Below are 55,981 nucleotides of genomic sequence, written 5' to 3' on the forward strand. Positions count from 1 at the left end.
CGCCAGCGCCATCGGCCACAGCGCGGCCGGGGGCTTGTCGACGGTGATGGCGTTGCCCGCGTCGAGCGAGCCGAAGAAGAACGCCTTCCAGGACTGGCTGCCCGCCTGCACGGCCGCCGAGTAGAAGGAGTTCGCGTAGCCGGAGGCGCTCAGGTTGTAGAGGTAGAGGAGGGCGGTGGCCAGCAGGAGGCCGAGGAAGGCGGGGCGTACCCAGCGGGGGTCCTCGGGGCGGCCGCGCCACACCCGGCCGAGCCGGGACTGCCGCGAAGGCCGGGGCTGCCGGTGGGCGGGCGGCGCCGCGGACGGCGGTCCCCCGTCCTCGTCGGCGGGGGTGCGCGTGCCGTCGGCGTGTGCCGTTGGGTCGTACTGCGTCGTCATCGGGCGTCGCTCCAGGTGCGATGCGGGTCCGGAAGGTGCGGGTCCGGAAGGTGCGGGTCCGGCGTGTGGGCCGTGGGCGGCGCGTCCGGGAACACCCAGGCGCGGAAGAGCAGGAAGCGCAGCACGGTGGCGGCGAGGTTGGCGGCGATCAGCACCGCCAGCTCGGTCGAGTGGTCGGGGTCGGTCGTCGCCGCGCTCAGGGCGGCCAGCGAACCGCTGGTCAGCGCGAGGCCGATGCCGAAGACGACCAGTCCCTGCGCCTGGTGCCGCACGGCGCCGCCCCGCCCCCGTACCCCGAAGGTGAGCCTCCGGTTGGCGGCGGTGTTGGCGACCGCGGAGACCAGCAGCGCGAGCGCGTTGGCGAGCTGGGAGCCGGCGAAGTGGCGGAAGCCGCTGTACAGGAGGAGGTAGAAGAGCGTGGACAGGGCGCCGACCACGCAGAAGCCGACGAGTTGCCGGGCCAGGCCCTGCGGTACGCCGGTCAGGTCGCGGTCGCGCGGGTCGTCGCCGAAGGGGCGGGTCAGCCGGTCCAGCGGGAGGGAACCGGTGGCCAGGGCCCTGCCGACCCGCCACACGCCCTTGAGGTCCTCGGTCGCCGTCCGCACGATGTGCACGGTGGAGTCCGGGTCGTCGACCCAGTCGACGGGCACCTCGTGGATCCGGCACCCGGCGCGTTCGGCGAGCACCAGCATCTCGGTGTCGAAGAACCAGCCGGTGTCCTCCACCAGCGGCAGCAGCACCTGGGCCACGTCCCGGCGGATCGCCTTGAAGCCGCACTGGGCGTCGGTGAAACGGGCCTGGAGCGAGCCGCGCAGGATGAGGTTGTAGCTGCGGGAGATGAACTCCCGTTTGGCCCCGCGCACCACCCGCGAACTGCGGGCCAGCCGGGAGCCGATGGCGAGGTCCGAGTGGCCGGAGATCAGCGGCGCCACCAGCGGCAGCAGCGCGTTCAGGTCGGTGGAGAGGTCCACGTCCATGTAGGCGAGGACCGGGGCGTCCGAGGCCGACCAGACGGTCCTGAGGGCCCGGCCGCGCCCCTTCTGCTCCAGCCGGACCGACCTGACCGCCGCGAGGTCGGCCGCCAGGCGGGCCGCGACGTGCGGGGTGCCGTCCGTGGAGGCGTTGTCGGCGACCGTGATGCGGAAGGCGTAGGGGAACGTCCGGTTGAGGTGCTCGTGCAGTCTCCGGACGCACGGCCCGAGGTCCTTCTCCTCGTTGTAGACGGGGACCACTACGTCCAGGACAGGCGTACCGGCTCCTGCGGCCGGGAGGTGCTCCCGCGCCGGCAGGGAGCCGGGAGAAGAGTCGGTTCGCATGGGACCGACTCTTCTCAACTCCCCTGTCGCACCCGTGTGGTGGTGCTGTGCTGCGCCTGTGAGTGCGCTCGCTCGTCCGGCCGGTCGTGGACCGCGGGGAGATACACGGTGAAGACTGTCCGGCCCGGCGCGCTGTCCACCGTCACACCACCGCCGTGCGCGGTCGTCACGGCCTGCACGATGGCGAGCCCGAGGCCCGTCGAGCCGGTCGCACGGGACCGTGCCGAGTCCCCGCGCGCGAACCGTTCGAAGACCCGCGGCAGCAACTCGGCGGGGATGCCGGGCCCGTTGTCCATCACGTCGACGCGGAGCCACGGCCCGTCGCGCCGCACGCGCGCGGTGACGGTCGTACCCGGCGGGGTGTGGTTGCGGGCGTTGCCCAGCAGGTTGACCAGCACCTGCTGGAGCCGGGCCGGGTCCGCCGACACCAGGGCAGGTTCGTCGGGCAGGTCGAGGCGCCAGGTGTGGTCGAGACCGGCCGCGCGGGCATCGCTGACGCTGTCCACGACGAGCGGTACGAGGTCGGTGCGCCCGAACTCCAGCGGGCGCCCGGCGTCCAGGCGGGCGAGCAGCAGCAGGTCCTCGACCAGCAGGGTCATGCGGCCGGCCTCGGACTCGATGCGGCCCAGCGCGTGCCGGGTGTCGGGGCCGACCTGTTCGCGTCCCCGGCGGGTGAGTTCGGCGTAGCCGCGGATGGAGGCGAGCGGCGTGCGCAGTTCGTGGCTGGCGTCGGCGACGAACTGCCGTACCCGCGTCTCGCTCTGCTGCCGTGCGTGCAGGGCTCCGTGCACGTGGTCGAGCAGCCGGTTGAGCGCGGAGCCGACCCGGCCGACCTCGGTGTGCGGGTCGCACTCGGACTCCGGGACCCGTTCGTCGAGGTTCACCTCGCCCGCGTGCAGCGGGAGTTCGGAGACCCGGCCGGCGGTGGCGGCGACCCGGCGCAGGGGGCGGGTGGCGACGCCGACGATGACGGCCCCGGCGAGGGAGGCGGCGACGAGGCCCGCGGCGGTGACGCTGGCCTCCACGAGGATCAGGGTGCTGATGGTCTCGGTGACGTCGGAGGTGGGGAGGGCAGCGTAGTAGCCGTCGTGGTACTCGACGCGGTAGTCGCCGAGGCCGGGGATCTCGACGGTGTGCGCCTCGCCGTCCCGGGGGACGGAGGCGAGGGCGGTGCGCTGGGCCTCGTCGAGGGAGACCGCCGTGGTCCTGCTGGGGTCCGTGCTCTCGTCGTCCTTCTCACCGTACTTGGCGTCGACGACCGCACCGTCCCGCGTCTCGGCAACGATCGTGTCGCGCGGCTGCGGGCCGCCGTGCGTGACGAAGTCGTCGAGGTCCATCCGCTGCTTCACCCCGCCGCCGGGCCCCGGTTCGCCGGGCGGCCCGAAGCCGGACACCCGGGCCGCGACCTCGCGCACCTGGCCGTCCAGCTGCTCGTACAGGTGCGAGCGCAGCGCAACCGTCGTCACCGTGCCGATCACCGCGCACACCACCGCGATCAGCGCCACGGACGCGACGACGAGCCGCGTCCGCAGGGTGCGCGGCCGCGGTCGTCGCCGCCGGCTCACGAGACCGCGGGCTTGATCAGGTATCCGGCGCCGCGCCGAGTGTGGATCATCGGCTCGCGCCCCGCGTCGATCTTCCGGCGCAGGTAGGAGATGTACAGCTCCACGACGTTGGCCTGGCCGCCGAAGTCGTAGGACCACACGCGGTCCAGGATCTGCGCCTTGCTCAGCACCCGCCGCGGGTTGCGCATCAGGAAGCGCAGCAGCTCGAACTCGGTGGCGGTGAGGTGGATGCCGTTGCCGCTCCGGGTGACCTCGTGGCTGTCCTCGTCGAGGGTGAGGTCGCCGACGACGAGTACGGAGTCGGAGCGCCGGTCGGCGGCACCGGAGCGCCGGATCAGTCCGCGCAGCCGGGCGACGACCTCCTCCAGGCTGAACGGCTTGGTGACGTAGTCGTCGCCGCCCGCGGTCAGCCCGGCGATCCGGTCCTCGACGGCGTCCTTGGCGGTCAGGAACAGCACCGGCACGTCCGGCAGATCGCGGCGCAGCCGCCCCAGCACGCTCAGGCCGTCCATGTCGGGCAGCATCATGTCCAGTACGACGGCGTCCGGCCGGAAGTCGCGCGCGGTCTGGACGGCGCCGTGGCCGTCGCCCGCGCTGCGGATCTGCCAGCCCTCGTAGCGCAGGGCCATGGACAGCAGTTCGGTGATGGACTGCTCGTCGTCCACTACAAGCACCCGGACGGGGCTCCCGTCCGGCCTCAGCAGTTCGGTGCGCCCCTGGGGCGAGGTCGTGGTCATAGCGGTCACCTTGTCGGGACGCTCTGAGAAGGCCCTTTCCCCAAGCTGTGATTTCTCTGAGAAACGCACGGGCGCCGCGCGGACACCGCCCTTCAGGCCCCCGCGGTCAGGCCCTCGGCCGTGAGGGTGAGGTGCCGGACCAGCACCTCGGCGGCGGTGTCGGCGTCGCGGGCCAGCGCCGCCTCCTCCAGCCGGCGGTGCTCCTCGACGCCGTCCCGGCCGGGGTTGCGGTGCGTCGACCAGCGACGGGCCAGTTCGCTCGCCGTCCACAGCCGGTCGAAGGTCTCCAGCAGCACGGGGTTGCCGCAGCCCTCCATCAGGGCGCGGTGGAAGAGCCGGTGCGCCTCGGACCACGCCTCGCTGTAGTACTCGCCCTCCTCCGGCGTGTACGGGGGCGTGCGGGACAGCCGGTGGTGGGCGGCGCGCACCCGGGCCTCCCAGTCGACGTCGCCGCGCTCGACGGACATGCGCAGCAGGACCGGTTCGACGGTGCGGCGGGCCTCCGCGATGTCCTGCCAGCGCCGGTCGGAGTAGGCCGGGACGGCGAAGCCGCGGTTGGGCAGCCGGTCGGCGAGCCCGTCCCCGACCACCCGCACGAGGGCCTCGCGCACCACGGCCAGGCTCACACCCTGCTCCTTGGCGAGGTCCTGCGGCTTGAGGGCGGCACCCGGGGCGTGGTCGCCGCGCATGATCGCGTCCCGCAGGTGTGCGTAGACCTGCTCGGAGAGCATCCGCTTGCCCGTCGGCGGGGGCGGCTGGGGCGACGTGGGGCCGGTCTGAGTCATGGGAGCAGCATAGACGATTCCTTGGATAATCGATTATTAGTGTTATGGTCGATTGCAGCGGCCGGCCCACAGGGTCCGGCCCGGTCGAAAGGAACGACGTGATGAGCGCCAACAACCCGTTCGCCCGCCTCCCCGAGGCGGCCTCCTTCACCCTCACCAGCACCACCGTCACCGACGGCGCCGCCTGGCCGTCCGCGCAGCACTCCTCCGGCGTCCCCGGCGGCAAGGACGTCTCCCCGCAGCTGTCGTGGAGCGGTGCGCCGGAGGGCACCCGGAGCTACGCCGTCACCGTCTACGACCCCGACGCCCCCACCGGGTCCGGGTTCTGGCACTGGGCGGTCGCCGACTTCCCGGCCGCCGTCACCGAGCTGGCCGAGGGCGCCGGCGACGACACCGGCTCGGGTCTGCCCGAGGGCGCCTTCCAGCTCCCCAACGACGCCCGTGCCGCCCGCTACCTCGGCGCCGCCCCGCCGGCCGGGCACGGCCCGCACCGGTACTTCGTGGTGGTGCACGCCCTGGACGTCGAGTCCATCGGCGTCCCGGCCGACGCCACCCCGGCCGTCCTCGGCTTCACCATGGCCGGGCACATCCTCGGCCGCGCGGTCCTGACCGCCACCGCCGAGACCCCCGCCTGACCCACCGCGTGTCCAGGCTCATCGACACCACGGAGATGTACCTCCGCACCGTCCTGGAACTCGAGGAGGAGGGCGTGGTCCCGCTGCGCGCCCGCATCGCCGAGCACCTGGAACAGAGCGGCCCCACCGTGAGCCAGACCGTCGCCCGCATGGAACGCGACGGCCTGCTGCGGATCGCCGCCGACCGGCAGCTGGAACTGACCGACACGGGCAGGCGGCTGGCGACACGCGTGATGCGCAAGCACCGGCTCGCGGAGTGCCTGCTCGTCGACGTGATCGGCCTGGAGTGGGAGCAGGTCCACGCCGAGGCTTGCCGCTGGGAGCACGTGATGAGCGAGGCCGTCGAACGCCGTCTCCTGCGCCTGCTGCGGCACCCGACCGAGTCGCCCTACGGCAACCCGATCCCGGGCCTGGAGGAGCTGGGCGGGGCGAACCCCGCGGCCCCGCGCCCGTCCGCCCCCGCCCCTGCCGGGAGCACGGTCAGCCTCGGCGACCTGCTCCCCGGGCCGGACGGCGTGAGCGCAGTCGTCCGGCGCATCGGGGAGCCGGTCCAGGCCGACCGCGGGCTGCTGTCCGCACTGCGGCGGGCCGGGGTGCTGCCGGGAGCGCTCGTGAGCGTCACGCCGTGGCCCGGCGGCGTGACGGTCGCCAGCGGCGAGGGAAGCACCCGGCTCCCCGCGCGGACCGCCGCGCACGTCTTCGTCGCCCCGCTCTGAGCCCGCACCTCAGCTGCCCTGGCCCTCCTGGCTCCCCGGCAGCCCGAACAGCCGGGCCGCGTTGTCGTGGCACACCCCGCGCAGCCACGCGTCTCCCAGCTCCAGCCGCTCCAGGGCGTGCAGTTGATGCAGGTAGGAATACGGGATGTTGGGGAAGTCGGTGCCGAGCAGGACGCGGTCGCCGAGGTCCGCCAGCCTGGGCAGCGCCCGGCGCGGGAAGGGCGCGAGACGCTCGCTGAAGTCGGTGAACGCCATGGTCGTGTCCAGCCGCACCTCCCCGTACCGCTCGGCGAGGTCCAGGAAGTCCTCGTACTCGGGCATCCCGAGGTGTGCGACGACCAGCCGCAGCCGGGGGTGGCGTGCCAGGACCCGGGCGATCGGCTCGGGTCCGGTGTGCTTGCCGGGCGCCGGGCCCGAACCGCAGTGGACGACGACCGGCACGCCCGCCTCGGCGAGCACGCCCCACGCCGGGTCGAGCAGCTCGTCGGCCGGGTCGTACGCCCCCACCTGCACATGCGCCTTGAAGACCCGCGCCCCCGCCTCGACGGCCCGGCGCACGTACGTCTCGACGCCCGGTTCGGGGAAGAGGGTGGAGGTGTGCAGGCAGTCGGGCGTGCGACGGGCGAAGTCCACCGCCCAGTCGTTCAGCCACTGGGCCATGCCCGCCTTGTGCGGATAGAGCATGGCGGTGAAGGCCCGCACCCCGAACGCGCGCAGCAGCTCCGCGCGTTCGTCCTCCTCCTGCCGGTAGGTGATCGGCCACTCGACCCCGCCGGTCAGCGGCCCGAGGGCGTCGAAGTAGGCCCAGACCTTGCGCAGCACCCGCTCGGGCATGAAGTGCGTGTGCACGTCGACCAGCCCGGGCAGCCCGAGCCCCTCCCAGAACCGGCGGACCTGCCCGACTTCGTGATCACTCATGCGGCCACGATCGCGTCCCGAGCCCACCTGGACAAGGGGGCGAGGGGACAAGAAGGGGAGGGGAGGGGACAAGAAGGGGACGCCGGGGCGACGAGGTCAGAACAGCCGGTCCTGCACCCCCGCCGCTCGCTTGAGCTCGCGCAGGGGCACGGCGCACGGCTCGCCCTCGGCGGACACCAGCTCCCACCCCGTCATCAGCCGGGTGTCGAGCACGACGACCCCGCGCTCCGTCGCCAGATGAAGATCCGGCCCGGCGGCCGCCACCAGCTCACCCCCGATCGCCCCGCCCGCCACCAGCTCGGCCACCTCCGCCACGGCGGCCGGCCCGCGCTCCGCGCCCGCGATCCCGAAGACGCCCGCGTGGTCCACGCCCCGGAACGGCTCCGGCGTCAGCGCCTCCGGCCAGCCGCCGAGCGCCACCGCCCGCGCGTGCAGCCCGGCGATCTCGGCCGCCCGCTCCGCCGCCGACTCGGGCAGGGCGGCCCGCACCGCGCGCTTGTGGGCGTACGGGATGCGGTCGGGCACGCCCAGCGCCGCCCGCAGCAGCTCCTCGGTCCGGCGCGCGGACATCAGCGGACCGCACCCCAGCCAGCTGAAGCACACGGCCCCCTGCTCGAGCAGCCGGGCGGACCCCCGTTCGTATGCGGTGATCCCCACCTTGACCAGGCCCGGACCGAACCACGCCAGATAGACCCGGTACGGCCGCGGATCGTCCGCCATGGTGTCGGCGGCCACGGAGTGGGCCCGGTCCAGCCGTGCGCACTCCTCGCACCGCGCCCCCGTACTCCGCGCCGGTACGCCGGCCCGTACCGGACACGCGTGTCCCCGTGCTCCCACACATGTCCGCACACCCCCTTCGACGACCTGGAAGGCCACCCGCCTCCCCCGGGCCGGCACACTGCGCCGGCCCCCGACCCACGTCAGCACGGGACCGTCCGCCGCCCACCGCAGCCCCGCGCACTTCCACGCCTGTGCCATCCCCACCGACAGTAGAGGGCACCACTGACAACGGCCGGTGACCGGACCCGGCAACGACGTCCGGGCGGGCACTCACTCATGGTGAGCGCCCGCCCGGACGTACCGTATGACCATGGCCGAAAGTGAAGCGATGTGCCCCGAGCGCCTGCTCTTGGAGCACGTCACCAGCCGCTGGGGCACCCTGGCCCTGATCGCGCTGCTCGACCGCCCCCACCGCTTCAGTGAACTGCGCCGGGAGATCGGCTCGGTCAGCGAGAAGATGCTGGCCCAGACCCTGCGGACGCTGGAGCGCGACGGCCTGGTCCACCGGGACGCCAAGCCGGTGATCCCGCCCCGCGTGGACTACTCCCTCACCGGCCTCGGCCGCGAGGCCGCCGAACAGGTCCGGGACCTCGCGCGCTGGACGGAGCGGCGGATGGCGGCGGTCGAGCGGGCCCGGGGGGCGTACGACGCGGACAGGGTGTGACGCGTCGCCGCCCCCGACGGGGTCACGACTTCAGGACCGCCTTCATGACGCTCTTGGCGATGGGCGCACCGAGCCCGCCACCGGAGATGTCCTCGCGGGAGATGTCCATGTCCGTCGGGTCGATGAACACGGCCACCGCGACGGAGGACCCGTCGTCCTTCTTGCCGTAGGACACGAACCAGCCGTACGGCACCTCGTCGTTGACGTCGACACCGCGCTGGGCGGTACCGGTCTTGCCGCCGACCGTGATGCCGTCGATCTGGGCGCGGCGGGCGCTGCCCTCCTTGGCGGTGAACTCCATCATCTCCTGGACCTTCTGCGCGGTCTCGGCGGAGACCGCCTCGCTCATCACCGCCGGCTCGGTCTTCTCCAGGGTGTCCAGGTCCGGGCCCTTGACCTCGTCGACGACGTAGGGCTGCATCACCTTTCCGTCGTTGGCGATTCCGGCGGTGACCATGGCCATCTGCATCGGCGTACTGGTGAGGCTGCCCTGTCCCATGCCGGTGAGCGCGGTGCCGGGCTTGTCGAGGTCCTCGGGGTAGAGGCTCTTGGCGGCGAGCAGGTCGCCGAACTCGTCGGAGTACACGTCCTCGTTGAAGCCGAACTTCTCGGCCGTCTCGCGCATCTGGTCCTGCCCCAGCTTGGAGGCGGCGTCGAGGAAGACGTTGTTGCAGGAGTACTGCATGGCGGTCTTCATCGAGGCCTTGTTGCAGACCGCGTCACCGGCCTCGCTGCCGATCTTGTTGGTGGACTGCGGCAGCGGGTAGGGGGAGACGGCGTCCGTGCGGGCGTCGACGTCGGTGACGATGCCGTGCTCCAGCGCGGCGGCCGCGGTGAGGATCTTGAAGGTGGAGCCCGGCGGGTAGGTCTCCCGCAGCGCGCGGTTGGCCAGCGGCTTGTTCTTCTTCTTGTCCAGCGCGACGAAGCGGTCGGACTCCTTGAAGGTGCTGCCGGCGAACGTCGACGGGTCGTAGGAGGGCGCCGAGACCATCGCCAGCACCTTGCCGGTCTGCGGGTCGAGCGCGACCACGGCCCCCCGGGCGCCCTTCAGGTCGGTCAGCCCGTCCCAGGCGGCCTTCTGCGCCTTCGGGTCGATGGTGGTGACCACCGAACCGGGCCGCCGCCCCTCACCGCTGACCACGTCGGCGAACCGCTGGAAGGCCAGCCGGTCGTCCTTGCCGGTGAGAATGGAGTCGTAGGTCTTCTCCAGCAGCGTCATGCCCTGCGCCTGCGAGGCGTATCCGGTCACCGGCGCGTACATCGGACCGTCGGCGTAGGTGCGCTTGTACTTGAGGTCGGTGCTCTCGGTCTCCTTGGAGCCGGTGACCGCCCGGCCGCCGACGACGATGTCGCCGCGCGGGGTCGCGAACTGCTCGATCTGCACCCGCCGGTTCTTGGTGTCGGAGGCCAGTTCGGGGGCCCGGACGTACTGCAGCCAGTTCGCGCGGATCAGCAGGCCGAGCACCAGCAGCCCGCAGAAGATCGCCACGGCCCTCAGCGGCTTGTTCACCGTGGGCCTCCGTCGAGGCTCGGCCGGTCGGATATCGTCCGGTCGGATATGAAGACTGGTCCTCTCAACATGCGCACACCCTAGACAAAGTTGCGCACCGTACTCACGTCCGGTCGGCCACCGCACCGGCCGTGTCGCCCAACTCCCGGGCTCATGGCCATCGGGCCCCGTCGGCGACAATCCGTCGGAACCTGTCACTCACGCCCCTGGGACACCCCCCGTGCCCTGCATAGCGTGCCCCCATGAACCCCGCCGGCCTCCTCCCCTACGTCATGCCGATCGGCATCGGCCTCCTCGTCGTCCTGCTGCTGTCCCTCGTCCCGGACCCGCACCGCCGCCCCCTGAACGCCCTCGGGATCGCCGGGGCCGGGGGCGTCTACTTCTCGGGCGGCGGCCTGGGCGCCTGGGAGCTCCCGTTCGGCGCGCTCATGCTCTACGTCGCCTACCGGGGCCTCACGTCCTGGACGTTCATCGGCATCGGCTGGCTGCTGCACACCGCGTGGGACGTCGTCCACCATCTGAAGGGCAACCCGATCCTCCCCTTCGCCCACGACTCGTCCCTGGGCTGCGCGATCTGCGACCCGGTCATCGCCCTGTGGTGCCTGCGCGGCGGCCCGTCCCTGCGCGAACTCCTCCCGGGAGGCCGGGGCGTTCCGCGGCGGCGAGCCGTCACGTGAGGGGCCGCGCACCCCGATCGCTCTCCGTGCAGCCCGCCGCCGACGGCAAGTCACGGCACCGCTGGTCCTGGTGGGCCTGAAGCGCCACGCCCCCGAAGACGACGACGCAGACCAGGCCGACCATGACGCCCTGCCCGACCACCGTCACCACGGCCCCGGCCCGCACGGCGACCACCGCCGCCACCCCGGCGAGGACCCCGACTCCGCCGACGGCGGCCAGATAGTTCCACAGGGGGTCGGGCGCGGCGCTCTCCGCCGGGTCGAGGCTGAACCCGGACAGGAACCAGAGCCCGAAGATCACCACCAAGGCGATCAACTCCAGGAGCACGAGACCGCACCCGGCCCCGATATCGGCACCAAGATCCGCACGGCGCCGACGTCCACCGCCGACGGTGGCGTCGAACGCCGGCGGAGCAACAGGCAGGGTCCCCAACGGCAACTGCCTCAGGAAAAGCGGAAGCCCCGTGGAGTGAACCACGGGGCTTCCGACCATTCTGTGCACTCGGCAGGATTCGAACCTGCAACCTTCTGATCCGTAGTCAGATGCTCTATCCGTTAAGCTACGAGTGCTTGTCTTGTTCAGTTTTACCGCCGCTACCGTTCCTTCCGGCCCGTTCGCGGCGACAGGAAGAACATTACATGACTGCCGCCGTCATGTGAAATCCATTGGCCGCACCCCTTGTGACCTGGGGAAATACCGGTTGTGGGCTGCCGACAACACAGAAGCCCCGGCCGTGTGGGCCGGGGCTTCGGTGATCGTGCGGAGGCGGAGGGATTTGAACCCTCGATGGGCTTTAAGACCCAAACCGCATTAGCAGTGCGGCGCCATAGACCGGACTAGGCGACGCCTCCAGACAACATCACCGTCTCGCGGGCGAGCGCGAGTGGCGCGTGCCGATGATGACACAGTTGAGCGCGCTGTCACCAATCGACCCCTACGGTACTAGGCGGGCAGGCCACAGAGCAAAGCCCTTACGGCGTAGTCCACCGGGCCGTCGCGCAACGTCCGGGCGGCCGGCGCGTTGGTCAGGTCATGTTCCAGGTGACCCGCACCCCCGCCGCCCGCCTCCTCGGCGCCGCCGCCCTGTCCGCCGCCGCCCTCGCCTCCGTCTGCGCCGCGCCCTCGGCCGCGGCCGCCGGTCCCGCCGCTCCGGAGGGTGACCACCTCACGGTCACCGTCCGCGACGCCGGCGCGGGCATGGACGGCACGTACGAGCTGTCCTGCCACCCGGCCGCCGGCGACCATCCCGACCCCGAGGGCGCCTGCGCCGTCGTCGAGGGCGACACCCGGTGGGGCCGGGACACCTTCGCGCCGGTGCCCGAGGGCACCGTCTGCACCATGCAGTACGGCGGCCCCGCCACCGCGCGCGTCACCGGCACGTGGGCCGGACGCCCCGTCGACGCGACGTACGACCGCCGCGACGGCTGCGAGATCTCCCGCTGGGACCGCATGGTGCCGCTGCTGCCCGACCTCGGGGGCGCGGCCCGGTCCTAGGGGCGGCGGACGGCGGCCGACGGGCACAGTCACACGTTCTACGTCACCTGATTCCTGCGAGGAGGTTCTGGCCTTCACGCCGAGGAAGCGAACACGCGTGCCTGAGATCGCTGATCGGGGTGGCGGTTGCGGGATTGGTGGGTGTGTGTGCGGTTGTCGTACGTATGGTCCTTTGCAGGGTTCGGGACGGCAGGATGTCCTGGCCACAGGCCGTGAGGGGGTGCGAGGTGGCGCAGGTGGGGGCGGGTGAGAAGGTCGGTCATGCCCGGTACACGTACCGGTTGCGGGTGTCGTCCGCGGCTCGTGCCCAGCTGGCGGCGGAGTGGGGCCGGTGTCGTTGGCTGTGGAACGAGTGCATCGCCAAGTCCAGGGCGGTGCACCTGCACAACAGGACGACCGGCGAGAAGGCCACGTGCGGCCCAGCCCAGCTCGACAGGATGCTGACCGAGGCCCGCGCCCGTACGCCGTGGCTGCGGGAGGGCTCGTCGGTACCCCAGCAGCAGATCATCCGCGACTTCGGCCGCTCCCGCGCCAAAGCCCAGCAGGGCATCATCAAGGGCCTGCCCGTGGGGCGCCGGGCCGGGATGCCGACGTGGAAGACCCGCCGCGAGGCGTTGGCGACCCTGAACTACACCCGGCGCGGTTTCCGGCTGAAGGACGGCCGGCTGCACCTGGCGGGCGGCATCGTTTTGAACGTGGTGCGGTCGCGGGAGCTGCCCGACGAGCCGTCCTCGGTACGCGTGTATCAGGACAGCCTCGGGCACTGGTACTGCTCCTTCGTCGTCCCCGCCCAGGTCCAGCCCCTGCCCACGACCGGCCGCGTCCTCGGTGTCGACTGGGGCGTGCGGGAGACGGCGACGACCACGTCCGACGCGCACGACCTGCCGCACCCCTCGCACGGTGGGAAGGCGAAGGAGAAGCTCACCCGGTACGACCGGATGATGGCCCGCCGCAGGACGAGGAAAGGGACGTCCGCGTCGAGGGGTTACCGGACGGCGAAGAGGCTGCGGGCGAAGGCGTTCAAGAAGGTCGCCCGGCAGCGTGCGGACACCGGCCGCAAGTGGGCCAAGAGAGTCGTCCGCGACCACGATGCCGTCGCGGTCGAGGACTTCCGGCCGAAGTTCCTGGCCCGGTCCACGATGGCCCGCAAGGCCGCGGACGCCGCCATCGGCGCCACCAAGGCCGCCCTGATCGAGATGGGACGCAAACACGGGCGGGACATCCGCCTGGTCCACCCCGCCTACACCACGATGGACTGCGCGCAGTGCGGAGCGAGAGCCAAGCACGCCCTGCCGCTGGGTGAACGCACTTACACTTGCACCGCCTGCGGAACCACAGCCCCCCGGGACAAGAACTCCGCACGCGTCATGCTCGTCCGGGCTGGTCTCAACCCGGCTGGTGCCGATGGTGGAAGACCTCCTGGAGCGCCGCTCCAGGAGGCAGCCTGAGCCAGGAATCCCCTCCCTTCAGGGAGGGGAGGATTCAATTCCTCGTGCGACCTCCGTCCCATCCCACGGCGCCCGAGGGGCCCCAACCCTTAGACTCCCTCGCGTGACACGCTGCGGGCCGATTGGCAAGATGGCCCAGGCGGTCGGCAAGTGCGGTAACAGGAGGGAAGCGTCTCGTGAGCAGCAGGCCATCCCGAGGCGCTGCTCGCCTCGCAGCCATACTGGACGCGCTGCCGGACGCGTTGGTCCTGGTCAACGCCAACGGCACCGTGGTCAACGCGAACACCATCGCGCTGGAGGCGTTCGAGACGCCGGGCACCGCGCTGGTCGGGCGGGGCCTGCTTGATCTGCTGCCGCAGTTCGACTCGCGGCTGATCCCGGGCTCCATGCGGCGCCCCGACCACATCGATCCGCGGGCGCGCACCAAGCCGACGCGGATGGTCGCGCGGCGCACCGACGGCTCCGAGTTCCCCGTCGAGGTCACCAGCGCCAACCTGGAGACCGGCCAGCAGGCCTACGACACCTACGGCTACACCGGCGACGAGCTGCTGATGCTCGTCGTCCGCGACCTCTCCGGCACCGTCGACACCGAGGCCGAGCTGGCCCGTTCGCAGCGGCAGACCGAGATGATCCTGCGGGCCGCCTCCGAGGGCGTCGTCGGCACCGACACCGACGGGCGGATCGTCCTCGTCAACCCGGCCGCCGCCCAGATCCTGGGCTACCGGGCCGGTGAACTCGGCGGGCGCGAGCTGCACACCCTGGTCCTGCACTCGCGCGCCGACGGCTCGCCCTTCCCGTACGACGAGTCCCCGCTCGCCGACACGCTGCGTTCCGGGCGCAAGCACCGGGTGCGCGGGCAGGTGGTGTTCGCCAAGAGCGGGGACCAGCTGCCGGTCGACCTGACGACCGCGCCCGTGCGCGACGGCGACCAGCTCGTCGGCGCCGTGATGACCTTCACCGACCGGCGCCCCTACGACGCCCTCGTCAAGGAGCACGAGGATGCGGAGCGGCGGCACGCCGAGGAACTGGAGCGGCTCGCCGAGGAGCACGCCGCCGAGCTGACCGGGCTGCGGCAGCGGCACGTCGCCGAGCTGGAGGAGCTGCGGGAGCAGCACGCGGAGGAGATCGCCGCGGACGCCGACCGCTACGCCGCCCTCGGTGAGCGGGAGAAGGACCGCTACGAGGCGATCGCCGGGCGGCACGAGCAGCTGCTCACCCTCCTCGGCGACTCACTGCGCGGGCCGCTGGACGAGCTGCGCCGGGAGCTGGCCGCGCTGGCCTCGGACGACGCCGGGCAGTTGTGGCCCGAGGCCAACCAGGTGCTGCACCACCTGTCGGCCGGCTACTCGCGCATCACCACCCTCATCGACAACGTCCTCGGCTACCAGCGCCTGGACGTGGGCAACGAACAGGTCGCCCGTACGAAGGTGATGCTCGACGCCGTCGTCGCCGCGGGTGTCGACGGGGCCGTGGAGCTGATCGGCCCGGGGCGGGTGCAGTTCGCCGTGCACGCGCCGCCCATCGAGGCCGAGGTCGATCCCCGGCTGCTGGCCACCGCGCTGGCCCACCTCGTCGCGGACGTCGCCGGTGTCGACGCCACCGGCAACTCGCCCGTGTCGGCGACGGGCGGCTACCTGGACAACACCGTCGTGGTCGCGGCGGCGCAGCGCGGCGAGGTCGTGCGCATCGAGGTACGCGGGCCGTACGCCGGGGGAGACCCGGTGCACGAGCCGATCGTGCGCGGGATCGTGCGGGCGCACGGTGGTGTGCTGCAGACGCACGACGTGCCGGGCATGAGCGGCAGTGCGTTCGTGCTGGAGGTGCCGATCGGCGGCGGGGCGGGCGCCGTCACCGCCCAGGGTGCCGAGCTCGCGCAGCTCGCCCCTGCCGTGCTGGACGCCCAGGCCGACTCGGCCGGTGGCGTGGGCGCACAGGGCACCGTGGCCGTTCGCGAACCTGCTCCCGGGGGCGGGCGGCGGCGGGCGCGCCGGGCCTCCGTCGACGCGTTCCTGGAGAGCGAGGTCGCCGGGGCGCCGGGCGGCGTCGGTGCCGGTGCCGGACCCGAGGCGGAGAACTCCGCACCGACCGGGCGGCGCAGGCGGCGTGCGGCCCAAGCCCAGGTCGAGGACCAGACCGGGGCCGGGGCTGAGACCAGCGCTCAGGTGCAGGGCCAGGGCCCGGGCGACGTACCGGCTCCGCTGCCCGTGCCCGCGCAGGCGGGGCCCGGCGCGGGTGCCGGGACCGGTGGTGGTACCGGGCGTCGGCGTGGTCGGCCCGCGGAGGGTTCGGGCGCCGAGGCCGCCGGGGTGCCCCAGGCAGCGCTCGGCGGGGTGTCCGAGGGTGCCGTTGTCATGGCCGGCGAGCACGGCGGAGGGGCCGCGGCGTCCAACACCGGCCTGGGCGGGACCGTACCGCCGCAGGGCGTGCCCGCGCCCACCGGACGCCTGGCCGGGCAGGACGGCGGTGAGCAGCACGCGCTGCCTCCGGCGCTGCCCGCGCAGGCCGGTGAGTCGGACCCGGCGGACCCGGCAGACCCGGCGAACACCGACCGGCCGACGGGGCGCCGACGCCGTGCCCTGGCCTCCGCCAACGAGCGCGCCGCGGCGCAGGAGGCCGCTCCGCGCCAGGTGTTCGCCCTGCCGCCCGCCGACGCGGACGCCGACGCCGACCGTCCTTCCGAGGGGGCGGCGGAGGCTCAGGGACAGGTTCAGGAACCGGGGCAGGTTCAGCCCGGTCGGGTCCGGGTGCCCGGACCCGCCGCTCCCGGTGACGCCGTGCCCGACGAGGGCCGTCACGACGCCGTACCGCACGACCAGTCCGAGGACCACACGCCGCCGCAGCCCCACCCGGCCGAGGCGCCCACGGGACGCCGCCGACGGGCCGGGGCCACCCGACCGGCCGACGAACCGGTGCCGGGCCAGGGCCAGCGCCAGTCGCAGACTGCGCCCGCACAGAGCATCCCGGCGCAAGGGGCGCCGCCGGTGCACGGAGCGCCGCCGGTGCATGGCGCCCCCGTGCCCGCCCCGGCCGCCGCCCGCGCCGAGGCACAGGCACCCCGGCCCGCCGAGTCCGGCGCCGACACCGGGCGCCCCGACACCGCGGGGCCCGCCGCCCCGGGACAGCCCGCACCCGCGCCGCAGCCGTGGCCCGCCGCCGCGGACACCCAGGGCGCCGGTACCCCCGTAGCGCCCGGCTCCCCCGTGCCGCCCGGCGCGGCGACCACGCCCGCGGCACCTCCTGCGCCGGGGGCGCCTGCCGCCCCTGCCGCCCCGCAGGGCGTTCCCGTCTCCACGCCGAGCCGGGGCACCCCGCTGCCGCCCGAGAACGCGCCCGCCCCTCGCGCGGCGCAGCCGCTGCCCGCCGAGGCTTCCGCGCCCGTCGACCCGAACTCGACGCAGGGACGGGCGATCAGCGTGCGGACCCTGGGCCAGGGAGTGCCGTTCAACCGGCAGGCGGTCCAGGTGCAGCAGCCGTCGGCCACCCCCGCCCCGCACCAGCCGGGCGGCGGCGGCCGGCGCCGCAAGCTGGGCACGCCGCCCGACCCGGCGGCCGGCGGGACGGCGCCGTCGGCCCGCCCGCACGCGCCCGCCGAGCAGCCGCCGGGCGCGCAGCCGAAGAAGCAGGCTCAGCCGCAGCCCCCGAGGCAGTCCCAGGATCAGCCGTCCCTGGCCGGTCAGGGACGGCTCGCGCCGGTCACCGAGGGCGCCGGACGGTCGTACGCCATAGGGGCGCCGGACCGGAACGCCGCCGAGGGACCCGAACCGCTGGACGGGCCCGGCGGTGCCGTCGAGGTGGCCGACCCGCCGCGCCCGCAGCCGATGGACGACGAGCTGCCGCCCGAGCCGCTGGACAATCCGCGTCGGCTGCTGGTGTGGCCCGCGCCGGACGTCTCCACGCAGCAGGCGCTCAGCGACCGCGGCTACCGGCCGGTGATCGTGAACTCGCGCGAGGAGGTCGACGCGCAGATCGCGGCGTTCCCGGCCGCGCTGTTCGTGGACCCGCTGACCGGGCCGATCACGCGTACGGCGCTCCAGTCGCTGCGGCAGGCGGCGGTGGCGGCCGAGGTGCCGGTGCTGGTCACGGCCGGGCTCGGACAGGCCTCGCGGGACGCCGCCTACGGTGCCGATCCGGCCGTCCTGCTGAAGGCGCTCGCGCCCCGGGACAGCGAGCAGCATCCGCCGCGCGTCCTGCTGATCGAGGAGCACGCGGAGATCGCGCTGGCGCTGACCTCGACGCTGGAGCGGCGTGGGATGCAGGTGGCGCGGGCGGCCGGCGACGCCGACGCGGTCACGCTGGCGGGGCAGTTCCGGCCGAACCTGGTCGTGATGGACCTGATGCGGGTGCAGCGGCGTCAGGAGGGGTCCGCCGGGATCGTCGACTGGCTGCGCGCCAACGGGCAGCTCAACCGCACCCCGCTGGTCGTCTACACCGCCGCCGTCGACCAGGACGACCTGCCGCGCCTCGCCTCCGGCGAGACGGTGCTGTTCCTGGCGGAGCGTTCCACCAGCGGCGAGGTGCAGTCCCGGATCGTCGAGCTGCTCTCACGGATCGGGACCAACTGACCAACTGACCGGCTGACCGACTGACCGGCTGACCGACTGACCGACTGACCGACTGACCGACTGATGGTGCCCTCGGCGATTCCGGCCGACGGCACCCTCCGCATCACGGGTCGAAGATGCGGCGGGCCGCCTTCTTGATCGAGTCACGCAGGCGGTCCGCGTCGTCGTCCTCGCCGCCGACCAGCATGCGTTTCATCTGCGGCACGACGACCGCCCAGTTGGCCATCGCGACCAGCAGGAACAGGAGGTCGGGCGCCGGGATGGCGTCGGTGACCACACCGCGCTCCTGGCCGTCCCGCAGGGCGGCGACCTTGCGGGCGTAGTGGGCCTGGCGTTCGGTCTCGTGGGGCAGCTCGGCGGTGTCGTCCTCCATGCCTTCCCAGAAGAGGAGGCGCAGCAGCTCGGGGTGGGCGGCGTGGTAGTCGAGGAGGCGGTCGATCCAGCCCTCGATGTCGTCCGGGTCGACGGGGACGGAGATCGCGAGGTCGAGCATCTTCTTCTCGAGGACGGACGCGAACAGCTCGCCCTTGTTGCCGTAGTAGGCGTAGATCAGCTGCTTGTTGGCCTTGGCCTCGGCCGCGATGCGGTCGATGCGCGCGCCGGCGATGCCGTGGCGGGCGAACTCCGCCACCGCCGCCTCGAAGATCCGGGCCTTGGTGGCCTCGGGGTCCCTTGCTGCCATGGGGCAAGGGTAGCGGGGCGGAACAGGTAACCAACTATTTGGTTGGCCCGCTCGGGAATGTGGGCCGGACTCCCGGAGTTATTTCCAACCAACCAGTTAGTTACAAGCGTGCGCCCGAAGGAGTCGCTCCCCCCATGCCGTCATCGCCGTCCACTCCCACCGCCAGGTCCACTCCCACGTCCACTCCCACGTCCATTCCCGGGTCCACTCCCACGTCCATTCCCGGGTCCACTCCCACGTCCATCTCCACCACCCCCTCCACCTCCACGCGGGCCGGGAACGGGCCGTCCGGCGCCGCCGCCCGGCTCTTCCTCCCCCTGATCGCCCTGTGCACCGCCGTGACGGCCGCCAACATCTACCTCGCGGCGCCGCTGCTCCCCCTCATCGCCCACGACATGGGCTCCACCCCGTCGGCGGTCGCCTGGCTCGCCTCGGTCGCGCAGCTGGGGTACGCGGCCGGCCTGCTCTTCTTCGCCCCGCTCGGGGACCGTGTGAACCGGCGCCGCCTGGTCGCCGCCCTCTCGCTGGTCGCCACCGCCGCCCTGCTCGCCGCCGCCGCGTCGGCCGGGACGGGCGCGCTCGCGGGCGCCGTCCTGGTCGCCTCGGCCGCGACCGTCGTACCGCAGCTGCTCGTCCCGCTGGTCGCCGAGCGCGCCCCGGCCGACCGCCGGGCCCGGCACGTCGCCGCCGTCATCGCGGGCCTGTTCACCGGCGTCGTCGCCGCCCGGGTGCTCGGCGGTCTCGCCGGGCAGGCCTTCGGCTGGCGGGCGGTGTTCGTGGGCGCCGCCGTCCTCACCGCCGTACTGGGGCTGGCGACCGCGTACATCCTGCCCGTGGAGCGGCGGCAGCGGCGGGGCCCGCTGTTCGCGGGGCTCGTCGCGATACCGGGCGTGGTGCGCCGCTCGCCCGACCTGTGGCGGGCGTGCGTGCGCCAGGCGGGGATGTACGGGGCCTGGAGCGCCCTGTGGACCTCGCTCGCGCTGCTGCTCACGGAGGACGAGGGGTACGGGATGACCACCGCCGCGGCCGGGCTGTTCGGCCTGTTCGGACTGGCGGCGAGCGTGGTCGCGCCGCTCGCCGGGGGTCTGGTCGACCGGTTCGGCGCCGCCAAGGTCGTACGGTCCGCGTACGTACTGGCCGCGCTCTCGGTGCCGCTGTTCTGGCTGGGCGGGCAGGTGATGGCGGCGCTGTGCGCGGCGGCCGTTCTGGTGCACGCCGCCCTGGTCGCCTCGCACGTCGCCAACCAGACCCTGGCCCTCACCACGACCTCGGCCCCGGCCACCGCCAACACGGCGTACGTCGTCGCCGGCTTCGCGGGCGGCGCGCTGGCCTCGGCCCTCGCGGGGCCCGCGTTCGGCCACTGGGGCTGGGGCGGCGTGTGCGCGGTGGCGGGGGCCTGGCTGGTGCTGGGGTGGGCGGCCACGGCCGTACGCGGTACGCGGTGAGGGCGGGCTGCGGACGTACGCCGGGCGGGGGCCGTGAGGGTCCGCGCCCGGCGGGGAGTACCGGCGGGGGTCAGAGCCGGGTGACGTCGAGACCGCCGTCGGCGTACTGCCTGCGCAGCACCTTCTTGTCGAACTTGCCGACGCTCGTCTTCGGCACCGTCTCGATGACCGTCCAGCGCTCCGGCAGCTGCCACTTGGCGATCTTGCCGTCCTCGGCGAGGAAGGTGCGCAGGGCGGCGAAGTCGGTGCTGGCGCCCTCCCTGAGGACGACGGTGGCCAGCGGGCGCTCGCCCCACTTGTCGTCCGGTACGGCGACGACGGCGGCCTCGGCGACGTCCGGATGGGCCATCAGCGCGTTCTCCAGCTCGACCGAGGAGATCCACTCGCCGCCGGACTTGATGACGTCCTTGGCCCGGTCGGTGAGGGTGAGGAAGCCGTCCGGGGAGATCGTGCCGACGTCGCCCGTCTTCAGCCAGCCGTCCTCGCTGAACTTGTCGTCGGGACGCAGCGGATCGGCCCCGGGGCCGTTGTAGTAGGCACCGGCGATCCAGTTGCCCCGCACCTCCAGCTCACCGGCGGACTCGCCGTCCCAGGGCAGGCGCTCGCCGCCGGGACCGGTGAGCCGGGCCTCCACACCGGCCGGGAAACGCCCCTGCGTGAGGCGGTAGGCGAACTCCTCCGGCGTCCCGACCACGTGGGCCGGCGGCCGGGCGATGGTGCCGAGCGGCGAGGTCTCCGTCATGCCCCAGGCGTGGCAGACCCGCATGCCGAGCGCGTCGAACGCCTCCATGAGGGAGGGCGGACAGGCCGAGCCGCCGATGGTGACCTGGGTGAGGGAGGAGACGTCGCGGGGCCTGGCCGTCAGCTCGGCGAGCAGGCCCTGCCAGATGGTGGGGACGGCGGCGGCGTGCGTCGGCCGCTCGCCCTCGATCATCGCGGCGAGGGGCGCGGGCTGGAGGAAGCGGTCCGGCATCAGCATGTTCACGCCGGTCATGAAGGTGGCGTGCGGCAGTCCCCAGGCGTTGACGTGGAACTGCGGGACCACGACCAGCGACGTGTCCTGGTCGGTCAGGCCCATCGACTGGGCCATGTTGACCTGCATGGAGTGCAGGTAGATGGAGCGGTGGCTGTAGACCACGCCCTTGGGGTCGCCGGTGGTGCCGGAGGTGTAGCACATGGCGGCCGCGGCCCGCTCGTCCAGCTCGGGCCAGTCGTAGGCGGTCGGCTTCCCGGCGATCAGGTCCTCGTACTCGTGCACCCGGACGGCGGCCCCGTCCAGCAGCGAGCGGTCGCCCGGCCCGGAGACGACGACGTGCTCGACCGTCTTCAGGTGCGGCAGCAGCGGGGCGAGCAGCGGCAGCAGCGAACCGTTGGCGAGCACGACACGGTCGGCGGCGTGGTTCACGATCCAGGCCAGCTGCTCCGGCGGGAGGCGGAGATTGAGGGTGTGGAGGACCGCGCCCATGGAGGGGATCGCGAAGTAGGCCTCGACGTGCTCGGCGTTGTTCCACATGAGGGTCGCCACGCGTTCGTCGTCGCCGACGGCGAGGTCCTCGCGCAGGGCGTGCGCCAGCTGGGCGGCACGGGCACCGATCTCGGCGAAGGAGCGGCGGTGCGGCTCGTCCTCACCGGTCCAGGTGGTCACCTGCGAGCTGCCGTGGATGGTCGACCCGTGGGTCAGGATCCTCGATATCAGCAGCGGTACGTCCTGCATCGTGCTCAGCACGGTGTCCTCCCGGGGCGACATTGCCTACGCGGCGGTAAGGGTTGCGCTGATTCTGCGCACATACCGCGCGGTATGTCACTAGTCCCGGGTGATCGATCAGTGGGCGGGGCCGAATACGCGATCCCACCGGGTGTTCACATACCGGTTCATTACCGCACGAACCCCAGCTCAGGGTCCTCGCGGAGCTTGCCGAGGGCCCGGGAGACGGCCGACTTCACGGTACCCACGGAAACTCCGAGCACTTCGGCCGTACGGGCCTCGCTGAGGTCCTCGTAGTACCTGAGGACGACCATCGCGCGCTGCCGGGCGGGCAGCTTCATGATCGCCCGCCACATCGCGTCGTGCAGGGCCTGCCGCTCCGCCGGGTCGTCGCCGCCGGACACGGGCTCCGGCTCGGGCAGCTCGTCGCAGGCGAACTCGTCGACCTTGCGCTTGCGCCACTGCGAGGTCCGGGTGTTCAGCAGCGCCCGGCGCACGTAGCCGTCCAGGGCGCGATGGTCCTCGATGCGCTCCCAGGCCACGTACGTCTTGGTGAGCGCGGTCTGCAGCAGGTCCTCCGCGTCGCTCGGGTTCGCGGTGAGCGACCGGGCGGTACGCAGCAGCACCGGCTGGCGTGCCTTCACGTACGACGAGAACGACGGGTACGGGAAGGTCTGCGTCCTTGCCGTGGCCGCGGCCGGTGCGGTGGCCCTCGCCGTGGCCGGCGCCATGGCTGTGGCGGCGTTCGAAGCGCTGGTGCAGACGGGTGTGGTCATGGCTCAACGCTATGAGCGAGGGGGCACCCGGCGGATCGGCCGCAGGTCCCGAAGCCGAGTCCGCCTCAGGTTGTAGGGGTGGTGTTGGCCCCACCTCCTGTAGGTGGAGTGGGGGAGGAGGGGTACTGCGGGTTGACCCCTGGGGGTTCGCACGAGGCGGAGATGAAGCGGACACGAAAACGTCCGGGCGACGGTACCGGAGTACCGTCGCCCGGACGCACTGCGACCCCATGAAGCACACCCGCAAGGACCCGAGGGGCCGGCGCGGCAGCGCACCCGCGCCGGCCCCTCAGCTCACCACCACAGCGGGGAGAAGGTGACGGCCACGTTGTCGTTGCCCTGGTTGATCGACGTGAAGGCGGAGCCGTCGACCTGCGCGGTGTTGCTCTGGTTCGAGGCCCCCGAGCCGACCGCCTGCTGCTGCGTGGTGGACGAGTTGCCGTTGTTGTCGTCGCCGACGCCGCTGCCGATGATGCCCGCGGAGGCGCTGGCGGCGGTCGCGTTCGATCCGTCGTCCGCGAAGGCGCCGTTGTCCGCCGTCGCCACCCCGCCGAAGAGAGCGGCGGCGAGCGGAAGGGCGGCGACGGCGGCGACGACACGGGCGGTACGGATGCTTGCCATGTTGTTCCTCCAGAACAAGTGCGCACCGGCTTCCAGCCGACAACGCGAGAAGTACGTGACCTAGGGCTTGTGCCAAGGCAGTTGGCCGACCGCCTCGACGCTGTGCACGACGTCGCGTGATCAGAATTGCCCACCGAATCCCCGGCGAACCACCCCGGAAGCCCTGATTCGCCCTCAAGCGTGAGGACAAGTCGATAAACCCCTTTGCTTCCCTTCCTCCCCACCCCGGGACAGCACGGACGACTCCACCTCAAGCCCCACAAGAGGTGAAGCGTTCCGCCACTTTCTCCCCACACCGCCCCCTCCCCGGCGTGTCGCACCCCCCACCCTTCCCTTTCTCGAACATACGTACGAACATAGACCCATGGCCACCACCGACCGGCGGGCCACGACACTGGCCCTCGCACACGCCCTGTCAGCCGCGGAACGCGGACTGGCCGTCATCCCGCTGGCCCGGACGAAGCTCCCGGCGCTGCGCTCCCCTCACCGCGACGCCCCGGCCTCCGAGCCCTTCGCCTGCCGCGGCGAGTGCGGCCGCTTCGGCCACGGTGTCCACGACGCCTCCACCGATCCGGACCGCGTCCGCGCACTGTTCGCCGCCGCCCCGTGGGCCACGGGCTACGGCATCGCCTGCGGCCTGCCGCCGCACCACCTGATCGGCGTCGACCTGGACACGAAGTCGGCGGTGGCGCAGACGGACTCCTCCACCGCCCTGCGCGAACTGGCCCTGCGCCACCTGTTCACGATCCCGCCCACGGTCGTCGTCCTCACCCCCAGCGGAGGCCGCCACCTCTGGCTGACCGGCCCGCCGGACCACGTCGTCCCCAACTCGGCCGGACGTCTCGCCCCCGGCATCGACATCCGGGGCGCCGGCGGCTACCTCGTCGGCCCCGGCTCCCGCACCCGCCACGGCGCCTACACGATCGCCCCCGGCACGTCCCACCTCAGGCCCGCACCCTGCCCGCCCGCGCTCCTGCGCCTGCTGCTCCCGCCCCCCGTACGGCGTGCCGACGGCGAATCGGCAGGCGACGGGCGCGGCCTCGTCCAGTTCGTCCTCGCCGCCCACGAGGGCCAGCGCAACACCCGCCTCTTCTGGGCGGCCTGCCGCGCCTACGAGAACGGCGTCGGCGCGGCCCTCCTCGCCCCCTTGCTGGACGCCGCCCGGGCCACCGGCCTGACCGAACGCGAGGCCCGCGCCACGATCGCGTCGGCGGCCCGCATGACGGGCCGGCACCCCTGACGGCAACGACCCGGCGGAACCGGCCGGAACGACCCGTCTGAAACCGCCCAGTGGGCGCGGCCCGGCGGCACCCGGCCGGACGGAAACCGAGCACCCACCCCTGCGCAGCGCCCCACTCCCCACTCCCCACTCCCCACTCCGCACTCCGCACTCCGCACTCCGCACTCCGCACTCCACGCACCCTCACCGGCACGCAACCGAAAGACCCCGATGCACGACCGCCCCAGAGTGCCGACCCTGTCGCTGACCCGGATCGTCCTGTCCGGCGGCCGCAGCGTCGAGCTGACCGAACTGCGCCTGACCCCGACCTACGGCGACATGCCGGCGAGCTACCCGTGCCGCCCCGTGAACGACCTGCGCATCCGGGCACTCCTGCACACCGCCGCCGGAATGTCCCCCACCGTGCCGGTACACCTGATCCCGCCGCCGCGCGAGTACCCGGACCAGTACGCGGGCGCCCTCGGCCCCGTCGAGACGCTCCCGCGCGTGGCCTGCGTCGGCCGTTTCTCCTCCATGCCCCTGGCCCCGGCCAAGGACCCCGTCGCCCACCGCTCCGGCCTGACCGTCATCTGGTTCCAGCCGACGACCCGAGTCCCGGACCCGTACGACACCGACCCCGCCCTGCGGGAGGTCGACTGGACGTCCTTGGCACAGGACTACGAGCTGGAAGGCCTCCCGTACGGCCCCTGAGCCCCCGGCCGTCCGCTCCCACTCTCCCCCGTCCCCTTTCCCGCCCCCGTCTCGTCCTTCTCCCACGGCCGGACCCCCAGCTCGCCGGTGGTGCCGAGGTCGAGGTGCGGGGCGACCATCACCGGGTCGGAACCGGCCTCGGCCCGGACCCTGACGTAGGGCACGGTCACCGCCTCGCCGAACTCGGTGGTGTTGCGCCAGGCCAGCCCCGACACGGCGGACTCACCGGGCCGCAGCGTCACCGGCCGCGGCGGCCCCTCGCCCCCGCCCGCCATCGGGATGCCGTCGGTACCGCGCAGGATCTCGATGCCCTCCACCGGCTGGTGCTCGGCGTCCAGCAACTGGAGCGCCGGATAACCCTCCAGGGAGTACGGCCGGCTCCCGCAGTTCTCCAGGTGCAGCCCCACGACACGCAGTCCCATCGCCGCGTCGCCCTGGTCGGCGGTCAGCCGCAGCCCGGACGCCGGACAGGAACTCGCGGGCGCCGGCGCCTCGTCGGAGGGCACCCGCTCCACGTCGAGAATCCGCACCCGCCCGGCGTCGAGCACCTCGCCGCCCGGGTACCCACCGTGCTCGAGCGTCCTTCGCACGGTCTTCCCCGCCCCCACGGAGGCCACCGTCTCCCTGACGTTCGACATCGCCCGGCCCTGCTCGTCCATCAGGGAGAAGGTGACGGTGTACGTGAAGGGCTCATCCTCCGGGTTGGTCACGTCGTACTGCACGGCACACGGCCCGGCCGCTCCCCCAACCCCCTGCAGACTGTCCGCCGTGACCGACACCCCGGGCCTCCGACTCGCCGGCCCACTGGGAGACGCACTCGCCCCGGCACCGGCCCGCTCCACGGTCCCGACGACCCGGACCCCGTCCCGCTCGGCACCGGCGCCGACCGCACCGCCCGAAGCCCCGTCGGCGGTGGCACCGCCCGCACACGGCCCCTTCGTCTCCCCGCCACCTCCTGCCGCGGAGCCGGCGGTCTGAGTACCGCAGCCACCCAACACAAGACCGGCCACAAGAACACCGGAGACCGCCAACGCCGTGCGGAACGGGGGAATTCGCATCGCCCCACCCCACCAGCCCCGCCCCACCCCGGCCGTGGCGGAAGCCACACCTCCGGTCACAGCCCTGTCACAACCGGAACGACAACGGCCCCTGACCACAACGCCTGGTCAGGGGCCGTCAAACGCCGCGGTGGGTGTGGGATTTGAACCCACGGTGACTTGCGCCACCACGTTTTTCAAGACCATTCGGGGGTTGGGCCCGTTCTCCACTCTGCCGCAGTTCAGAGGCGGGTCTGCTACTCGTCCAGGCCGTCGGCCTCGCCGTCGTGCCCGATACGTGCCCCTGCCCCCGGTTCGTACCTCTCGCTGTACTCGCCGCATTTACCTGAAGGCAAACGCTCCAGCCATAGCAGTTCCGATGAGCGGATCGCCGGCGTCAGCAGGCTGATACCCCACGAAACGGCGCGTCTTTCCACCGCCTGACACTCACCCAACGATATCCGGATGACCCGGACAACCCGGTGCTCGTGGCCGTCGACCGGCATCTTCAGCCTGTGCGGTTCATTGTCAACCTGCGGGCCACTGCATACGGAGTGGCTTCCTGGTCTGAGGGCGTCTCTGGCGAGGCGGTAGGACCGTCGCGGCCCAATCCGGACACCGTCGAGAGCTGGGGTTACATACGGGTAGGGAGCGCAGCGGAACCGTCGTCCTCGTCTCCATGACCCCCGAGCCACGAGTCCACTGCCTCGGCCAACTGGTCCTCGTGACCGGCGACCGGCCGAGCGTAGTGCCGCGTGGTAACGCTGGCATTCGAGTGGCCGAGCCGGTGCGCGGCGGTCATCACGCCGTACTGGTCTCCCCTACAGATGCTGAACTCATGTCACTCATGCATATGAGTGACATGAAGAAGTGCATCGTTCCTGTACACGGGCCAACCACACGAAGCAACGCCGCCGCCCCTACACTCCGTATCCGTAGCCGGAGTAGCCGTGCGCGAAGACGGCCGCCTCCTGGCGATCTGTCGAGCCGACAACGAGACAAGCATGCACGTCGAGGTCGAGGAACTCACCGGCGTCTACAGGAACGCCACCCGAGGCATCGTTACCCTAGTCTTTCGCTGCAAGCCCTCCGGCGGCACCGAAACGCACCTCTAGTGAGCCCACAGCCGCCTCCTGGGTGACAGCCGATGAGGCCAGCGACCGCATGCCCGAGTTCTACGCGATCCGCCCCCTGGATGCATTGGACGGCAACGGCGCCCACGTACGAAGCCACGGCAGCAAGCATCAACCGAGACAAGACACAAGCAGCTCATCTCAGCGGGATTAGACTTTCCCTACTTCATCAAGGCCCGCGCACGGCGCGGGCATGCGCCGCCTCTACGGCGCGGCACGCTCGGCGGCTGCGGGCGTGAAGTGGGGAGACCCCTCTGTGGCTAGGACAGTCGGTTCCACGGCTTAAGCAGCCACTTTGGGGCGAGCTCTGAGATCTCGGCACCAACGTCGCGCTTCAACTGGCAGGTCCACAGACTGCCCGACTCGCCATCAGCTTACGAGGCCGAGATCACTCGCTCCGCGACTGCTCCAGCCCAAAGCCGCTCCGCCGACCTGATCCAGAGAACCAGCGCCCGGAACTTTATTCAACCAAATAGCCCTTTTGTGTCGCGGAATTCAGGACTTGAGTAGAGATGTCATCCATCATTTTGATGATTTCAACCCTCACATCCTCCCAGTCGGTAAGTCTGATGTAATCCTCCTCGCCGTGCGCAATCCTATTTCTCGCCGCGAGCAATTGCTCATCAATCAGGTCTCGATAGGGCGTATAGCGAGAGAAATCACATCCCACGGAACATAGAATGTCGCACAGTCGCTCATAGTTGAGATTCGAAAAAGTTCGGACCGCGTCCCGACTTGTTGGAATCTTGGCGCGAGACGATGAGTCTTCACGAATATCGCGAACCAAAGTCGCATGTATAACCGATCTGTTCGTGGCCTCAAACTCCTCAAATCTTGCCCTCATCGCCAAAGCTGCTAGCTCAGGCCGCAACTGCAAGTAGCTCAATTTGAGGGAAGCGAGATAGCACAGATAGGCATGCGCACAGTTCTTCACAAACCCTTCCCAGTGTGCGTAAAGAAGAGCAATGGAAGCACGTAGAAGTGCTGGGCGCACTCCAGATTCGGCCTTTTCTACCTGCCCTTTGAAAACGCTAAGCTCTTTCTTCCTCCAACTGAGATCCGCTGAAATGAAGTCGTGAAGATGCTCCGTCGTGCGGATTTTCATTTGAGTGACCTCAAGGGCGGAAGAAGTCCTTGGCTGCCGGGATCGTTACAGGAATCCGCGTGGTCCCCCGCACACCGCCGCGAGCCTGAGAGCGGAAAAATTGCTCCGACCACATTTCCTCAACTCGCTCACGGAGCGTATCTGCCCGCTGTCCTTCCTGCACTCGGGCCCACGCATCTAGGTTGCTCGCGACACCAACCGAAACGGCCTCGAAAGCCGAAACCGAGAAACCCCCGAGGAACCTTCCCTTTGAGCTGTCATAGCGCCTGAAACTATCAGCTTCCAGGGACGCACCCAGAAGATCGAAGGTGTCACGAAATACCTTCCCCCAACTAGTCCTATCGAAGCTTTTATCCCCAGCCAACCCAAGCATTTTTTCTGTCAGGAATAGATCGACACTATCCATGTCCCGAAGCTCCTGAGGCGCGCTCGTCACCAAACTCAAGAAGCGACACGCGAGCTCAACGTCATATTGCTCTTCGGCGGCTCGACTAGAAATTAGGGCACAGGAAGTAAAACCTGGGTCATTCCGCAATCCATCAACCCAAAGGAAGAACTCACGATTCTTCATAATCAGTTGACAGTTTCTAACCTCTTGGGCCGAGGCAACTTCACCGCCCGAATTTAGCCGGTCAAAGAGCTCGTACTTGGCTTTCTCGTCACTCTCTGGCAGTAGAATCTTGAAGTCCAGCTTGCTCCTTTTAAAGGAGATCCTCTGGCCAGGTGTCAGACTGTCATCCTCTGCTGTACCCTCAAAGCTCATATCCTCTAGAGCGGGAAGGTAATGAGTTCCGTGGAGTCGGCTCGCCGACTCCAACTCTCCTTTCTCTTCATCCCTCAACTCGCCCATAAATTCAAGAATCGTTGACAACCGTTGAAGGCCATCAATCACCTCCCAAACTCCATCATGCCTCTGCATGACAAAGATCGACGGAAGAGGAATTCCGAGTAGGATACTCTCAATCAGACGCGACTTCTTCGCTGGAGACCAACGGAAAAGTCGCTGAAATTCTGGGCGAATCACCAATTCGCGATCTCGATACAAGTTCACGATTTCGCCAATGGACATTGCGTAGGCATCCGCTTTGACTGTCGAACGACCAGCCTCGATCTCGTCCTGCAGGGTCATGTCACGCTCACTCCAGCTCGGGTAGTCCACGACTTCGGTCATCATTCCACCTCACACTGGGGGAAGACACGGTGTCAGCGCTCTTTCCCTCGACAGAGCCTGCAGTTGACTTGCTCGGAGAACCACAAACAGCCGAGTAGCAGGTGAGATTCACTCCCGCCCAAGGTCGAGCAGCCGGCCAAGTTACTTCGGGACGAAGAGGTCGTGCCCCTCGGGTGGCCACAGTTGCGGAAGGCACCCGGGACGTCCTGGGGCCGTCCGAGGTCAGCCGACGTCGACAGAAGCCCACGGCATCTGAACTGGTCAGAGCCGTGGTCTTCGTCAGGTCCGCTGGTCAGCGGGAGCGGTGACTAGTAGACGGACTAGTGGACTAGATTTTCCATATGCCTGAGCAGCCGCCCTACCTCCGCATCGCCGACGAGCTACGGCAGCGGATCGCGGAGCATGTGTGGGAACTGGGGGACCGGCTGCCCTCCCGCGCGCAGATCGGCCAGGAGTGGGGCGTAGGCGAGAACGTCGTCCGCAGGGCGCAAGAGCTGCTGATCTCCCAGGGCGTCTTGGAAGGCCGAGCCGGTTCGGGTACTTACGTCGCCGAGCCCCGGCAACGCGTTCGCGTGGTGCGGTCGTCCGCGCGTGAGCAGCCCGAAGGGCCGCCGTTCCGGGCAGACATGAAGGCCGTTGGCAGGCAGGGTGACTGGGAGAGCAGGACGGACGCCAAGGTGTCGGCCCCGGCGGAGATCGCCACCCGGCTCGGTATCGCCGAGGGCGAGCTGTGTGTCAGGACCGCGTACGAGTTCCTGGCCGACGGCAGGCCCGTGCAACTCTCGACCAGTTGGGAGCCGTACGACCTCACCGCCGGCACTCTCGTCGTCCTCCCCGAGGGAGGGCCGCACGCCGGGGCTGGCGTCGTGAACCGGATGGCCGCCATCGGGATCACCGTCAGCCATGCCGTGGAGCAGCCCGAGCCCAGGCAGGCGACCGCCGAGGAGGCGTCACTCCTTGGCATTCAGAAGGCCGCCCTCGTCACGCACATCCGACTGACGTACTACTGCGATCAGGGACGGCCGGTCGAGACGGCGGACATCGTGGTGCCCGCCGCGCACTGCGAGATCGTCTACGAGATCCCCATCAACCGATAGTCCCGATTCGGAGCGTGCCAGCGTATGACCGACGCCATGTCCTGTCCCAACTGCTCGCAGGGGCTGAAGTCAGGTGGGCTGGTCTTGTCCGGGCGGGACGACGGTGATCGGGCATGCCGGTCGCTGTGGAGGTGTGCCGATGGGCACGCGTGGTGGAAGTGGGCGGACCGGCCCGACGATGCTTTGGAGATCTGCCCCGAGCCACGGTTGTTCCGATGACCCGGCACTCACGCGCGCGACGACATACGAGGCTGCAACAGCCCCGACTGAGCCTTCAATTCATAGCGAGCACCAGACCGGGAGCCGTGCCCCCGCGTGCCCCATCCGTGCCCGATCGGTCGGGAAATCGCGGGAAACGGCGGTGATCGGCGGGTAGCGCGCACGACGACGGCCCCCGACCGTAACGCCTGGTCAGGGGCCGTCAACAACTGCGGTGGGTGTGGGATTTGAACCCACGGTGACATCGCTGCCACGACGGTTTTCAAGACCGTTCCCTTAGGCCGCTCGGGCAACCCACCTCATCCCCGCCCTACCTGGGGCGGAGCGGGTACAGCCTACCGGCACCGTCCGGCGGGCGGGGCTCACGTGGGGTGGGGAGGGCGGGCCGCGGCCCAGGCTGCCTCGATCATCGGGAAGATCTCGTCGAGGGCGGCCTCGGGATCGGGGGCCTCGCGGGACAGCGAGTAGGCGTCGATCACGAACCGCGCGAGGGTGCGGGCGGCGGTTTCGCTCCGGGTGAGGGTGGGGTCGGCGGTGATGGCCGTGGCCAGGGCTTCCGCGTGACGCAGGCGGACCGATTCGTCGTACTTCCGCAGGGCGGGGGACGCGTCGATCATGCGCCAGATCGGGGCCGCGCTGTCCGCGGTGCAGTGCCGGACCAGGGCCAGGATCTCGTGGCGCAGAGCGGGGATCAGGGGCGCTTGCGGCTGCCGGTCGGTGACCGCTCTCGTGAGGCGGTGCTCGAAGTCCTCGTCCTGCTCGAAGACCAGGGCCTCTTTCGAGGCGAAGTGGGAGAAGAGCGTCGTGACGGCCACGTCGGCCTCGGCGGCCACGTCACGGATGCCCACCGCGTCGTATCCGCGTTCCAGGAAGAGCCGCAGCGCGGTGTCGGCGATCTTCTGGCGGGTCGCGGCCTTCTTGCGCTCGCGGCGGCCCGCCTGCTGCACGGTCATGATGCGCAGGCTAGCAGGTAGGAAAGAGTAACCGTTATGAAACGCTATCGGTTAGTGCTACGTTCGGCGGCATGAAGAAAATGAGCTTCGCCGAGTTCGGCGGTCCGGACGTGCTGCAGTTGGTCGACGTCGAGGAGCCCCACGCGGGGCCTGGTCGGATACGCATCGCCGTGCGGGCGGCGGGCGTGAATCCCGTCGACTGGCGGGTCAGGGAAGGGCAGGTACTGGGGGCCCATCCGATCGAGTTGCCCTCCGGGGTCGGGCTGGACGCCGCCGGAGTGGTGGACGAGGTCGGCGAGGGGGTCACCGGGGTCGAGGTCGGGGACCGGGTGTTCGGGGAGGGCGCCGACACCTACGCCGAGTTCGCCGTGCTCTCGGCCTGGGCGCGGATGCCGGAGGGGCTGACCTTCGAGGAGGCCGCCGGGTACCCCTCCGTGGTGGAGACCGCGCTGCGCATCATTCGGGAGGTCGGTGTGCGGCCCGGGCAGACGTTGCTGGTCAGCGGGGCTTCGGGGGGAGTCGGGTCGGCGGTGCTGCAGATCGCCCGCGAGCGCGGCGTCACGGTGATCGGTACGGCCGGTGCCGCCAACCAGGAGTACCTGCGCGACCTCGGCGCCGTCGCCACGACGTACGGGGAGGGCTGGGTCGAGCGGGTGCGGCGGCTCGGCGATGTCGACGCCGCTCTCGATCTGGCCGGTTCGGGTGTGCTCCGCGAGTTGGTCGAGCTGACCGGGAGTCCGGAGCGGGTCGTCAGCATCGCCGATCTCGGGGCGCCCGAGTTCGGCGTCCGGTTCTCCGGTGTGGCCGGAAGCGTGCCGGCGGCGCTCGCCGAGGCCGTCGACCTGATCTCACGCGGGAAGCTCCACATCCCGGTCGAGAAGTCGTACTCACTCGCCGAGGCCGCCGCCGCGCACGTCGACAGTCAGGCCGGACACACGCGCGGGCGCCGGGTCCTCGTCGTCTGAGCCTGTCCGGAGTGCGGTGTCCGGTCTCGCGGCCCGGGCCCCCTGCCTCCTGCCTCCTGTCTCCTGTCTCCTGCCTCGCTGAACGCACTTCGCCACCGAGGGCCGGCCCCCGGTGGCGAGATGGATGCGGAACGCGGCGTCAGTCGTCGCCGAGCTTCGAGCCCAGGGTGACCTCGGCGGTGTGCTGCTTGCCGCCGCGCTCGTAGGTGACGGTGACCTCGTCGCCGGGCTTGTGGGTCCAGATCTCGCCGATCAGGGTCGGACCGCTGTCGATCACCCGGTCGTCGAGCTTGGTGATGATGTCACCGGGCTTGAGGCCCGCGTCGTCGGCGGGGCCGCCCTTCTCGACCGGGTCGGAGCCGCCCACGCCCTGCTCGGTGAGCTTGGCGCCGTTCGTCGTCTCCTCCAGGGAGACGGAGGCACCGATCTTCGCGTACACCGGCTTGCCGCTCTTGATCAGCTGCTGGGCGACGAACTTCGCCTGGTTGACCGGGATCGCGAAGCCCAGGCCGATGGAGCCGGCCTGACCGGTGCCGAAGCCGCCGTTGCCCGTCGACTGGATCGCGGAGTTGATGCCGATGACGTTGCCCTGCGCGTCCAGCAGCGGGCCACCGGAGTTGCCCGGGTTGATCGACGCGTCGGTCTGCAGGGCGCTCATGTACGACGCCTTGCTGTCGGCGCTGCCGTCGCTGGAGGCCACGGGGCGGTTCTTGGCGCTGATGATGCCGGTGGTCACGGTGTTGGACAGGCCGAAGGGGGCGCCGATGGCGATCGTCGAGTCGCCGACGGCGACCTTGTCGGAGTCGCCGAGGGGGAGGGGGTTCAGGTCCGAGGGGGCGTTCTCGAGCTTGATGACCGCGACGTCGTAGCCCTGGGCGTGGCCGACCACCTCGGCGTCGTACTTCTTGCCGTTGGGGAAGGTCGCGCTGAGCTTGCCGCCGTCGACCGCCTCCGCCACCACGTGGTTGTTGGTGAGGATGTGGCCTTCCTTGTCGAAGACGAACCCGGTGCCGGTGCCGCCCTCGCCGTTGCTTCCCTCGGCCTGGATGGTGACCGTGCTGGGCAGCGCCTTGGCGGCCACGCCGGCCACGGTGCCCGCGTCGCGCTTGACGGAGCCGCCGGTGTCGGAGGCGGAGACCGTCGTGGAGCCGCTGTCGTCGTTGTTCTTGGCCAGGGTGTAGCCGAGGCCGCCGCCCAGGCCGCCCGCGACCAGCGCGGCGATCAGGACACCGGCGAGCACACCGCCACGGCCGCGACCCGGCTTCGGTGCGGGCTGCTGGTACGAGGAGCCCCAGCCGCCCGCACCCCAGCCGCCAGCACCGCCGCCGGCCCCTTCACCGGGGCCTTCGCCGAAGCCCTGGCCGAAGCCATTTCCGTTGCCGTTGCCGTTGCTGCTGCCGTCGCCGAAGCCGTTGTCTCCGCCCGCGCCGTACGTCGGGGTCTGCGCCGGGCCGCCGGGCGTCTGCGCGGGGGTTCCCGGCGGCTGGGGCGGGGGCCACGAGGCGTCGGGAGCAGTGGAGCCGTGGGACGCCGGGTCCGGGGCCTGGGCGGGGGGAGTCGCCGGGGTCTCGGGGGTGGCGGCCGGAGGCTGATGCGGGGGGTGCGGCGCGGGGGGCTGGGCGGAGGCAGCGGGAGCATCCACCGGCACGGGAGGTGCGGACGGGGCCGGGGGTACCGCGGTGCCCTCGTTCTCGGTGCTCACAGCTTCTCTCCTCGTTCCACGGCTGTTTGTCGCTCACCCTGGTCGCGCTCAGCCACGCTCACGCGCTGCTCCACGGTCCGGCGCGATGCGGATGTGCTGGTGATTTTGTATGCCATCAGCTTTTCCCACGGGCCGTCAGAGCACCATAAGCGGTAGCTGTGGGTCCCCGACCGTCCTTTACATAGGTCATCCAAGACTAAACGGACACGTGGCCGTTTCCGCCGATGGCACGTCTACCCGCCCGCGGTGGCACCATGACGCGGTGACCCACGCACGACAGCACCGGATTCAGGTCGTCGCCCACCGCGGTGCCTCCGAGGACGCGCCCGAGCACACGCTGGCCGCCTACCGGAAGGCGATCGAGGACGGGGCGGACGCCCTCGAGTGCGATGTGCGCCTGACCGCCGACGGCCACCTCGTCTGCGTCCACGACTGGCGCGTCAACCGTACGTCCAACGGCCGCGGCGCGGTGTCCGCACTGGAGCTCGCCGATCTCGCCGCACTGGACTTCGGCGCCCGCCGGACCCGGGATTTCTGGCGCACGCGCGACGAGCAGCCCGACTGGGAGCACCGGCCCGAGGACCGGGAGGAGACCTCCGTCCTGACCCTGGAGCGGCTGCTGCAACTGGTCGCCGACGCGGGGCGGCGCGTGGAGCTGGCCGTCGAGACCAAGCACCCCACCCGCTGGGCGGGGCAGGTGGAGGAGCGGCTGCTACTGCTCCTGAAGCGGTTCGGACTCGACGCACCGGACTCGGCCGAGGACTCCCCGGTGCGGGTGATGAGCTTCTCGGCGCGGTCGCTGCACCGGGTGCGGGCCGCCTCGCCGACGCTGCCGACGGTCTATCTGATGCAGTTCGTCTCGCCCCGGCTGCGCGACGGGCGACTGCCCGCGGGTGTCCGGATCGCGGGCCCCTCGATGCGGATCGTGCGCAATCACCCCGCCTACATCGAGCGCCTTAAGCGGGCCGGCCACCAGGTGCACGTGTGGACGGTGAACGAGACCGCCGACGTGGATCTCTGCTCCGACCTGGGCGTGGACGCCATCATCACCAATCGGCCGCGCGCGGTCCTGGACCACCTGGGCCGCTGATTCGTCCACGGCTCTTGACCCGGCGGCCCGGCTGCCCCATTCTCCGGTCTCGGCCACACCGACCAGATCCAGCCAGGTGACTACAGGGAGTGCTCCGGCGCGTTCGGTACGTGTTCGACCGTGTCGAATGCGTCACCGTGCGGGGTTCGGCCGGTTTCCGGCTCAGGGCGATGGGGCATCCACACCGTGGCGTGGGGCGAAGGAGGTCTCGGGGGTGGCGTTGGTGGTGGCACAGGAAGTGCCCACGTCGTCGAGCATGGCCGTGCCCCATGGCCCTGCGGGCGTGGGGGAAGCGAGACACCGCATGCGTGATCAGTTGCGCAGAGGTGGCGTGGCGGAATCGGTCATCGACGACGCCGTACTGGTCCTTTCCGAATTGCTGAGCAATGCGTGCAAGCACGGCCGCCCGCTGGGCGACGCCCTGGCCGGGGACGGCGACGTCCGGGCCGCGTGGCAGGTGGACGCGGACGGCCGGCTCCTCGTGGAGGTCACGGACGGCGGCGGACCGACCCGCCCGGCTCCGGCGACCCCCTCGGTCACCGCGCACGGCGGCCGGGGGCTGAACATCATCACGGCGCTCGCCGACGACTGGGGCGTACGGGACGACGCCCGCGGGGAGGTCACGGTCTGGGTCGTCGTCCACGACGACGTGCACGACCCCGACGCCGGGCACCGGCGCGACGACTTCGCCGCCCGGATCTCGGCACCGGCGGTGTCGGAGATCCCCGGCCTGGACTTCGCCGACGCCTTCGACGACCTGGGATGACCGGGCCTCCCTACGACCAGGCCCGCCGCCTGACGACCAGGCCGAGCCGCCTCCCGACGACCGACGGGCCCACCCACCGTTCGACGACCAGTGGGCCCACCCGCCGTTCGACGACCGAAGGCAACCCGCCATACGACGACCAAGGGTGACCGGCCGCCCAAGGGCCTGAGCGAACCGCAGTTCAATGGCCCGGGCCGACCCGTCGTACGGCGACTTGGGCTGACCCCACCTCTCGACGACCGGGGCCCACCGCCTCTCGTCGACCGGGCCCACCCCCCTCTCCAGGGCCGGAGCCGACCGGTCATGCGACGACCGGGGGTCACCGACCTCCGCACAGCTTGAGCGGATGGCCGCTCGACGGCCGGGGGTCACCGGTCTCCCCACAGCTTGAGCGGACCGCCGCTCGACGGCCAGGGGTCACCGGTCTCCCGACGGCCTGAGCGGACACGCCGTTCAACGGCCGAAGCCGACCCGCCATACGACGACCAGGGGCTGACCGGCCTCCCGACGGCCTGAGCCGATCCACCGTGCGGCGACCAGCCCCCCCCCGCCTCTTCACGGCCCAGGCCGACGCGCCCCTCGGCGGACGGATCCGACCCGGCATCCGACGGGGCCCGGGCCATCCCGTTCGACGGTCCGGGCCGATCCCTTCGACGCCCCGGGCCGACCCGGCGGCCCGGGTTCCGTGCCGGGCGGGGCGAGTTGTCCACAGGCGGCCCGTCGTCCACAGGGTCCCGTCGGCCGCTGTGGGAACGGCTAGGCTCGCGCCCGTACGAGTAGAGCCGTAACCGGGAGACACCCACGATGGCCAAGAAGCGACCCCAGACCAAGGCCAAGCGGCCCCAGCTCGACGATGCCGAGGTCCCGGTCGTCGGTGCCCGCGAGCCCTGCCCCTGCGGCAGCGGCCGCCGGTACAAGGCCTGTCACGGCCGGACCGCCGCGCAGGCCACGACCGCGCTGGTGCAGCGCCCGTTCGAAGGGCTGGCCGGTGAGTGCGACTGGGTGGCGCTGCGGGAGCTGGTGCCGGCGGCCACGGTCGGGCTGACTCTGCGGGACGGGCTGCCCGAGGGCGTCCCCTCCGTCACGCTGGCCACGGTGCTGCCGATGGCCTGGCCGGCCCTGCGCCGCGACGACGGCTCGGTCCTCCTCGGCCTGCAGAACGACACGGCGTCCGGCGACATCAGCCGCGACCTCGCCGACACCCTCGCGCGGGCGCTGACCGCCGACCCGGGCACCCCGGTGCAGGGCCGCCGCGCGCCGGCCGACGGTCCGCGGCTGCAGGACCTGCTCGCGCCCGGGGCTGCCTTCGAGCCCGAGGTGCACTCGGGCTTCGAGTTCTGGGTGCCGGACCCGGAGAACGCCACTCCGGACGTCACCGCCTCCCTGGAGCGGGCCAACGCCGCGGCCATCCCGACCGTCCGGCTGCAAGGGGTCGACGCCGCCTACTGGTGCGAGACCCCGGACAAGAACCACCTGCGCTGGGTCATGCCGCACGAGGAGGAGCGGCTTCTGGACGCTCTGGCGCGGCTGCACGCCGCGGGCCGGTCGTCCCTCGGTGAGGGCACCCGCCTCGTCGGCTCCTTCCGCGCCCACGGTCTTACGGTGCCGGTGTGGGACCTGCCGAGCGAGGTCACCGCGCAGGACATCGAGAAGCCGGCCGCGGAGTTCGCCGAGCGGCTCGCCGAGGCGCTGGCCACGGATACTCCGCTCACGCACGACGAGCGCCGGGCGCGCGGCGGCCTGACCAACCGACAGGTCACTCTCAGCTGACGCACAGCCGCACCGGCCGCCCCCGGCTGACCGACCGGTCAGCCGGAGCGGCGGCCCGTGGACGGGTGACTGCGGTCACAACTCCCGGTAGAGACAAGCCAGTCGGTGACCGGAAAACAGGAGATCGAATTTGCTAACCGCCGATCTCTTGTTACCGTTTCAGTAGCCCGGTTGCTGGTGCATCCCCCGTCGCCAGCAACCGGGTCTTTCCATGGCTCGTTCGCACACGCACCGCAGCCGCCGGTCAACTCCCCGTTTCCGCAGGGTGGTTGCTGTCCTCGGCCGCACCGCTCCCGGCGCGCAGCAACAGCGGCCCGTACCCGGCCCGGCGCGCGAACTCCGCGACCGCGGAGTACCCCGCCAACCCGCCGCGGCGCGCGCCGCCGGTGTCCTCCGGCGGCGTCTCGCAGGTGCCCGGCGCGTCCTCGGCACTCACCGCACAGCGCATCCGCACGCTGCGTCCGTCGGGCCCCAGGAGGCTCAGTACGGTCTCGAGCGGGCCGCCGGTGGCGTTGCGGTAGTAGGTCCGCGCCCAGGTCTCCGCACCCCGGGCCAGGACACAGGTCTGCGCCTCGACACCCGCGGGGGAGGTGAGTTCGGGGCCGCAGCGCGCGGCCAGCGCGGGGCCGGGCGGCAGCGGCGCACGGCTGGGTACGGCCCCCTCCGCGGCCGGGACCGCGGACGCCTTGCCGTCACCGCCCCGGGCGAGGAGCGGGACCGTCACCCGGGGCTCCCCGTCCGTGTCGTCGCCCGGAGGCCCCGCGGACGCCACCGCGAACGGCAGTACGACCGCACACACCACGACCCCCACGAGCCCGTACAGACGGATCCGCCGTCGGTCCGGCCTGCCGCGGCGTGTCCCGGCGCGGTGCGGTCGGACGGCGCGGTGCTCCCCTGCATGAAGCGGCATGGGGCGGACGATAACGACCCGGGGCGGGCGCGGACCCGGCGCGCGCCGGACACCCCTACAACTCGGGCGCGCTCACACCCGTACGAGTGAGGGCGTCGACCACCGCATCCACCACGGCCTCCACGTCGGGCACCCAGGGCGAGGCGGAGCCGGGCAGCGGCGCACGCTCCCAGCGGACGGTGCCGGTGCCGGTCTCGGACGGGGGCAGCGCGAGGTAGCCGCCCTCGCCGTGGAAGCGCAGGGAGCCGGGGACGAAGTCCTTGGCGTAGAGCAGCTCCCCCAGCTGCTCCATGGAGTACGGCCTGACCAGCAGCGACCAGCGCGTGGGCGAGGCGACGACCGGGCCGAGCCGCAGCCCGGCGCGGTCGAGCGCGGCGAGGGCGTGGGCGGCCGGCAGGGCGGGCAGGGAGACGGCACACGGGGCGCTGCCCCCGGTGGCCAGGACGATCGGCGCGGTCGGCCGGTTGGCCCACCACCAGCGCACCATGCGCGCGTCGGTGGTCGCCGCGAGGAGACCGGGGTCGAAGGGGTGCGCGCCCGGCACCGTGCACTCGGGGTCGGGGCAGCCGCAGCGCGACCGCGACCGCGGGTCCGCCGCCGCGCCCGGGAGTACGGGCCACTGCCATTGTGTCGCGTAGGTCAGGGCCGCGCCGATCAGCTCAGGCTGCCCGTCGTCGTGCCGGGACAGGAGCCTGCGTCGCCTTCCGAGGATCTCGCGCATGAGCGCTCGTTCCTTTCCGTTGCACGCCTGGCAACACCGTGGTCACTTCACACCATGTGTCGATCACTTCGCTGTGCGTTGCTGGTGGCGCATCACACCCCTGCCGAGGGGCGTTCCCACGAGGAACACCTCCGCCAAGGGCAAGGGAAACCCCTGTGGGTCGAGCACGTCGAGCACTGACTTCGTCCGTGACGGTACCGGCCACTGCGTCTGGCATGAGCAGAGGCGTGGCGCGGGGGTGGCGAAGTCTGGCGTTTTGCCGTCGCGCGTATTTCTCTTCGCCTCCGCCACGGGAGGATGGGGCACGGTCGTCGGTGGATAGGACGCCCGGGTCCGTCGCCGGGTTCCAGGTGGCCCCCAACCACCCCCGGTCTTCTCCGAGTACGTACCCATCACGACCGCTGTGACGCTCCGTGAAGCACCCCCAGTCGACCGCAACAAGGCGTCCCCTGGGGCAGTTTCAAGCCAATTTCGCTTTTCCGCAAGGGGTCGAGAAGGAGGCCGCTCACACCCCATGGACACCAGGAATCCCGGCAGGACAATGCTGGACATCCCCTTACGAGTGCGTGTACATGTGGAGACACTGCTGGCGGCGCAGAATGACATGGGGGTTTGCGATGCTTTTGAGCAGTAAGCGCCGGTCGGGAGGCCGGACGCCATGAACGCCCCGCACCCTGCGAAAGTGGCCGGAATCGATTCAACGGTTCCGTCCCCCGCACACACTGTCGCGCCCGCCGCCGCGGACACCTCCCCGGCGGCCGACTCCCCTACGTCGGACGCCGCAGCCGTCACGGACGCCTCGGGCGCCCCTTGTGCCCCCGGCGCCCTGCTCCAGGACCGGCTCGCCGGCTGGGTCTCGGACCTCACGACCCTGCACGAACTGACCGAACGCCTGGTCCGTACGGGCACCCTCGCCGACGGCCTCCAGGAAGTGCTGCGCGCCGGAGCCGCCCTGGTCGGCGCCCGGCGCGGCCTCGTCGCACTGGAACCGGCCGACGGCCTCGGCCCCGACACCACCGTCGGCCTCGGGCTCGCCCGCGCCGATCTCGGCCACATCGAGACCGTGCCCCGAAGTGCCCTGCCCCACGGGCGGATTCTGGACGGACCGCCGGTCGACGAGGACGGCGTCGCCGAACCGGACCTGCTCGCCGAGAAGACCCTCGACCCCCGCCACCGCGAGGTCGCCGCCCGCCTCGGCTACGCCGCCAGCTACGCGCTCCCTCTCTCCGCCGAGGGCACCGCGCGCCTCGGCGCCGCCGTCTGGCTCTACGACGAGCCCGCCGAACCGGGCGAACGGCAGCGTCACCTCGCCGGCCTGTACGTCCGGTACGCCACCCCGCACCTGGCACGCCTCCTGGAGGTCGAGCGCACCCGTACGTCCATGGCGACGATGGCCGAGGAGTTGCTGCCCTCCCGGCTGCCCCGGGTGCCCGGCGTGCAGCTCGCCGCCCGGCACCGCACCGGTCCGCTCGGCGGGGGCGACTGGTACGACGCGCTGCCGCTGCCGGACGCGGCGCTCGGCCTCTCCGTCGGGTCCGTCACCGGGTCGGGGCCCAGCGCGGTCGCGGCGATGGGGCGGCTGCGCGCCTCGCTGCGGGCGTACGCCGTGATGGAGGGCGAGGACCCGGTCGCCGTGCTGTCCGACCTGGAGCTGCTGCTGCGGCTGACCGAGCCCGCCCGCTCGGCCACCGCGCTGTTCGGCTACTGCGAGCCCGCGCTGCACCGGATCACCCTGGCCGGCGCCGGGCACAGCCCGCCGCTGCTGATCGGTCAGCGGCGCACCGAGTTCGTCGAGACCTCCCTCTCCGCGCCGCTCGGCATGCTCGCCTGCTGGGAGGCGCCCAGCGTGGAGCTCCAGGCCGAACCCGGAGAGACGGTTCTCCTCTACACCGACGGGCTGCTGCACCGCACCGGCGACCCGGCCGACCGGGCCTTCGCCCGGCTGCACGCCGCGGCGGCCGGCGTCCCCCGGGCCGCCCGGCAGGACCCGGACACGGTCGTCGAGCACGTGCTGCGCACGGTGCTGCCCGACGGGAAGGCGGAGGCGGACTCCGAGGAGGACGTCGTCCTGCTGGCCGTCCGGTTCGAATAGCGGACACCTACGCCCCGCCCGCCTCGCATAACGGACGGTGACGCACGGGGCGTAACGGGGCGTAACAGGCCCTTCGGCCCTGGGCCCCCTTCCGTACGACCGTACGATGGGGGTGGTCCAGTGCCGTATCGAGGAGGATGACCGTGGCGGAGGAGCTCACACCGGAGAATCCGGAGATCCCGGAGACCCCGGAGGAGACCGAGGAGCCCATCAAGCAGCGCAAGAACGGCCTGTACCCGGGCGTGTCCGACGAGCTGGCCGAGAACATGAAGTCCGGCTGGGCCGACACGGAGCTGCACGACCTGGAGCCGATCCCCCAGGCCGCCGAGACCGCCGCCCGCCGCGCCGCCCTGTCCGCCCGCTTCCCCGGCGAGCGCCTGGTGATCCCCGCGGGCAACCTGAAGACCCGCTCCAACGACACGGAGTACGCTTTCCGCGCCTCGGTCGAGTACGCGTACCTGACCGGCAACCAGACGGAGGACGGCGTACTCGTCCTGGAGCCCGCGGGCGACGGCCACACCGCGACGATCTACCTGCTGCCGCGCTCGGACCGGGAGAACGGCGAGTTCTGGCTGGACGGGCAGGGCGAGCTGTGGGTCGGCCGGCGCCACTCCCTGACCGAGGCCGGAGAGCTGTACGGCATCCCCGCCTCCGACGTCCGGGAGCTGGCCGGCAGCCTGCGCGAGGCCACCGGCCCCGTGCGCGTCGTGCGCGGCTTCGACGCCGGGATCGAGGCGGCCCTGGCCGACAAGGTCACCGCCGAGCGCGACGACGAACTGCGCGTCTTCCTGTCCGAGGCCCGCCTGGTCAAGGACGACTTCGAGATCGGTGAGCTGCAGAAGGCCGTCGACTCGACCGTGCGCGGCTTCGAGGACGTCGTGAAGGTCCTCGACAGGGCCGAGGCGACCAGCGAGCGCTACATCGAGGGCACCTTCTTCCTCCGCGCGCGCGTGGAGGGCAACGACGTCGGCTACGGCTCCATCTGCGCCGCGGGCCCGCACGCCTGCACCCTGCACTGGGTCCGCAACGACGGCCCGGTCCGCTCCGGCGACCTGCTGCTGCTCGACGCGGGCGTGGAGACGCACACGTACTACACCGCCGACGTGACGCGCACGCTGCCCATCAGCGGCACGTACAGCGAGCTGCAGAAGAAGATCTACGACGCCGTGTACGACGCCCAGGAGGCCGGCATCGCGGCGGTGCAGCCCGGCGCCAAGTACCGCGACTTCCACGACGCGTCCCAGCGCGTGCTGGCCGAGCGGCTCGTCGAGTGGGGCCTGGTCGAGGGCCCCGTCGAGCGCGTCCTCGAGCTGGGTCTGCAGCGCCGCTGGACGCTGCACGGCACCGGCCACATGCTCGGCATGGACGTCCACGACTGCGCCGCCGCGCGCGTCGAGTCGTACGTCGACGGCACGCTGGAGCCCGGCATGGTGCTCACCGTCGAGCCGGGCCTGTACTTCCAGGCCGACGACCTGACCGTGCCCGAGGAGTACCGGGGCGTCGGCGTGCGCATCGAGGACGACATCCTCGTCACCGCCGACGGCAACCGGAACCTGTCCGCCGGGCTGCCGCGCCGGTCGGACGAGGTCGAGGAGTGGATGGCCGCGCTGAAGGGCTGACCCGCACCTGCCGTACGACGGCCGGGCACCACGCGGGTGCCCGGCCGTCGGCGTGTCCGGACCCTGCCGTCACACCGCCACCAGCGGGGCGTTCTCGCGCCACTTGAGGACCTTGTCGAAGCTCACGACGGCACCGGCCCGCCCCGGCGCACTGCCGATGTGGACGTGGTCGGCGAGCTCCCGGATGAGACACAGGCCGCGACCGCTCTCCGCCTCCGGGGACGCCGGGCGACTCACGCCGTGCGGCCCGCCCGGGGCGTGGGCGGGAAAACCGGGGCCCGTGTCGGCGACCTCGATCCGGCACCGCTCGCCGTCCAGGTAGGCCGTGACGCGGTACGCCTCGCCGGGACCGCCGGACCCGTCGTCCCCGCCGTGCTCGACGGCGTTCGCGCAGGCCTCGCTCAGGGCGACGGAGAGGTCGAAGGAGATGTCCGGGTCCACGCCCGCGGTCTCCATGGTGCCGATCAGCAGGCGGCGGGCCAGGGGCACGCTCGCAGCCTCGCGCCGCAAATGGAGTGACCACCAGATGCTCATGCTCCAGCCTCCCGGCCGCGGCTCGACATACCGATACGTATTGCCCCTCACGGCGTGGCGTAAGCACGCCGCACCCGTGACACCGCTCATCTGGCGGATGCGTCGCCGCCGCCGATCGGTGTATGCGGGGCGGCCCGGAACAGAATGTGACCTTCCGCGCCTGTCCCCACGTTCCGGTCGTACGGCACCTTGTGGACCTGCCGTACGGCGTGCGGGTCGTGAGTGCGATGATGAGCCCGCCATGACTGCCCCCCACCCGCCAACGGCGCGCTCCGGGAACGATCTCCGGATCCTGCGGGCCGCGGTGTTCGCCGCGGTCTGCGTCGTGCTGGCCGCGGCGGGGCACACCCTGGCCTCCTGCGCCACCGTTCCGCCGTGGTCGCTGGGCGCGGGATTCCTCGGGGTGGTCCTGGTCGCCGTGCCGCTCGCCGGCCGCCGGCGCTCGCTGCCCGGCATCGCAGTGCTGCTCACCGTCGGACAGACCGCACTGCACGCCTTGTTCGGTCTCGGCCAGCACGGCACCGCCGCGGCCACGGCCGCCGGGACCGGTGGCGGGGCGGGCGCGCTGTCCGACGCCTCCCTGGTCCAGCAGGCCGCACGGCTGGTCTGCGGGACCACCGCGGCGGCGATCAGCCCGACCCAGGCCCAGCGGATCCTCACCGACGCGCGGATCAGCCCGGACGTCCACGCGGGCGTGGCGCACAGTCCGGCCGACGCGCTGTCCGCCGGTGCCTCCGCCTCGCTGCTGCCGTCGCTGCCGATGCTGCTCGGCCACGTCCTCGCGGCCGTGGCCGCCGGCTGGCTGCTGCGGCGCGGGGACCTGGCCGTCGCCCGGCTCGTCGAACTGTCGGCGCACTCGGCCCAGTCCATGGCCGAAGCGGCCTTCGTCCGCGCCCTGCGCGCGGCGCTCTCCCTGGTGCGCGCCCTGCACGCCGGGCTGGCCGGCGCCCCCGGTACGGGTCCGCGTCCGCCGCGGCCCACCCTGTGGGTGCCGCCCCGGCCCCGGGCCACCGCGCTCCAGCACACCGTCATCAGGCGCGGCCCGCCGGGTGACGCGTTCGCCCTCGCCGCCTGACACGACGCGACCGCCGTCCCGCTTCGGGAGGGGCCGCCGTCGTGCGGCACGCGCGCGTGCGCGCATTCCTCCTGTCACCCGGCACCGGCCCAGCACCGGTGTCCCCACGAAGCGGAGCACTCCGTCCATGAAGGCTTCCCGTATCGCCGCCGCCGGCGCCGTGTCCGGCATCGCCGTCCTCGCCCTGTCCGCCCCCGCCTTCGCGCACGTCAGCGTGCAGCCGGAGGGCGCGGCCGCCAAGGGCGGTTACGCGGTCGTCGACTTCAAGGTCCCCAACGAACGCGACAACGCCTCCACCACCAAGCTGGAGGTCAACTTCCCCACCGACCACCCGCTGGCGTCCGTGATGCCGCAGCCGGTCCCCGGCTGGAAGGCCGAGGTCACCAAGTCCAAGCTCGACAAGCCGCTGGAGTCGCACGGCAAGCAGCTCACCGAGGTCGTCACCAAGGTGACCTGGACCGCCGACGGCAAGGGTGTCGAGCCGGGCTACTTCCAGAAGTTCCCGGTCTCCATCGGCGCGCTGCCCGAGGACGCCGACCAGCTGGTCTTCAAGGCGATCCAGACGTACTCCAACAAGGAGGTCGTGCGCTGGATCGAGGTGCCGCAGGAGGGCCAGGACGAGCCCGACACCCCGGCGCCCGTGCTCAAGCTGTCCGCCGCCGAGGACGACGCCCACGGCGCGTCCGGCTCCTCGGACGCGAAGGCCGAGGACACCGGGGCGGACGCGCAGAACACCGCCGCCGACGCCTCGTCGTCGGACTCCGGCTCGGGCGACGGCAGTGACACCACCGCCCGGGTCCTCGGCATCGTCGGCATCGTCGTCGGCGCGGCGGGCGTCGGCTACGGCGTGCTGGCGGGCCGCCGGCGCGACTCCGGCGCGGCGGCGTAACAGCGCCGTGCCGGTGCGTCGGCGTGACCTCGCCGGCGCATCCTCTCGTCCGGTGCGCGCCGGACACCGTCCGCCGGTCCTCCGACGGACCCCGGCGCGCACCGGTGCACCTCACATCTGGGACATTTTTCTATGCGCAAGAAGACGTTCGCCACGGCCGCCCTGCTCGCCGCCGCCTGCCTGACGCTGTCCGCCTGCGGCAGCGGCGCCGACAGCGACAAGCCTGTGACCGTGGTCTCCGAGGACAACAGCCAGCAGGCAGCCACCGTCCTCGACAAGCCCTTCGAGAAGCCCGACCTGGTCCTCACCGACACCCAGGGAAAGAAGTACGACCTCCGCGAGCAGACCGCCGGCCAGCCCACCCTGATCTACTTCGGCTACACCCACTGCCCCGACGTCTGCCCGCTGACCATGAACAACATCGCCGTGGCCAAGAAGCAGCTGCCCCAGGCGGAGCAGGACAAGCTCCGCGTCGTGTTCGTCAGCACCGACCCGGAGCGGGACACCCCGGCCGCGCTCGGCAAGTGGCTCAAGGGCATCGACCCGCAGATCGTCGGACTCACCGGCGAATTCGACACCATCCAGGCCGGCGCCCGCACGCTCGGCATCTCGATCGACCCGCCGACCAAGGACAAGGACGGCAAGATCGTCTCGACCCACGGCACCCAGGTCGTCGCCTTCTCCCCGAAGTCCGACGCGGGCTACGTCCTGTACGGCGAGGACGCCACGGTCGACGACTACACCAAGGACCTCCCCAAGCTCATCAAGGGGGAGAACCCGTGAGGCGACGCCCCGCCCTCGCCGCCGTCGCGGTGATCGGCGCCCTCACGCTCGCGGGCTGCGGCGGCTCGGGCTCCGACTCCGCGGCCTCCGGTGCCGAACTCTCGGTCGACGCCGCCTACATACCGCAGCCGGTCTCCGACTCGATGGCGGCCGGATTCCTCACGATCACCAACGAGGGCGACTCGGCCGACGAACTGACCTCCGTCACCAGCGAGGCCGGCGAGATCACCGTGCACGAGACCGTCGACGGGACCATGAAGGAGGTCGACCGCCTCGAAGTCCCCGCGCACGGTCAACTCGTGTTCAAGAGCGGCGGAAACCACCTGATGTTCGAGAAGCTGAAGCAACAGCCGAAGCAGGGCCAGTCCGTCGCCGTCGAACTGCACTTCGCCCACTCCGACCCCGTCACGGTCAAGCTGCCCGTGAAGGCGGCCACCTACCAGCCCACCACCGGACACTCCGGGCACTCCGAAGACTCCGGACACTGAGGGAGGGACCACCTTGACGCAGACCATCGCCCCGCGCCTCCGGACCCTGGTGCTGCTGCTCCTGGCCGCGGCCTGCGCACTGCTGGCCGGCGCCGGACCGGCCTCCGCGCACGCCGCGCTGACCGGCAGCGACCCCCGGGAGGGGGCGGTGGTCGACAGGGCTCCGGCCCAGGTGTCGCTCACCTTCTCCGAGTCGGTCTCCATGGACGACGACTCACTGCGCGTCCTCGACCCCAAGGGCAAGCGCGTCGACGACGGCAGGCCGTCCGGCACGGGCGGCACCACGTACTCCGTGAAACTGCACGCCGGGCTGCCCGACGGCACGTACACCGTGACCTACCAGGTCGTCTCCGCCGACAGCCACCCGGTCGCCGGCGCCTACACCTTCTCCGTCGGCGCCCCCTCCGAGACCTCGGTCACCGTCTCCGGGCAGTCGGCCGGCGGCGGCTTCGTCGGCGGGTTGTACGGCGTCGGACGGTACGTGTCGTACACCGGGTTCGCCGTCCTGGTGGGCGGCGCCGCCTTCGTCCTGGCCTGCTGGCCGCGCGGCTCCGGGGTGCGCGTCCTGCAACGGGTCGTGGTCTCCGGGTGGCTCGCGCTGACCGCCGCCACCCTCCTGCTCCTCCTGCTGCGCGGCTCGTACACCGGTTCCGGGAAGTTCGCCGACGTCTTCGACCTCAACCTGCTCGGCGAGGTCCTCCAGACCAAGGCCGGCGCCGCGCTGGTCTCCCGGCTGCTGCTGCTCGCGGCGGCCGCGCTGTTCATCGCCGTGCTCTTCGGCGCGTACGACAAACGGGAGGACGAGGAGAAGCGGGACCTCACCTTCGGGCTCGCGGTCGGCGGCAGCGTCGTGGCGGCGGGCCTCGCGGCGACCTGGGCGATGTCCGAGCACGCCTCCGTCGGCCTCCAGGCCGGACTCGCCATGCCGGTCGACGTGGTCCACCTGATCGCCGTCGCCACCTGGCTCGGCGGGCTCACCGCGCTGCTCGTCGCCCTGTACCGCGCTCCGGCGGACACACCGGTGCCCGCCCTCGCCGTACGCCGGTTCTCGCGCATCGCCTTCGGCAGCGTGATCGCGCTGGTGGTGACCGGCACCTACCAGTCCTGGCGGCAGCTGGGCTCCTGGACGGCCTTCACCGACACCCGGTACGGGCAGCTGCTCCTGGTGAAGATCGGGCTCGTCGCCGTACTCGTCGGTGTCGCCTACTTCTCGCGGCGGTGGACGGCACAGCTGGCGGAGGCGATACCCGCCGTCGCCGGGGCTTCGGCTGCACGGCGCGCGGAGAAGCGGGCCGCGAAGGCGTCCACGAAGGCGTCCGGAACCGCGTCCGCGAAGGCGGGCACGGGCACGAAGACGTCCGGGAACGCGAAGGTCGCCGAGAAGGCGTCCAGCACCGCGAAGGGCTCCGGCACCGCGAAGAGCTCCAGCACCGCGAAGGGCTCCGGCGGCTCCCAGCGCGCCGCACAGCTCGCCCGGCAGCGCGCGGCCGTGGACGCGGCCCGCCAGAAGCGGCAACGGGACGCCGATCCGAACCGCTTCGGACTGCGCCGCTCCGTGCTCGCCGAGGCGGGCATCGCGGTCGTCCTGCTGGTGGTGACCACCGTCCTGACCCAGACCGAGCCGGGCCGCACCGAGGAGGAGGCCAAGGCCGCCGGCGGGTCCTCCGCGGCCGCCTCCGCCCCCTCCACCGGGGCGGTGACGCTGGACATGCCCTTCGACACCGGCAGCCAGAACGGCAAGGGAGTCGTACGGGTGGAACTCGACCCCGCCCGGGTCGGCGCCAACGACCTGCACCTCTACGTCGAGCGCCCGGACGGGACCGCCTTCGACATTCCCGAGGTGAAGGTGGCCCTCACCCAGAAGGCCAAGGACATCGGGCCGCTGCCCGTCGCCCCCGACCACATCACCACCGGCCACTGGTCGGCGAGCGGAGTGCAGATCCCGATGGCCGGAGACTGGGAAGTCGCCGTCACCGTGCGGACCTCCGACATCGACCAGGTCACCATCTCCAAGAACACGCAGATCGGCTGAACCGCACCATGCCCGACCAGTCCATTCCGCAGGCCCGAGAGCCCGAGGCGACCCGCGGGACGCCCGGACCGCTCGACTCCGAGAACGCCGGCGCCGCCACCGCCCCCGAGGGCGTGTCGCGCCGGCGACTGCTCGGCACCGCCGGTGCCACCGGGCTCGTCCTCGGCGCGGCGGGCGCCGCCGCGGGCTACGCCGCCGCACCCTCGTCCGCCGCCACCCCCCTCACCTCGCTCGGCAGCGAGCGGGCGATGTTTCACGGGAAACATCAGCCCGGCATCACCACCCCCATGCAGGCCCGCGGGCACCTCGTCGCCTTCGACCTCGCCCCGGGCGCCGGACGCAAGGAGGCCGCCGCGCTGCTGCGCCGCTGGTCCGACACGGCCCGGCGGCTGATGGCGGGCGAGCCGGCCGGCAGCCGTGACACGGACGTGGCGAGGGACGCCGGGCCCTCCTCGCTGACCATCACCTTCGGGTTCGGGCACGGCTTCTTCGGCCGGACCGGTCTGGAGAAGCAGCGCCCGGTCGCGCTCGACCCGCTCCCCGACTTCTCCTCCGACCACCTCGACAAGAACCGCAGCAACGGCGACCTGTGGGTGCAGATCGGCGCCGACGACGCGCTGGTGGCCTTCCACGCCCTGCGCGCGATCCAGCGGAACGCCGGGGCCGCCGCCCGCGTCCGCTGGCAGATGAACGGCTTCAACCGTTCCCCCGGCGCCACCGCCCACCCCATGACCGCCCGCAACCTCATGGGCCAGGTCGACGGCACCCGCAACCCGAAGCCCGGCGAGGCCGACTTCGACCGGCGGATCTTCGTCCCCGAGGAGCCCGAGTCCGGGAAGGGCGGACCGGCCTGGATGGCGAACGGCTCCTACGTCGTCGTACGCCGCATCCGGATGCTCCTCGACGACTGGGAGGAACTGTCGCTCAAGGCGCAGGAGGACGTCATCGGGCGCCGGAAGTCCGACGGGGCGCCGCTGTCCGGAGCGAGCGGGGCCACCGAGACGACGGAGATGGACCTGGAGAAGACGGACGGGTCCGGAGAGCTCGTCGTTCCGATCAACGCCCACGCCCGGATCACCCGCCCCGACCAGAACGGCGGCGCGGCGATGGTCCGCCGGCCCTTCTCGTACCACGACGGCTTCGACGCCGACGGCGTCCCGGACGCCGGCCTGCTCTTCGTCTGCTGGCAGGCCGATCCGCTGCGGGGCTTCGTGCCCGTGCAGCGCAAGCTGGACCGGGGCGACGCGCTGTCGAAGTTCATCCGGCACGAGGCGAGCGGCCTGTTCGCGGTGCCGGGCGGGGCGTCGGAGGGAGAGTACGTGGGTCAGCGGCTGCTGGAGGGGTGAATCCGGGGGCGCATCACCCCGCGGAGGGGCTTGTGCGAGACGCGTGAGCCGGGTGTCCCGGAGCCCATTAGGGTGAGGACATGCCAGCCAGTTACGCGTATCTCGGCCCTGAAGGCACCTTCACCGAAGTCGCCCTGCGCACTCTCCCGGAGACGGCGACCCGGGAACTGGTCCCCTACGTCTCCGTGCAGTCCGCGCTCGACGCGGTGCGCACCGGCGAGGCCGAGGCCGCGTTCGTGCCGATCGAGAACTCCGTCGAGGGCGGCATCACCACCACCCTCGACGAACTGGTCGCCGGCCAGCCGCTGATGATCTACCGCGAGGTGCTGCTGTCCATCACCTTCGCGCTGCTGGTCCGCCCGGGCACCAAGCTGTCGGACATCAAGACGGTCACCGCCCACCCGGCCGCGCAGCCCCAGGTCCGCAACTGGATCAAGGCGCACCTCCCGGACGTCGCCTGGGAGTCGGCCGCCTCCAACGCGGACGGCGCCCGTCTGGTGCAGGAGGGGCGGTACGACGCCGCCTTCGCCGGGGAGTTCGCCGCGGAGCGCTACGGTCTCGAGGTGCTGGAGGCCGACATCCACGACGCGGAGAACGCCCAGACGCGCTTCGTGCTGGTGGGCCGCCCGGCCCGGCCCGCGGCACCGACCGGGGCGGACAAGACGTCCGTCGTGCTCTGGCAGCGCGACGACCACCCCGGCGGCCTGCGCGATCTGCTGGGCGAGTTCGCCACCCGGGGCGTCAACCTGATGTTGCTCCAGTCCCGGCCCACGGGCGCCGGGATCGGCAACTACTGCTTCTGCATCGACGCCGAGGGCCACATCTCCGACCGCCGGGTGGCCGACGCGCTGATGGGCCTGAAGCGCTCCTGCCTGCAGGTGCGCTACCTCGGTTCGTATCCGCGGGCGGAGGTCCGGCCGGCGGACGTGGACGCGCTGCGTCCGGGCACCTCGGACGAGGCGTTCGTGGCGGCGGCGGACTGGGTGGCGCGCTGCCAGGACGGCCGGTTCTGACCGTCGGGCCCCTCTGCTGACGTCGGGCCTATCTGCTGATTTTCGTTGTCCACAGAAGTTATCCACAGGTCCGCTTCTCGACCTGGGGACAAGTCGACAACGAAGGGGCATTCAGTCGACATATCCGCCTACAGCCCCCCGCTTCGCCCACAGGGGGCCAGGTCACCCTTCGTCCACCTGTTTCTTGTGCCCCATTCTCCGGAGTGACACCGGGTGCCCCGTTTCCACTCGAAAGTGGGGGCCCGGAGGGTTTGGACGGGCCGCCTCCAGGAATGAGGAATGATCACTTCCGTGCATCCACAGATCTTTCGCACACCCTGTGGATAACTTTTCCGGACTGTGGATTCCTGTGGACAGTCAGGCCCCAAGTCCCGTTCTCCACAAGGAGATCCGGTCAACCCGGCGCCCGTGCGGCGCCTCGTTCCGGGGATTCCGAAGCGCTTCATTGACCCGCCGAAGGAGATGCGCGGCCCGCGTACGGCAATAGTGGGTCGAGACCCGACACCACGCACCGGTAGCCTTGACCGCGTGATTGACCTTCGCCTGCTCCGTGAGGACCCCGACCGTGTGCGCGCCTCGCAGCGCGCCCGTGGAGAGGACGTCGCGCTCGTCGACTCCCTCCTGTCCGCCGACGAACGGCGCAGGTCGTCCGGCGTCCGCTTCGACGAGCTGCGCGCCGAGCAGAAGGGCCTCGGCAAGCTGATCGGCAAGGCCGCCGGTGACGAGAAGGCCGAGCTGCTCAAGCGGGCCGAGCAGCTCAAGACGGACGTCAAGGCCGCCGACGCCGAGCGCGACGCGGCCGACGCCGAGACCCAGGAGCTGCTCCAGCGGCTCGGCAACCTCGTCCACCCCGACGTGCCCGTCGGCGGCGAGGAGGACTTCGTCACGCTGGAGACGCACGGCACGCACCGCGACTTCGCCGCCGAGGGCTTCGAGCCCAGGGACCACCTGGAGCTGGGCCAGCTGCTCGGCGCCATCGACGTGGAGCGCGGCGCCAAGGTCTCCGGCTCGCGCTTCTACTTCCTGACCGGCGTGGGCGCACTCCTGGAGCTGGCCCTGGTCAACGCGGCGATCGCGCAGGCCACGGCGGCCGGCTTCACGCCGATGCTGACCCCGGCGCTGGTGCGCCCGCAGTCGATGGCCGGCACCGGCTTCCTCGGCCAGGCCGCCCAGGACGTCTACCACCTCGACAAGGACGACCTGTACCTGGTCGGCACGTCCGAGGTGCCGCTCGCCGCGTACCACATGGACGAGATCCTCGACGGCGACCGCCTGCCGCTGCGCTACGCCGGCTTCTCGCCCTGCTTCCGCCGCGAGGCGGGCTCGCACGGCAAGGACACCCGGGGCATCTTCCGCGTGCACCAGTTCGACAAGGTCGAGATGTTCTCCTACGTCCTGCCCGAGGACTCGCAGGCCGAGCACCAGCGCCTGCTGGAGTGGGAGAAGCAGTGGCTGACGTCGCTGGAGCTGCCGTTCCGGGTGATCGACGTGGCCTCGGCCGACCTGGGCTCCTCGGCCGCCCGCAAGTACGACTGCGAGGCGTGGATCCCGACCCAGGGCAAGTACCGCGAGCTGACCTCGACCTCGGACTGCACCGAGTTCCAGTCCCGCCGGCTGTCGATCCGCGTCCGCGAGGGCAAGAAGGTGCGCCCGCTGGCCACGCTCAACGGCACGCTGTGCGCCGTTCCGCGCACCATCGTGGCGATCCTGGAGAACCACCAGCAGGCCGACGGCTCCGTCCGCGTGCCCGAGGTGCTGCGCCCGTACCTGGGCGGCCGAGAGGTCCTGGAGCCGGTGGCCAAGTGACTGACACCGGTCCCGCCACGGCCTCCGGCACGCGTCCCGCCGGAGGCTTCCCCTACCGGCTGATCGCCACCGACCTCGACGGCACGCTGCTGCGCGGCGACGACACGATCTCGCGGCGCACCCGTGACGCACTCGCCGCGGCCACCGCGGCGGGCGCGGCCCACATCGTGGTCACCGGGCGGGCGGTGCCGTGGACCCGGCACATCCTGGACGACCTCGGTTACGAGGGGCTGGCCGTCTGCGGCCAGGGCGCGCAGGTCTACCACGCCGGGGAGCACCGGCTGCTGACCTCCGTGACCCTGGACCGGCAGCTGGCCGGGGTGGCGCTGGCCAAGATCGAGGCGGAGACCGGTCCGCTGTACCTGGCGGCGAGCCGGGACGGCCTGGAGGGCGACGTGCTGGTCGGCCCGGGCTACGCGGTCGGGGGCGACCTGCCGGCCGTGCCCTTCACCGACGCCTCCGACCTGTGGTCGGCGCCGCTGAACAAGATCTACATCCAGCATCCGACCCTGTCGGACGACGAGCTGGCCGAGACCGCCCGACGCGCCGCGGGTGGCTTCGTCACGGTCGTCATGGCGGGGGCGGGCGTCGTCGAGCTGCTGCCCCTGGGGCTGTCCAAGGCCACGGGGCTGTCGCTGGCGGCCCGTCGGCTCGGTCTGAAGGCCGCCGACACGATCGCGTTCGGCGACATGCCCAACGACGTCCCCATGTTCGGCTGGGCGGCCCGGGGTGTGGCGATGGCCAACGCCCACGAGGAGCTGAAGGCGGTGGCCGACGAGGTGACGTCCTCCAACGACGAGGACGGCATCGCGGTGGTCCTGGAGCGTCTGTCGGCCTGATGCCGACGCGGGGCCCGGCCCCCTCGACGTGGCCCCGGCGCACGAGGACGGACGGCGCCCGCGTCCCCGTCGGTCGGCCCACGCGGGGTGACCCGCGTGCTCGAAGCGGCCTCCCGTTGCGCCGGCGCCGTCCGTCCTCGTGCATCCCCCACAGTGCCGCCACGGGAAGCCGGGCGCCACCGATTAAAAGCGGACGTACGCCGCGTACCGGCGGCTCGCGGTCACTCCTCTCCGGCGAGGGTCAGGGAGCGCAGCTTCTGGCCGGCGTACCAGGTGGCGAGCACGGTCACCGCGGCGAGCAGCACCGTCGCGGTGGTCAGGCCGACGTCGGAGGTCACCAGGTTCCCGTCGGCGACCTTCTGGGCCACCGCCAGCGACCACTGCTGGACGCTCAGCGTGCGGGCCCCCGGCACCAGGGAGCCGAACAGGGCCTCCCAGACGAGGGCGTAGACGAGCCCGAAGACCACCGCGTGCCGGGACACCGTGCCCAGCAGCAGGAACAGCGCGGCGTAGGCGATGGAGGCGACCAGCGCGGCGATCGTGTAGGCGACGGCGACCTGCTGGCCGTTGCCGTTGAGGATCAGGCCCGCGAGCAGCGTGGGCACGGCGGAGAAGACCATCGTCACGGCTATGGCGACGATCAGCTTGGTGAAGATGATCGTCGGCCGCTTGATCGGCTTGGACAGCAGGTACACCACCGAGCCGTCGTCGATCTCCGGGCCGATGGCGCCGGTACCGGCGATGACGCCGATGATCGGCACCATGGTGGCGAGGGCGAACCCGCCCAGCACGTCGACCGAGGTCTGGTCGTCGGCTCCGGCGAGCGCGCGCACCGCGACGGCGATGACGAGCAGCAGCAGGGGGAGCACGCCCAGGATGAGGGCCCGGCGGCGGCCGAGCAGGGCCCGGTAGGTGAGTCGGGCGACTGTGGGGTCGTACATTCTTCGGCCTCCTACGCCGCGACGAGATACGAGAAGACGGACTCGAGGGACTCGTCGGACGGCGAGACCGTGAGCAGCCGGATGCCGTGGTCGCGGGCGACCTTCGGCAGCAGGACCGTGAACCGGCCGAAGTCGACGGCCTGGATGCGCAGGGCGCCCTCGGCGAGGTCGACCTCGATGCCGGACGTCGACGGGTCGGCGATCAGCGCGGCCGCGAGGGCCCGGTCGTCGCTGGAACGCACCAGGTAGCGGTGCGGCCGGTCGGTCATCAGGCGGCGGATCTTGCGGAAGTCGCCGCTGGCCGCGTGGCGTCCGGCGACGATGACCTCGATGTGCCAGGCGAGCTGTTCGACCTCTTCCAGGATGTGCGAGGAGAACAGCACGGTGCGGCCCTCGTCGCCCATGCGCCGCAGCAGGTCCATCAGCTGCATGCGCTGGCGCGGGTCCATGCCGTTGAACGGCTCGTCGAGCAGGAGCAGCGACGGCTGGTGGACGAGGGCGGAGGCCATCTTCACGCGCTGGCGCATGCCCTTGGAGTAT

49 protein-coding genes, 3 tRNA genes and 2 pseudogenes (2 of these 54 only partly in view) are annotated in these 55,981 nt (G+C 71.7%); 27 read left to right on the forward strand and 27 right to left on the reverse strand.

The genetic code is table 11. The annotated features are described in order from the left end of the window. The 5 genes from ACZ7MF_RS26340 to ACZ7MF_RS26360 all read right to left on the reverse strand — a co-directional run. Window positions 1-378, reverse strand: partial view of an ArnT family glycosyltransferase gene (locus tag ACZ7MF_RS26340; RefSeq protein WP_471480269.1) — the 5' end (the start) only. Its footprint begins 1,851 nt before the window's first position; the window shows 378 of its 2,229 coding nt (coding positions 1-378); its start codon is at window positions 376-378; its stop codon lies off the left edge, out of view. Beyond that, complete coding sequence (locus ACZ7MF_RS26345; protein WP_471480271.1) at window positions 375-1,694, reverse strand: bifunctional glycosyltransferase family 2/GtrA family protein; 1,320 nt, start codon at window positions 1,692-1,694, stop codon at window positions 375-377. Before ACZ7MF_RS26345 ends, ACZ7MF_RS26340 begins: the two co-directional genes overlap by 4 nt. A gap of 14 nt (window positions 1,695-1,708) precedes the next feature. Next, on the reverse strand, window positions 1,709-3,259 hold the full coding sequence (locus tag ACZ7MF_RS26350; protein WP_471480273.1) for a sensor histidine kinase: 1,551 nt from the start codon (window positions 3,257-3,259) through the stop codon (window positions 1,709-1,711). After that, a complete protein-coding gene (locus tag ACZ7MF_RS26355; RefSeq protein WP_471480275.1) occupies window positions 3,256-3,996 on the reverse strand; it encodes a response regulator transcription factor in 741 nt (246 codons plus the stop codon). The genes ACZ7MF_RS26350 and ACZ7MF_RS26355 overlap by 4 nt, the downstream gene beginning before the upstream one ends. Before the next feature lie 92 nt (window positions 3,997-4,088). Next, entirely contained in the window at window positions 4,089-4,781 is a 693-nt protein-coding gene (locus ACZ7MF_RS26360) for a GntR family transcriptional regulator (protein WP_471480277.1), read from the reverse strand. A 101-nt stretch (window positions 4,782-4,882) separates the two neighbouring features. Here ACZ7MF_RS26360 and ACZ7MF_RS26365 point away from each other — a divergent pair, with 101 nt between their 5' ends. Beyond that, window positions 4,883-5,416, forward strand: coding sequence for a YbhB/YbcL family Raf kinase inhibitor-like protein (locus ACZ7MF_RS26365; RefSeq protein ID WP_471480278.1), 534 nt, complete (start codon window positions 4,883-4,885; stop codon window positions 5,414-5,416). Window positions 5,417-5,424: 8 nt separating this feature from the next. Further along, window positions 5,425-6,132 carry a metal-dependent transcriptional regulator gene (locus ACZ7MF_RS26370; RefSeq protein ID WP_471480279.1) on the forward strand — a complete coding sequence of 236 codons (708 nt, stop codon included), beginning with the start codon at window positions 5,425-5,427 and terminating at the stop codon, window positions 6,130-6,132. A 9-nt stretch (window positions 6,133-6,141) separates the two neighbouring features. Here ACZ7MF_RS26370 and ACZ7MF_RS26375 read toward each other — a convergent pair whose 3' ends face one another. Continuing rightward, a complete protein-coding gene (locus ACZ7MF_RS26375) occupies window positions 6,142-7,050 on the reverse strand; it encodes an amidohydrolase family protein (RefSeq protein WP_471480280.1) in 909 nt (302 codons plus the stop codon). 96 nt (window positions 7,051-7,146) lie between these two features. After that, window positions 7,147-8,028 (reverse strand): DUF2797 domain-containing protein, encoded by an 882-nt coding sequence (locus ACZ7MF_RS26380; protein ID WP_471480282.1) that lies wholly within the window; start codon window positions 8,026-8,028, stop codon window positions 7,147-7,149. Between the two features lie 106 nt (window positions 8,029-8,134). Between ACZ7MF_RS26380 and ACZ7MF_RS26385 the strand changes: the two genes are divergently transcribed. Continuing rightward, complete coding sequence (locus ACZ7MF_RS26385; protein ID WP_356867329.1) at window positions 8,135-8,494, forward strand: winged helix-turn-helix transcriptional regulator; 360 nt, start codon at window positions 8,135-8,137, stop codon at window positions 8,492-8,494. A gap of 22 nt (window positions 8,495-8,516) precedes the next feature. Here ACZ7MF_RS26385 and ACZ7MF_RS26390 read toward each other — a convergent pair whose 3' ends face one another. Continuing rightward, the gene (locus ACZ7MF_RS26390; RefSeq protein ID WP_471480284.1) at window positions 8,517-10,004 is read right to left on the reverse strand and encodes a peptidoglycan D,D-transpeptidase FtsI family protein; all 1,488 of its coding nucleotides are present in this window, start codon (window positions 10,002-10,004) and stop codon (window positions 8,517-8,519) included. Between the two features lie 242 nt (window positions 10,005-10,246). Here ACZ7MF_RS26390 and ACZ7MF_RS26395 point away from each other — a divergent pair, with 242 nt between their 5' ends. Next, window positions 10,247-10,681 carry a DUF6010 family protein gene (locus ACZ7MF_RS26395; protein WP_471480286.1) on the forward strand — a complete coding sequence of 145 codons (435 nt, stop codon included), beginning with the start codon at window positions 10,247-10,249 and terminating at the stop codon, window positions 10,679-10,681. Here ACZ7MF_RS26395 and ACZ7MF_RS26400 read toward each other — a convergent pair. From ACZ7MF_RS26400 to ACZ7MF_RS26410, 3 genes are all read right to left on the reverse strand, one after another. After that, window positions 10,674-11,174, reverse strand: a complete 501-nt coding sequence (locus ACZ7MF_RS26400) for a DUF6234 family protein (protein WP_471480288.1) — start codon at window positions 11,172-11,174, stop codon at window positions 10,674-10,676. The genes ACZ7MF_RS26395 and ACZ7MF_RS26400 overlap by 8 nt on opposite strands. A 4-nt stretch (window positions 11,175-11,178) precedes the next feature. Continuing rightward, a tRNA-Arg gene (locus ACZ7MF_RS26405) sits at window positions 11,179-11,251 on the reverse strand. Between the two features lie 191 nt (window positions 11,252-11,442). Continuing rightward, window positions 11,443-11,533 (reverse strand) — tRNA-Ser (locus ACZ7MF_RS26410). Window positions 11,534-11,714: 181 nt separating this feature from the next. Between ACZ7MF_RS26410 and ACZ7MF_RS26415 the strand changes: the two genes are divergently transcribed. From ACZ7MF_RS26415 to ACZ7MF_RS26425, 3 genes are all read left to right on the forward strand, one after another. Next, window positions 11,715-12,176 carry an SSI family serine proteinase inhibitor gene (locus tag ACZ7MF_RS26415; protein ID WP_471480290.1) on the forward strand — a complete coding sequence of 154 codons (462 nt, stop codon included), beginning with the start codon at window positions 11,715-11,717 and terminating at the stop codon, window positions 12,174-12,176. A gap of 194 nt (window positions 12,177-12,370) precedes the next feature. Continuing rightward, entirely contained in the window at window positions 12,371-13,624 is a 1,254-nt protein-coding gene (locus ACZ7MF_RS26420) for an RNA-guided endonuclease InsQ/TnpB family protein (RefSeq protein WP_471480292.1), read from the forward strand. A gap of 176 nt (window positions 13,625-13,800) precedes the next feature. Continuing rightward, window positions 13,801-18,186, forward strand: coding sequence for a hybrid sensor histidine kinase/response regulator (locus ACZ7MF_RS26425; protein WP_471480294.1), 4,386 nt, complete (start codon window positions 13,801-13,803; stop codon window positions 18,184-18,186). Window positions 18,187-18,289: 103 nt separating this feature from the next. On the opposite strand, the gene ACZ7MF_RS26430 is transcribed toward ACZ7MF_RS26425, so the two are convergent. Continuing rightward, complete coding sequence (locus tag ACZ7MF_RS26430; protein ID WP_471480296.1) at window positions 18,290-18,868, reverse strand: TetR/AcrR family transcriptional regulator; 579 nt, start codon at window positions 18,866-18,868, stop codon at window positions 18,290-18,292. Window positions 18,869-19,002: 134 nt separating this feature from the next. Between ACZ7MF_RS26430 and ACZ7MF_RS26435 the strand changes: the two genes are divergently transcribed. Further along, window positions 19,003-20,313 carry an MFS transporter gene (locus ACZ7MF_RS26435; protein ID WP_471480298.1) on the forward strand — a complete coding sequence of 437 codons (1,311 nt, stop codon included), beginning with the start codon at window positions 19,003-19,005 and terminating at the stop codon, window positions 20,311-20,313. A gap of 70 nt (window positions 20,314-20,383) precedes the next feature. On the opposite strand, the gene ACZ7MF_RS26440 is transcribed toward ACZ7MF_RS26435, so the two are convergent. The 3 genes from ACZ7MF_RS26440 to ACZ7MF_RS26450 form a co-directional block, all read right to left on the reverse strand. Continuing rightward, a complete protein-coding gene (locus tag ACZ7MF_RS26440; protein ID WP_471480300.1) occupies window positions 20,384-22,060 on the reverse strand; it encodes a long-chain fatty acid--CoA ligase in 1,677 nt (558 codons plus the stop codon). Between the two features lie 128 nt (window positions 22,061-22,188). Further along, window positions 22,189-22,794, reverse strand: coding sequence for a SigE family RNA polymerase sigma factor (locus tag ACZ7MF_RS26445; RefSeq protein WP_471480302.1), 606 nt, complete (start codon window positions 22,792-22,794; stop codon window positions 22,189-22,191). A 294-nt stretch (window positions 22,795-23,088) separates the two neighbouring features. Continuing rightward, complete coding sequence (locus tag ACZ7MF_RS26450; RefSeq protein ID WP_115743170.1) at window positions 23,089-23,415, reverse strand: hypothetical protein; 327 nt, start codon at window positions 23,413-23,415, stop codon at window positions 23,089-23,091. Window positions 23,416-23,779: 364 nt separating this feature from the next. Here ACZ7MF_RS26450 and ACZ7MF_RS26455 point away from each other — a divergent pair, with 364 nt between their 5' ends. Both ACZ7MF_RS26455 and ACZ7MF_RS26460 read left to right on the forward strand, forming a co-directional pair. After that, window positions 23,780-24,655, forward strand: a complete 876-nt coding sequence (locus ACZ7MF_RS26455) for a bifunctional DNA primase/polymerase (RefSeq protein ID WP_471480305.1) — start codon at window positions 23,780-23,782, stop codon at window positions 24,653-24,655. Window positions 24,656-24,865: 210 nt separating this feature from the next. Then, complete coding sequence (locus ACZ7MF_RS26460; RefSeq protein WP_471480307.1) at window positions 24,866-25,345, forward strand: hypothetical protein; 480 nt, start codon at window positions 24,866-24,868, stop codon at window positions 25,343-25,345. Here ACZ7MF_RS26460 and ACZ7MF_RS26465 read toward each other — a convergent pair. Together ACZ7MF_RS26465 and ACZ7MF_RS26470 are read right to left on the reverse strand one after the other, a co-directional pair. Further along, complete coding sequence (locus tag ACZ7MF_RS26465) at window positions 25,312-26,055, reverse strand: DUF4232 domain-containing protein (protein WP_471480309.1); 744 nt, start codon at window positions 26,053-26,055, stop codon at window positions 25,312-25,314. The genes ACZ7MF_RS26460 and ACZ7MF_RS26465 overlap by 34 nt on opposite strands. Before the next feature lie 961 nt (window positions 26,056-27,016). Further along, a pseudogene (locus tag ACZ7MF_RS26470) lies at window positions 27,017-27,199 on the reverse strand (tyrosine-type recombinase/integrase); the annotation flags it as partial. 133 nt (window positions 27,200-27,332) lie between these two features. Here ACZ7MF_RS26470 and ACZ7MF_RS26475 point away from each other — a divergent pair. Then, window positions 27,333-27,669: pseudogene (locus ACZ7MF_RS26475) on the forward strand (NUDIX hydrolase). Between the two features lie 306 nt (window positions 27,670-27,975). On the opposite strand, the gene ACZ7MF_RS26480 reads toward ACZ7MF_RS26475, so the two are convergent. Then, the gene (locus ACZ7MF_RS26480; RefSeq protein WP_471480311.1) at window positions 27,976-28,620 is read right to left on the reverse strand and encodes an MAE_28990/MAE_18760 family HEPN-like nuclease; all 645 of its coding nucleotides are present in this window, start codon (window positions 28,618-28,620) and stop codon (window positions 27,976-27,978) included. 10 nt (window positions 28,621-28,630) lie between these two features. Further along, entirely contained in the window at window positions 28,631-29,749 is a 1,119-nt protein-coding gene (locus ACZ7MF_RS26485) for a GmrSD restriction endonuclease domain-containing protein (RefSeq protein ID WP_471480313.1), read from the reverse strand. A 383-nt stretch (window positions 29,750-30,132) separates the two neighbouring features. Between ACZ7MF_RS26485 and ACZ7MF_RS26490 the strand changes: the two genes are divergently transcribed. Further along, on the forward strand, window positions 30,133-30,888 hold the full coding sequence (locus ACZ7MF_RS26490; RefSeq protein WP_471480315.1) for a GntR family transcriptional regulator: 756 nt from the start codon (window positions 30,133-30,135) through the stop codon (window positions 30,886-30,888). A gap of 431 nt (window positions 30,889-31,319) precedes the next feature. On the opposite strand, the gene ACZ7MF_RS26495 is transcribed toward ACZ7MF_RS26490, so the two are convergent. Next, a tRNA-Ser gene (locus ACZ7MF_RS26495) sits at window positions 31,320-31,406 on the reverse strand. 63 nt (window positions 31,407-31,469) lie between these two features. Further along, the gene (locus tag ACZ7MF_RS26500; protein ID WP_471480317.1) at window positions 31,470-32,060 is read right to left on the reverse strand and encodes a TetR/AcrR family transcriptional regulator; all 591 of its coding nucleotides are present in this window, start codon (window positions 32,058-32,060) and stop codon (window positions 31,470-31,472) included. A 71-nt stretch (window positions 32,061-32,131) separates the two neighbouring features. Here ACZ7MF_RS26500 and ACZ7MF_RS26505 point away from each other — a divergent pair, with 71 nt between their 5' ends. Further along, window positions 32,132-33,025: an NADP-dependent oxidoreductase gene (locus tag ACZ7MF_RS26505; protein ID WP_471480318.1), complete on the forward strand. Its 894-nt coding sequence runs from the start codon at window positions 32,132-32,134 to the stop codon at window positions 33,023-33,025. Window positions 33,026-33,164: 139 nt separating this feature from the next. On the opposite strand, the gene ACZ7MF_RS26510 is transcribed toward ACZ7MF_RS26505, so the two are convergent. Continuing rightward, window positions 33,165-34,727: a S1C family serine protease gene (locus ACZ7MF_RS26510; RefSeq protein WP_471480320.1), complete on the reverse strand. Its 1,563-nt coding sequence runs from the start codon at window positions 34,725-34,727 to the stop codon at window positions 33,165-33,167. A 262-nt stretch (window positions 34,728-34,989) separates the two neighbouring features. Here ACZ7MF_RS26510 and ACZ7MF_RS26515 point away from each other — a divergent pair, with 262 nt between their 5' ends. From ACZ7MF_RS26515 to ACZ7MF_RS26525, 3 genes are all read left to right on the forward strand, one after another. Continuing rightward, complete coding sequence (locus ACZ7MF_RS26515) at window positions 34,990-35,817, forward strand: glycerophosphodiester phosphodiesterase family protein (RefSeq protein ID WP_356866708.1); 828 nt, start codon at window positions 34,990-34,992, stop codon at window positions 35,815-35,817. Between the two features lie 127 nt (window positions 35,818-35,944). Further along, window positions 35,945-36,583 carry an ATP-binding protein gene (locus ACZ7MF_RS26520; RefSeq protein WP_361016378.1) on the forward strand — a complete coding sequence of 213 codons (639 nt, stop codon included), beginning with the start codon at window positions 35,945-35,947 and terminating at the stop codon, window positions 36,581-36,583. Window positions 36,584-37,387: 804 nt separating this feature from the next. Next, complete coding sequence (locus ACZ7MF_RS26525) at window positions 37,388-38,353, forward strand: DUF5926 family protein (protein ID WP_471480322.1); 966 nt, start codon at window positions 37,388-37,390, stop codon at window positions 38,351-38,353. Window positions 38,354-38,597: 244 nt separating this feature from the next. On the opposite strand, the gene ACZ7MF_RS26530 is transcribed toward ACZ7MF_RS26525, so the two are convergent. Continuing rightward, window positions 38,598-39,263, reverse strand: a complete 666-nt coding sequence (locus ACZ7MF_RS26530; RefSeq protein WP_471480324.1) for a hypothetical protein — start codon at window positions 39,261-39,263, stop codon at window positions 38,598-38,600. Window positions 39,264-39,318: 55 nt separating this feature from the next. After that, window positions 39,319-39,984 (reverse strand): bifunctional DNA primase/polymerase, encoded by a 666-nt coding sequence (locus ACZ7MF_RS26535; protein WP_471480326.1) that lies wholly within the window; start codon window positions 39,982-39,984, stop codon window positions 39,319-39,321. A 658-nt stretch (window positions 39,985-40,642) separates the two neighbouring features. Here ACZ7MF_RS26535 and ACZ7MF_RS26540 point away from each other — a divergent pair. Further along, on the forward strand, window positions 40,643-42,076 hold the full coding sequence (locus tag ACZ7MF_RS26540; protein WP_471480328.1) for a PP2C family protein-serine/threonine phosphatase: 1,434 nt from the start codon (window positions 40,643-40,645) through the stop codon (window positions 42,074-42,076). A 143-nt stretch (window positions 42,077-42,219) separates the two neighbouring features. Beyond that, window positions 42,220-43,695 carry an aminopeptidase P family protein gene (locus ACZ7MF_RS26545; protein WP_471480330.1) on the forward strand — a complete coding sequence of 492 codons (1,476 nt, stop codon included), beginning with the start codon at window positions 42,220-42,222 and terminating at the stop codon, window positions 43,693-43,695. Window positions 43,696-43,764: 69 nt separating this feature from the next. Here ACZ7MF_RS26545 and ACZ7MF_RS26550 read toward each other — a convergent pair whose 3' ends face one another. Beyond that, complete coding sequence (locus ACZ7MF_RS26550) at window positions 43,765-44,229, reverse strand: ATP-binding protein (RefSeq protein WP_471480332.1); 465 nt, start codon at window positions 44,227-44,229, stop codon at window positions 43,765-43,767. A 241-nt stretch (window positions 44,230-44,470) separates the two neighbouring features. Between ACZ7MF_RS26550 and ACZ7MF_RS26555 the strand changes: the two genes are divergently transcribed. From ACZ7MF_RS26555 to ACZ7MF_RS26595, 9 genes are all read left to right on the forward strand, one after another. After that, the gene (locus ACZ7MF_RS26555) at window positions 44,471-45,304 is read left to right on the forward strand and encodes a hypothetical protein (protein WP_471480334.1); all 834 of its coding nucleotides are present in this window, start codon (window positions 44,471-44,473) and stop codon (window positions 45,302-45,304) included. A gap of 127 nt (window positions 45,305-45,431) precedes the next feature. Then, window positions 45,432-46,193 (forward strand): YcnI family copper-binding membrane protein, encoded by a 762-nt coding sequence (locus ACZ7MF_RS26560; RefSeq protein WP_471480335.1) that lies wholly within the window; start codon window positions 45,432-45,434, stop codon window positions 46,191-46,193. A gap of 132 nt (window positions 46,194-46,325) precedes the next feature. Beyond that, the gene (locus ACZ7MF_RS26565; RefSeq protein ID WP_471480337.1) at window positions 46,326-46,976 is read left to right on the forward strand and encodes an SCO family protein; all 651 of its coding nucleotides are present in this window, start codon (window positions 46,326-46,328) and stop codon (window positions 46,974-46,976) included. Further along, window positions 46,973-47,464, forward strand: coding sequence for a copper chaperone PCu(A)C (locus ACZ7MF_RS26570; RefSeq protein ID WP_471480339.1), 492 nt, complete (start codon window positions 46,973-46,975; stop codon window positions 47,462-47,464). The genes ACZ7MF_RS26565 and ACZ7MF_RS26570 overlap by 4 nt, the downstream gene beginning before the upstream one ends. 13 nt (window positions 47,465-47,477) lie before the next feature. Beyond that, complete coding sequence (locus tag ACZ7MF_RS26575) at window positions 47,478-49,496, forward strand: copper resistance CopC/CopD family protein (RefSeq protein ID WP_471480341.1); 2,019 nt, start codon at window positions 47,478-47,480, stop codon at window positions 49,494-49,496. Between the two features lie 8 nt (window positions 49,497-49,504). Continuing rightward, window positions 49,505-50,842, forward strand: a complete 1,338-nt coding sequence (efeB, locus tag ACZ7MF_RS26580) for an iron uptake transporter deferrochelatase/peroxidase subunit (protein ID WP_471480343.1) — start codon at window positions 49,505-49,507, stop codon at window positions 50,840-50,842. Window positions 50,843-50,922: 80 nt separating this feature from the next. Beyond that, entirely contained in the window at window positions 50,923-51,855 is a 933-nt protein-coding gene (gene pheA, locus ACZ7MF_RS26585; RefSeq protein ID WP_356866736.1) for a prephenate dehydratase, read from the forward strand. A 528-nt stretch (window positions 51,856-52,383) separates the two neighbouring features. Then, on the forward strand, window positions 52,384-53,661 hold the full coding sequence (serS, locus tag ACZ7MF_RS26590) for a serine--tRNA ligase (RefSeq protein WP_003974982.1): 1,278 nt from the start codon (window positions 52,384-52,386) through the stop codon (window positions 53,659-53,661). After that, a complete protein-coding gene (locus tag ACZ7MF_RS26595) occupies window positions 53,658-54,500 on the forward strand; it encodes an HAD family hydrolase (protein WP_471480345.1) in 843 nt (280 codons plus the stop codon). Before serS ends, ACZ7MF_RS26595 begins: the two co-directional genes overlap by 4 nt. Before the next feature lie 221 nt (window positions 54,501-54,721). On the opposite strand, the gene ACZ7MF_RS26600 is transcribed toward ACZ7MF_RS26595, so the two are convergent. Both ACZ7MF_RS26600 and ACZ7MF_RS26605 read right to left on the reverse strand, forming a co-directional pair. Then, window positions 54,722-55,441 carry an ABC transporter permease gene (locus tag ACZ7MF_RS26600; protein WP_356866741.1) on the reverse strand — a complete coding sequence of 240 codons (720 nt, stop codon included), beginning with the start codon at window positions 55,439-55,441 and terminating at the stop codon, window positions 54,722-54,724. Window positions 55,442-55,452: 11 nt separating this feature from the next. Further along, window positions 55,453-55,981, reverse strand: partial view of an ABC transporter ATP-binding protein gene (locus ACZ7MF_RS26605; RefSeq protein ID WP_361013688.1) — the 3' portion only. 383 nt of this gene lie beyond the right edge of the window; the window shows 529 of its 912 coding nt (coding positions 384-912); the start codon falls outside the window, past its right edge; it ends in the stop codon at window positions 55,453-55,455.

The sequence above is a fragment of the Streptomyces sp. NPDC111628 genome, from assembly GCF_055635195.1.

What these genes read in the sequence shown, in the direction of transcription:
- ACZ7MF_RS26500 (WP_471480317.1), bottom strand. Translation starts at nt 32,060, where the DNA reads ATGACCGTGCAGCAGGCGGGCCGCCGCGAGCGCAAGAAGGCCGCGACC.
- ACZ7MF_RS26505 (WP_471480318.1), top strand. Translation starts at nt 32,132, where the DNA reads ATGAAGAAAATGAGCTTCGCCGAGTTCGGCGGTCCGGACGTGCTGCAG.
- ACZ7MF_RS26460 (WP_471480307.1), top strand. Translation starts at nt 24,866, where the DNA reads ATGCACGACCGCCCCAGAGTGCCGACCCTGTCGCTGACCCGGATCGTC.
- ACZ7MF_RS26440 (WP_471480300.1), bottom strand. Translation starts at nt 22,060, where the DNA reads ATGTCGCCCCGGGAGGACACCGTGCTGAGCACGATGCAGGACGTACCG.
- ACZ7MF_RS26535 (WP_471480326.1), bottom strand. Translation starts at nt 39,984, where the DNA reads ATGCGCGAGATCCTCGGAAGGCGACGCAGGCTCCTGTCCCGGCACGAC.
- ACZ7MF_RS26415 (WP_471480290.1), top strand. Translation starts at nt 11,715, where the DNA reads ATGTTCCAGGTGACCCGCACCCCCGCCGCCCGCCTCCTCGGCGCCGCC.
- ACZ7MF_RS26395 (WP_471480286.1), top strand. Translation starts at nt 10,247, where the DNA reads ATGAACCCCGCCGGCCTCCTCCCCTACGTCATGCCGATCGGCATCGGC.
- ACZ7MF_RS26485 (WP_471480313.1), bottom strand. Translation starts at nt 29,749, where the DNA reads ATGACCCTGCAGGACGAGATCGAGGCTGGTCGTTCGACAGTCAAAGCG.
- ACZ7MF_RS26385 (WP_356867329.1), top strand. Translation starts at nt 8,135, where the DNA reads ATGACCATGGCCGAAAGTGAAGCGATGTGCCCCGAGCGCCTGCTCTTG.
- ACZ7MF_RS26550 (WP_471480332.1), bottom strand. Translation starts at nt 44,229, where the DNA reads ATGAGCATCTGGTGGTCACTCCATTTGCGGCGCGAGGCTGCGAGCGTG.
- ACZ7MF_RS26360 (WP_471480277.1), bottom strand. Translation starts at nt 4,781, where the DNA reads ATGACTCAGACCGGCCCCACGTCGCCCCAGCCGCCCCCGCCGACGGGC.
- ACZ7MF_RS26530 (WP_471480324.1), bottom strand. Translation starts at nt 39,263, where the DNA reads ATGCCGCTTCATGCAGGGGAGCACCGCGCCGTCCGACCGCACCGCGCC.
- ACZ7MF_RS26540 (WP_471480328.1), top strand. Translation starts at nt 40,643, where the DNA reads ATGAACGCCCCGCACCCTGCGAAAGTGGCCGGAATCGATTCAACGGTT.
- ACZ7MF_RS26355 (WP_471480275.1), bottom strand. Translation starts at nt 3,996, where the DNA reads ATGACCACGACCTCGCCCCAGGGGCGCACCGAACTGCTGAGGCCGGAC.
- ACZ7MF_RS26555 (WP_471480334.1), top strand. Translation starts at nt 44,471, where the DNA reads ATGACTGCCCCCCACCCGCCAACGGCGCGCTCCGGGAACGATCTCCGG.
- ACZ7MF_RS26455 (WP_471480305.1), top strand. Translation starts at nt 23,780, where the DNA reads ATGGCCACCACCGACCGGCGGGCCACGACACTGGCCCTCGCACACGCC.
- ACZ7MF_RS26345 (WP_471480271.1), bottom strand. Translation starts at nt 1,694, where the DNA reads ATGCGAACCGACTCTTCTCCCGGCTCCCTGCCGGCGCGGGAGCACCTC.
- ACZ7MF_RS26450 (WP_115743170.1), bottom strand. Translation starts at nt 23,415, where the DNA reads ATGGCAAGCATCCGTACCGCCCGTGTCGTCGCCGCCGTCGCCGCCCTT.
- ACZ7MF_RS26520 (WP_361016378.1), top strand. Translation starts at nt 35,945, where the DNA reads ATGCGTCACCGTGCGGGGTTCGGCCGGTTTCCGGCTCAGGGCGATGGG.
- ACZ7MF_RS26490 (WP_471480315.1), top strand. Translation starts at nt 30,133, where the DNA reads ATGCCTGAGCAGCCGCCCTACCTCCGCATCGCCGACGAGCTACGGCAG.
- ACZ7MF_RS26430 (WP_471480296.1), bottom strand. Translation starts at nt 18,868, where the DNA reads ATGGCAGCAAGGGACCCCGAGGCCACCAAGGCCCGGATCTTCGAGGCG.
- efeB (WP_471480343.1), top strand. Translation starts at nt 49,505, where the DNA reads ATGCCCGACCAGTCCATTCCGCAGGCCCGAGAGCCCGAGGCGACCCGC.
- ACZ7MF_RS26600 (WP_356866741.1), bottom strand. Translation starts at nt 55,441, where the DNA reads ATGTACGACCCCACAGTCGCCCGACTCACCTACCGGGCCCTGCTCGGC.
- ACZ7MF_RS26435 (WP_471480298.1), top strand. Translation starts at nt 19,003, where the DNA reads ATGCCGTCATCGCCGTCCACTCCCACCGCCAGGTCCACTCCCACGTCC.
- ACZ7MF_RS26400 (WP_471480288.1), bottom strand. Translation starts at nt 11,174, where the DNA reads ATGGTCGGAAGCCCCGTGGTTCACTCCACGGGGCTTCCGCTTTTCCTG.
- pheA (WP_356866736.1), top strand. Translation starts at nt 50,923, where the DNA reads ATGCCAGCCAGTTACGCGTATCTCGGCCCTGAAGGCACCTTCACCGAA.
- ACZ7MF_RS26420 (WP_471480292.1), top strand. Translation starts at nt 12,371, where the DNA reads ATGTCCTGGCCACAGGCCGTGAGGGGGTGCGAGGTGGCGCAGGTGGGG.
- ACZ7MF_RS26525 (WP_471480322.1), top strand. Translation starts at nt 37,388, where the DNA reads ATGGCCAAGAAGCGACCCCAGACCAAGGCCAAGCGGCCCCAGCTCGAC.
- ACZ7MF_RS26560 (WP_471480335.1), top strand. Translation starts at nt 45,432, where the DNA reads ATGAAGGCTTCCCGTATCGCCGCCGCCGGCGCCGTGTCCGGCATCGCC.
- ACZ7MF_RS26375 (WP_471480280.1), bottom strand. Translation starts at nt 7,050, where the DNA reads ATGAGTGATCACGAAGTCGGGCAGGTCCGCCGGTTCTGGGAGGGGCTC.
- ACZ7MF_RS26480 (WP_471480311.1), bottom strand. Translation starts at nt 28,620, where the DNA reads ATGAAAATCCGCACGACGGAGCATCTTCACGACTTCATTTCAGCGGAT.
- ACZ7MF_RS26445 (WP_471480302.1), bottom strand. Translation starts at nt 22,794, where the DNA reads ATGACCACACCCGTCTGCACCAGCGCTTCGAACGCCGCCACAGCCATG.
- ACZ7MF_RS26365 (WP_471480278.1), top strand. Translation starts at nt 4,883, where the DNA reads ATGAGCGCCAACAACCCGTTCGCCCGCCTCCCCGAGGCGGCCTCCTTC.
- ACZ7MF_RS26380 (WP_471480282.1), bottom strand. Translation starts at nt 8,028, where the DNA reads ATGGCACAGGCGTGGAAGTGCGCGGGGCTGCGGTGGGCGGCGGACGGT.
- ACZ7MF_RS26565 (WP_471480337.1), top strand. Translation starts at nt 46,326, where the DNA reads ATGCGCAAGAAGACGTTCGCCACGGCCGCCCTGCTCGCCGCCGCCTGC.